We start from the raw sequence: 57,671 nt of genomic DNA on the forward strand, positions 1-57,671 counted from the left end.
TCAGCAACGGCCCACAGGCCGTGATCCGGGCGGTGGCAGACCTGTACCGATTCCACGAGATGAGTCCCGCCTTGCGCGCCGCCGTACTGAACGTGCTGACCGAGACGAACGGGCTGGTGTACCGGGGGAGGGTGGTGGACCGGGCAGGCAGGACGGGTGTCGCGGTCAGCGTGGACAGCGACGCCGGTGCCACCCGCGACCTGGCCGTGCTGGACCCGGACACCGGCACCCTGCTCAGCTACGAGCAGGTGGCCCTGATCAGCCCGCCGCGTTCGGCCGTACGCGCCCCCGCGGTGATCTCCTATGTGCTCTACCTGGCCCACCGGCGCACCGACCAGCTCGGCTGAACCCCGGTTTCGGGGCCGGGCCGCGTACGGCGGCCCGGCCCCGCTCCCGCCCGCCTGGATTGGAACGGGGGATAGACGGGTATCTCCGGCTGTCACGGGAGGTGGGTGCCATGACGGGGACAGAGGCCAACGTCGGACGGTTTCAACTGAGGGAACGCGCCCGGCATCGGCTCGGGCGCAGGATGGGACTGATCATCCTGCTCGTCGGACCGCTGGCCGGCCTGGCGATCATCATCGGCGGCCTGGTCGCCCTGGGGGACACACCGCCCGTCAACCTGATCCTGATCGGGGTCGGCGTGGCCCTGGTCACCTCGGCCCTGACCGGCGTCGCCTGGCTGGTGCAGCGGCGCAGAACCGACCCGCCGCTGATACTGGGCGCCGATCCGGAGACCCGGCGGGCGGTGCACCGGGCGATCCGGGCCGGGCACAGCGACGACGCCCGGATCGACCTGCTGGCCCGCGACCTGATCGCGCGCAGCCCCGCCCAGACCTGGGTGCCCTGGGTGTACGTCGTACTGGCGCTGCTCCAGGTGGTGTTGCTCCTGCTCGGTGACCGGAGCACGGGGGATGTCGTCCGTGCCCTGGTCACCGTGCCGTTCTTCGCCGTGGCCGCCGGCTACTTCTGGCAGCACCGGCGTCGGATGCGCCGGTACCGGGGCCTCTCCGCCTGAACCACCGCCGTCTGCCTGAACCGCCACCGCCACCGACCCCGTACGCGGGTCAGCGGCGGATCGGCATCAGGAGCGAGAACGAACGCTCGTCGTCCGGCTGCCGCAGCAGCAGCGGCCGGATCGGCCCGTCCAGGTCGAGTACGAGCTGCCCCCGGCCACCCGCGTCCAGCGCCTCCAGCAGGAACTCCCGGTTCACCCCGATCGACTCGGACGGGCCGTCCACCCCCGCCGGTGCGCCCGAGCCCGACGGGTCGGCCGGCGACCGGTCCGGATCCAGCACCGCCAGCGACCCGTCGGCGCCCACCGCCAGCATCGCCACCTCGCACGGGACGCCGTCGTACTCGCGTACCACGGTGGTGGTGTTCGCGGCGGCGAGCGCCGCGCGCAGGGCCGGTACGTCCACGGTCACCCTGACCCCCCGGTCCCCGCCGAGCCGGTCGCCGAGCAGTCGCCGGTAGTCCGGGAAGTCGTAGTCGAGCGGTTCGCCCTGCACGGTCAGCCCGCCGGCCCGGATACCGACCTCGGAGCCGCCGAGCACCACCGTCACCGGTTCGTCCGTGCCGGAGCGCGCCCCGGCCAGCAGGCTCCGGGCCTGGTCGACGAAGGCGACCGGGGCGAGGACCCGGCGGCCCGGCCCGTCGACCGCGCTCACCGGCGCCACGGCGACCGCGAGCCGGTACCGGTCGGTGGCCACCAGGTGCAGCACCGACTCCTCGATCTCGAACAGCACCGAACCGAGTACGGGCAGCTCGGGGTCGTCGCCGACGGCGAACCGGACCGCGTCGAGCCCGGCGGCCAGCCCGGCGCGGGTGAGGGTCAGGTGGGTGGATCCGGTCATCAGGTTCTCCTCGTGGTCGAGCAGGGCATGGACCCGGGAGAGTTCACGGCGGGCATCGGTGAGACCGGCTTCCAGCCGGCGCAGGTGCCCGTCCAGCAGCCGGCGTACGACCACCGGCTCGGACCAGTGCCGGAGCACCAGGCCGATCTCGGCCAGCGGCAGGTTGACCCGGCGCAGGCGGGCCACCAGGCGGGCGGGTTCGAGCTGGTGCTGGGCGTACCAGCGGTAGCCGGTCTCCGGGTCGACCATCGCGGGCACCAGGATGCCGGCGCCGTCGTAGAACCGCAGGGCGCTGACGGTCAGGCCGCTGGCCCGGGCCATCTCCCCGATGCTGCGCATGTCGCTCTCCACGTCCGCTGATCCTGGGGGCTCGACCAGGTCGAGGGTCAACCCGCCGAACCTAGCCGGCGGCAGCGACCGCCCGACGCGCGGTCCGGTCGGGCGGGGGAGAGATTGTCGAGGTCAGCGCCTCGGCGGCCAGTAGACGCCGAGCACGTCGTAGCCGTCCGGGCGGTTGCCGGAGCGGCCGAGATAGAACGCCGGGTCCCGGTCCGGACCACAGATCCGGCGTAGGAAGGCGGTGGTCAGGGCGTTGCGGAGCCGGTCGTCGGAAAGTCCGGCCAGCCGGTGTTGCAGGGCCGCGAACTCCCAGTCGACGATCGTGTGCTGGTGGCCGGGGCAGTCGTACCCGTTGCACCGGTAGCGGTACGCCCCGGTGAACCGGGGTGCGCAGAGCGGGCCACGGTCCTGGCGCCCGGTCGGGTCGAGGCGGTCGGCGTACGCGTCGAGCCGTCGGCGCTGTTCGATGGTCCAGTCCGGGTGCGGTGCCAGGACGAGCCCGTCGACCTGCCGGGGCCGGACCAGGGCGAGCGTGGGCCCGTCCGGTTGTGCCCGGCACACGGTCTCCCCGACGTACGGGTCCAGCCACGGCTGGCGCCACTGCCACCGCTTGAGGTGGTGCTCGCGGACCAGGGTGTCCGGCACCGGCTGCCAGCTCTCCCGACCGAAGTCCGGGTCGGCCGGGCGGGCGTCGACGCTGATGATGTCGTACGTGCCGAAGGCGGCGGCGGGGCCGAGTTCGCCGATCGGGATCGGGGCGAGCCGGATCCAACCGGGGCGGTCCGGATCCGCGCTGATGCCGGCCGCGTAGACCGTCCGGTCGGACCGGTCGGTGGGGCGGGGGGCGGTCTTGACGGTGACCAGGAGGCGCAGCCGGGTCACCTGCTCGGTGGTCCGCTGTGGGGCGGGGTGGGCCGGCGCGGGACCGGGGAGGTCGAGTTGGGTCACACGCACCCTCCGCCGGAGCCAATGTAGTCGTATGGGTACAACGATCCGAGCATGACATGGGTAACGGGTTTCGGCCACACGGCAATTCGTCGGTGCGTTAGCCGATTACCGGCAAACCGGGAACGGTCCCACGTATCCGGATTTCCGGCGGTGGATTCCGTTACCGCCCGACCATCATTCGACGATAGGTGGAAAGCGATATCACCAACATTCATTGACATGGATTTAACGAACGATAAGGTGCCCTTGGATCCCTTCTCCGCCCCCGAAAAGACAAGGACCAGGTGACCATGAGAGCCCCCCTCCTGTTGGCCCGCGTACTGTTTGTCGCCGGCCTCGTCGCAGCCGGCCTGACCTCGCCAACCGTCGCCACGGCGGCAGGCGGCCCGCACTACGGCGCGACCCCCGGCGCCACCTCGTCCGCCCCGGACGGCGTCGGCGTCCAGGTCGTCAATGGTCGGCCGGCGACCGAGAACTACTCGTTCATGGTGTACGTCTCCGGCTGCACCGGATCGCTGATCAAGGCCAACTGGGCGGTCACCGCGAAACACTGCCCGACCCCGAGTTCGGTACGCGTCGGAAGCGTCAACCGCAGCAGTGGCGGCACCGTGGTGAGTGTCCTGCGCGGGGTCAACCACCCGACCAGTGACGTGAAACTTCTACAACTCGCGAGTTCGGTCAGCCACGCCCCGGCGCCGATCCCGACCACCTCCGGCGCGGTCGGTACGGCGACCCGGATCATCGGTTGGGGCCAGACCTGCCCGACCCGCGGCTGCGGTTCGGCGCCGCTGGTCGCCAACGAACTCGACACCTCGATCGTGGCCGACAGCCGGTGCAGCGGCATCAACAGCACGCTGGAGATCTGCACCAACAACACGAACGGCAACGCGGGTGCCTGCTACGGCGACTCGGGCGGCCCGCAGGTACGCAGCATCGGCGGCAGGTGGAACCTGATCGGGGCGACCAGCCGGGCCGGCAACAACAACCCGACCTGCGCCACCGGTCCCTCCATCTACGGCGACCTTCCCGCCATCCGCTCCTGGATCAACACCCAGGTCGGCGGCCTCCCCGCCTGACCCGGCACCCCGGACACGACCGCGGGCACGGCACGGCACCGGCTCAGGACCTCGACAGCACCCGGAAGGTGATCCCGGCACGGCGCAGACGCGCGGTCAGCGCGTCACCCATCGCCGCTGCCGGGGTCACCTGTCCGGCGGTGGGCGGCAGGTGGTCCAGGGTCAGGCAGAGAGCCGACTCGGCGAGCATCTTGGCGGTCTCGTCGTACCCGGGGTCACCGCCGACGACCTCGGTGACCACCCGGCGCCCGCCGCCGACACCGACGAACCGGAACGAGAACCACCCCCTGGCCCGCTGTTCGGCCGTCGGGCCCGTACCCGGGGCGGCCCGGCGCAGCAGCCACTCCCGGACCGGGGGGATCCGGACCAGGACGGCCAGTCCGGCGACCCCGACCACCGCGCCGACCAGCAGCGGCAGCCGCAACACGAGATGGTGCCGGAACCGGAAGTCGGGACCGTACCGGTCCAGGGCGGTGGCGGAACGGCCCACCACCACCGGGTCGAGCGAGGGCAGCGGCAGGACCCACCGGCCCAACTCGACCGATCGGCCGGGGCGCCCGGCGCCGGCCCGTACCCGGCGGGACCGCACCACCGGCTGGGCCCGCCGCCGGGCGCGGGCCGCTGCCGCCGCGCTCCGGCGCCGCGCCAACACCAGCAACACCGTCCGGTACGTCCCGGCCGACGGCACCCCCCCACGCCCGCAGGTAACCGTCCACTGTGACCGGTACGTCCGCCGGCAGCTCCCCGACGGTGAGGTGCACGCCGAGGTCGGCGGGTACGCAGTCGAACCCGCAGGCGTGCACCAGCCGCGCCCCGGTCCGAATGGCCCGCTCGTGGTGGCGGACGTACATCAGGTCGACGAACTCCGGCTCACCGGTGATGTCGAGGTAGTCCGTCCCGGCCTCGGCGCAGGCGGCGACCACCGGCTCCCCGTGCTGCACGTACGGGCCGACGGTGCTGACCAACGTACGGGTGCTCGCGGCGAGCCGGTGCAGCGATCCGGGGTCGGCGGCGTCGGCCGGGAGCAGGGGCAGGTCACGCCAGGCCGGGTCGATCGCGGCGAGGGCGTCGCGCACCTCGGCCAGCCGTTGCGGGCTGCGCCCGGCCAACGCCCAGCGGAGCGTGTGCGGCGCGTGGCGGGCCAGGTACCGGGCCGTCAGGCCACCGGTGAACCCGGTCGCGCCGAACAGGACGATGTCGTACGGACGGGGCGTGGACACCCGAGCAGTGTCGCACCGGACACCGGGGGCATCGCCGCCGTCCGCGCGGACCTTCGCGGGGCAGTGGGTGAACCGGTCTCCTCCGTCAGGGGTGAACTCCGGCGGGCCGGGTATCCGGGTCGCGCCCCGGGCGGGAGTCCGGGTCCAGGCTGTGCACGAACCAATGGATGTTGTCGTGTCCGCGGGGGTGGAACAGGATGCCCGAGGACCGGATCGGAGCCGGCGCCGCCGCGCCGCGCGGTCGTACCGGTGTGCTGGGGGAGGACAGGGTTGCCGTGGCGCCGCTGCTGGCCTCCAAGCTGGCGGTCGCGTCGCTGCCCGGCGCGGTGGTCGCCCGCCCCCGGCTGTTCGCGCTGCTGGAGTCCGGTGCCGCCGGCCCGGTCACGCTGGTGTCGGCCCCGGCCGGCTGGGGCAAGACCACCCTGCTCGGCTCCTGGTACCGGGCCCCGGACAACAACGGACACCGGGCCTGGCTCTCCCTCGAACCGGGCGACGGGGGAAGCCGGCTCTGGTCGTACCTGCGGGCCGCCGTCCGTTCCACCGACGACCCGCAGGGCGGTTCCGGCTCGCCGGCACCGGCCGTCGAGGGTACGGACGAGCCGGTGGACCGGGACTTCCTCGACCACCTCGCCGCCGAGCTGAGCCACCGGCCGGAGCCGGTCACGCTGGTCCTCGACGACTTCCACCGGATCGACGACCCGGACGTGGCCGACGGCCTCGAATTCCTGCTCCGGCACACCGGGGACCGGCTCCGGCTGGTCATCGGTGGGCGTACCGACCCGGCGTTGGCGCTGCACCGGTGGCGGCTCAGCGGTGAGCTGACCGAGATCCGCGCGGCCGACCTGGCGTTCACCGCCGCGGAGGCCGCCGAACTGCTGACCGCGCACGGCATCAGCGTCCCCGCCGACCAGACCGAGGAGCTACGCGTACGGACCGAGGGGTGGCCGGCCGGTCTCCGGTTCGCCGCGCTCGCCCTGCCCGGCCACCCCGACCCGGCCCGGTTCGTCGACGCCTTCGGGGGCGACGCCTCCGCCGTGGCCGACTACCTGTCGGTGGAGGTGCTGGCCGGGCTGACCGACGAGGCGCGGGACGTGCTGCGCCGCGGGGCGGTCGCCGACCGGGTCACCGGTGACCTGGTCAACGCCCTGACCGGGCGGACCGACGGGGACCGGGTCCTGGCCGAACTGGAACGGGACACCGGATTCGTGATCGGTCTGGGCACCCGCCCGCCCGCCTACCGCTACCACCGGATGCTCGCCGAACTGCTCCGGGCGCAGCAGCGGCTGCGTCCCGCCGACGAACTGCTCGACCTGCACCGGCGGGCGGCCGGCTGGGCGGTGGCACGGGAGTTGCCGGCCGAGGCACTCCGGCACGCCCTCGCCGCGGGGGAGTGGAACCGGGCCACCGGCATACTCGCCGAGCACTGGCCCGAGCTGGTCCCGTACGCCCCGGCGCGGCCGGGCCCGCCGGCACCGAACCCACCGGCGCCCGAGGCGGTACGCGCCGAGCCGGAACTCGCCCTGGCGTACGCCGTCGACGCGTTGGACCGGGGCAACCGGGCGGCGGCGAGCGGCTACCTGCGGCTGGCCGAGCGGCAGGGGTCCCAGCTCGACGGGGGCCGCCGGGACCGGTTCACGCTGATCGCCGCCGCGCTGCGGCTGGCCGGGGCGCAACTCGGCGGCGAGGTTCCGGAGGTGCTCGCCGCCGCCGCCCGGTTGCGCGCACTGGCGTCCCCGCCCGGTGCCGGTGCCGGTCGCCCGCCGGTGGACCTGCGGGCGCGGGCGATCGCCCGTACCGCCGCCGGTGCGGTCCAACTCGCCACCGGGGACCTGGTCGCCGCCGAGACCGAGCTGAGCGGGGCACTGGCCGACGCGCACCGGGCCGGACTCGCCCGTACCGAACTCGCCTGCACCAGCCGGCTGGCCCTGGTCCGGGCGGTACGCGGACGGCTCGCCGCTGCCGAACGGGACGCCCGGCTGGTGGTCGGCGGCGCATTCGACGGTGACGTGCCGACCGACCACGGGCACGCCTACCTCGCCCTCGCCCTGATCGCCCTGCACCGGGACCACGCGGCTGACGCCGAGGCGAACCTGACCCTCGCCGGTAACCGGATCGAGCAGGGCCGCGAACCCGCCGTCGCCGCCCTCGCCGCCTGGATCCGGGCCCAACTCGGCCGGGACCGGGGCGACCTGACCGGCGCGTACCAGCTCCTGCTCGCCGGCCGGGCCCGGCTCGGTGAGCAGCACCGGGCCGAGCGGTTGTCGCACTGGCTGCTCGCGGGCGAGGCCGACCTGTGCACCGCGCACGGCGACCTGGGCCGCAGCCGGGAACTGCTGCTCGCCCCCCTGGACGAGGCCACCGGGCCGGCGGAGGCGCTCGCCGTCGCGCTGTCCCGGGCGTACCTGCACGCGGGGGACCTGGGCGCGGTGGCCCGTACGCTGCCGGACTGGGCCGGGCCGGACGCCGACGCCTGGCTGCTGCCGGTACGCCTGGAGGCGGGGCTGCTCGACGCGCTGACCGCCCGTGCGGCCGGCGACCATCGTCGGGCCGCCCGTACGTTGGAGGAGGTCCTGGTGCTGGCCGCACCGGACGGGTTCCGCCGGGTGTTCACCCGGTCCGAGCCACCGGCCCGCGACCTGCTCGCCGCGCACCTCGACTCCGGTACGGCGTACTGGCCGATGGTCCGGGAACTGATCGCCACGGGTGCGGAGCAGAGCGGGCGCGACGCGATCACACCCACCGGCACCGACCGGCGGGACCGGGGCGGGCGGCTGGCCGCCGCGGTGCCGGGTCTGGGGGAGCCGCTGACCGACCGGGAACTCACCGTCCTGCGTTACCTGCAGAGCATCCTGTCCAACGTGGAGATCGCCGGTGAGCTGTCGGTCTCGGTCAACACGGTGAAGACGCACGTGCGCAACATCTACCGGAAGCTGGACGCGACCCGGCGGCGGGAGGCCGTCCGCCGGGCCCGTGAGCTGCGCCTGATCTGACCACAAACACGCGGATCGAGGGTCAGGTCGACGCCGCCTGGTCGACCGCCGCGAGCAGCTCCGGCAATTCGTACGAGCCGTCGTAGCGGACCCCGTTGACGAAGAACGTCGGGGTGCCGTTGACCCCGCTGCGGATCCCGCCGACGAAGTCGCGCCGGACCCGGTCGAGGTGGACGTGCCGGGCGACCTCGTCGGCCACCTCGTCCTCCGGCAGCCCGAGCTGCTGGCTGCCCATCGACAGGTGCACCGGGTCGAGCTGGTCCTGGTGCTCGAATATCCAGTCGTGCATGGCCCAGAACTGGTCCCGTACGCCCGCCGCCTCGACCGTCTCGGCCGCCAGTTCCGCGTACGGGTGCACGTTGCTGAGCGGGAAGTGCCGGAAGACCAGCCGTACCGTCTCCGGTCGCTGGCGGAGGAGTTCGTGCAGCCGGTGGTACGCCTGCCCGCAGTACGGGCACTGCAGGTCGGCGTACTCGACCAGGGTCACCGGTGCCTCCGCCGGCCCGCGTACGTGATCGTCGTCGGTGAGCGGCACCCGCAGTTTGCTCGACGTGACCTGCATCGGTGTTGTCATCGGGCCTCCCCGTCGTGCTCGGTGTAACCCTGCCCGGTCACCACGGCCGGATCAGGAAAGCTGCGTGACCACCGCGTCAGGCCCGCGCCTGCTGCCGGGTGGTGAGGGCGTCGAGCGCGTCGAGGATCCCGTCGGCGCCCGGATTCACGTCCATCGGCGAGACGTAACTCCAGCTCACCCGCGCCTGCGGGTCGAGTACGAACAGCGCCCGCTCGGCGTAGCCGTCCGAGCCGTAGACCCCGTACCGGCGGGCGACCGCGCCCTTTGGTTCGAAGTCGGACAGCAGGGGGAACTCGATCCCGGCACTCGCCGCGTAGGCGTTGTGGCACCAGACGCTGTCCACCGAGATGCCCAGCAGGGTCGCGCCGTACTGGTCGAATGCGGGCCGGGTGGCCTGGTAGAGGGCCATCTGGTCACCGCAGACCGGGCTCCAGTCCGCCGGGTAGAAGGCCAGCACCGTCGGCCGTCCCCGGGAATCCGCCAGGCTCACCTGTCGATCGGGCCCGGCCGGCAGGGTGAACTCCGGAGCCGGTTGTCCCGGTTGGAGTGCGCCGCTGGGATCAGTCATGTCTCTCATCCTCGCGCCGGGTCGGGTGACGCCGACTCACCCGATCCGGGTGGTACCCGCGCCCGCGTCCGACGGGGCCTCACACCTGTACGGTGATGTGGTTGTCGACGGCGGCGACGCCCGGCGCGGACCAGGCCACCCGCTCGGCCTCCTGCCGTTCCAGCCACGAGTCGACGGCACCGGTGAGCACGATCAGGTCGCCCTGCACCTCGATGTCGATCCGTTCGACGTCGGTTTCGGCGCTGCGGATCAGCGCGTTGACCACGAGCTGTTCCAACTCGTCGGGCGACGGCAGACCGATCGGACGTACGTTGATCCCGTTGGTCACGCCACGGACGCTGGCCAACCGGCGGACCGTCCGTTCCGCGGCCCGCTTCTGGTACTCCCACCCGACGTCGCCGCGCAGCACCACCCAGCCGTTGGAGACGGTCACGTCCAGGTTCCCGACCGGGACGAAGGCGTCCCACTCCAGGGCGCGGGTGGCAGCCAGGGCGATGTCGGGGTCGGTCCGCTCGGCCGAGGACGGGAGCCGGACCTCGATGTCGTTGGCCACCGCCCGGACCCGGTTGATCCGGTGCGCGGACCGTTCCGCCGCCCACTTCTTGGCGTAGTTGTCCACCCATCCGGTGAGGGTCACCACCCCTTCCTGCACCGTCACGCCGATCTCGTTGGGCTGGACCCGGGGCTCCCACTCCAGTTCGTCGAGGACGTCGCGCTGGATTTCCTCGTCGCTGCGGGTGATCGTCCTCGCCGAGGTCATGGTCGTTCCTCCCGCGGGATAGATTGCGCATCGGCGAACCGCCGGGGTGTGCCCGGTGGTGGCCGCGCTGTCACGGCCGATGTTCCGGCGTACCCGGGTGACGTCCCATCACCCGGGAAAGGTGAGGTCCGCCGGACCGGGCACGTGACAGGTCGCCAGCCGGTAGGGAATCATCGACTGTCGATCCAGCAGGTGCGTTGACGTGGGTGGAGGAGAGCGGATGACGACCGACGAGGTGACTGCGGGGAACCGGACGGCCGTATCGGCCCCGGCGCCCGAGCAGCCGGTCGGGCCGCCGCGCGGCCGTGCCGTGTCACAACGGGTCGTACGCCTGCTGCGGCACGAGTGGACACTCGCCTCGCTCGGCGGGCTGCTGCTGGCCGTACTGCTCACCTGGCCGACGTTGCGCGACATCACCCAGACCATCCCGCAGGACACCGGCGACCCGGTCCTGCAGGCGTGGCAGGTCGCCTGGGGCGGCCACGCCCTGCTCACCGACCCCGTCCAGCTCTGGCACTCGAACACGTTCTTCCCCGAGCGCTACACGTACGCGTACTCCGACACCCTGCTCGGTTACGCCCCGCTGGGCATGATCGGCGAGGGGCCGGTCGCCGCGATCGTCCGTTACAACATCCTGTACGTGCTGGTCCACGCGCTCGCCTTCGTCGGGGCGTACGCCCTGGTCCGGCAGCTCGGTGCGAACCGGATCGGGGCCGCGCTGGCCGGGGTCGCGTTCGGGTACGCGCCGTGGAAGCTGGCCCAGGCGGGGCACCTGCACGTGCTCTCGATCGGCGGCATCGCCCTCGCCCTGGCCATGCTCGCCCGCGGCCACGGCTGGTCCCTGACGTACGGCTACCGGCCGGAGCTGCGCCGTCCGGGCTGGGCGGTGGCGGGTTGGCTGGTCGCCGCCTGGCAGATGACGCTCGGCTTCGGCATCGGCCTGCCGTTCGGGTACGCCCTGGCGGTGCTCTGCCTCGTGGTCGTGATCGGTTACCTCTGGTCCTGGTGGCGGCGCTCGGCCCGACCGGTCTTCGGCCGTCGGCTGCTCATCGCCGACCTGGTCGGTGGGGTGGTCTTCGCGGCGATCACGCTCGCCATGGCGTTGCCGTACCTGAAGGTGGTCGAGCAGAACCCGGACGGCCGTCGGACCCTGGCCCACCTGGAGCAGTTCTCCCCGCCGCTGCGGGGTTTCTTCACCGCGCCGCCGGAGTCGTGGCTCTGGGGGGAACGGCACGCCGCCGCCCGGGAACTGCTCCCGTTCGCCGGTGAGATGACCCTGCTGCCCGGTGTGGTGCTGATCGGGCTCGCGTTCGCCGGGCTCTTCTTCTCCGCCTGGCGCGTACGTCACCGGGTGCTGCTCGCCGCCGGGGTGCTGGTGAGTGTGGCGCTCGCCGCCGGTACCAGCTTCGGCGGGGACGGCAGTCCGGGTTACGCCACCCTGTTCCTGCACCTGCCCGGCTGGGACGCGATCCGTACGCCGGGTCGGCTGATTCTCTGGACCACGCTCCTGCTCGGCATCCTCGCCGCCGGTGTGCTCAGCATGCTCGGCCGGGTCGAGTCGAGCGATCCGTCCCCGGCCGACGGTGTCGAGGGCGATACACCCGCGATGGACCCGGTCGACGGTGACAGCCGTGCATCCGCGACGGACCGGGTCGACGGCGACGACGCGTCCGTGCCCGACCGGGGCGCGCCCGACGGTGACGGTGACCGCGACCGATCCGTGGCGGAGGACGAGCCCGTGTCCGCCGCCGCCGTGCCGGCTCAGCAACCCGTGGCTGTCGGTGCCGGTGTTGCCAACGCGGTCATCCGGCCCGCGGTGCCGGTGGCGCAAACGGTGTCGGCACCGGAGCGGGTCCGGCCGGCGCGTCCGATGGCCGGCTGGGTGGTCCGACTCCTGACCCTGGTGCCGCTGGCCCTGGTGGTGCTCGAGGGGATCAACACCACCCCGCACGCACCGGTGCAGCCGCAACCGGCGGTGCTGCGCGGGATGGAGGGCCCACTGCTGGTGCTGCCGAGCGACGGGACGTTCGAGTTCACCATCATGCTCTGGTCGACCGACGGGTTCCCGAAGATCGCCAACGGGCTGGCGTCGTTCGTACCGCCGACGCAGCAACAGATCCGGGCGGTGACGCCGAGTTTCCCCGATCAGACGAGCGTGGCGTACCTGCGGCAGATCGGCATCCGGACAGTTGTCGTGCTACCCGAGTACGTGAACGGCACACCATGGCAGGATGTGCTCAACCGGGACACACAGGGGCTCGGGATCAGCCGTGAGGATATCGCCGGAGCGGTGGTGTTCCGGCTCGGCTGAGCTGGCCGGGGAGGTTTTGCGATGGACCGCCGAGTGGCCGCGCTGTTCGGCGGGATCGTGGCTGTGGGGCTGGGACCGGCGGTGTGGTTGGGTGGCACCCTGCTCCGCTCCGAGCCGTTGCCGGCGGCCCCGCTTCCGAGCGGTTCCGCCAGCGCCACGGCCTCGCCGACCGATTCCGCGTCGCCGGGTCTGCCGACCCCCGACCCGTCGGCGACGGTAGGCGTCCTCCTCCCGCCGGGCCCGGACCGGAACCTTCCGGGGCGGACGCCGGCCGCCCCCGGCAAGCCGACCTCACCGACACCGACCGGTACGCGCCCCGCCACCACCGGGCCACCGAGTCAGCCGACCTCGCCCCCGCCGGTCGACCCGACAACACCGCCGGAGTCGCCGGACCCGCCGCCCACCCCGGACCCGACCGAGGGCGATCCCACCGAGTAGCGCCAGCCGCCGCAACCCCGTCACGGGTGCGGCCACCACCGTCGTCCATTCTTTAGTTTAAATACGCAACTATTGACAGCGCTGACCGGCGCGTGTGAGTGTCTGCACGAGACCGGTGCGGGAGCCAATCGTGCCCGGTGCGTGAGCCGAGGGCAGCTCCGCACCACCGTCATTCCTCGCTCATGCACGCGCTCGGCGCGGCAGTCGATGCCCCGTGCCCGCTCACCGGCATCGGCGCGCCCACGCGCTCCGTGCATGGCGGTTCTCCGTCCCCAGTAACAGCGTCAGCGCTCAGAGGGAGCCGTACATGCGTAGAAGTCTCGCCAGCGCGCTCGCGGCCGTGGTTGTCGCCGGCGCGGTGGCCGTGGTGGCCCAGGTCGCCGTCAGCCCGTCCGCGTCACCGGCCGCGGCGGCCGCGTCCGAGCCGTACTCCTGGAAGAACGTCCGGATCGACGGCGGCGGCTTCGTGCCGGGCATCGTCTTCAACCCCACCGAACGCAACCTGATCTATGCCCGTACGGACATCGGCGGCGCCTACCGCTGGGAGCAGGGCAGCCAGTCCTGGACCCCGCTGCTCGACTGGGTCGGCTACGACAGGTGGGGCTGGAACGGGGTGCTCAGCATGGCCACCGACCCGGTCCAGACCAACCGGGTGTACGCCGCCGTCGGCATGTACACCAACGACTGGGACCCGAACCCGGGCGCCATCCTGCGCTCCACCGACAAGGGCGCGACCTGGCAGGCGACCGTCCTGCCGTTCAAGGTCGGCGGCAACATGCCCGGCCGGGGGCAGGGGGAGCGGCTGGCCGTCGACCCCAACCGGAACAGCACCGTCTACTACGGCGCCGAGGGCGGCAACGGCCTGTGGCGCAGCACCGACTACGGGGTCACCTGGGCCAAGGTGACCAACTTCCCGAACGTCGGCAACTACGCCCAGGACCCCAACGACCCGAACGGTTACCTGAACGGCAACCAGGGCGTCACCTGGGTCAACTTCGACCGCAGCACCGGTACGGCCGGCAACGCCACCCAGACCATCTACGTCGGGGTGGCCGACAAGCAGAACCCGGTCTACCGCAGCACCAACGGCGGCACCTCCTGGGAGCGGATCGCCGGCCAGCCCACCGGGTACCTGGCCCACAAGGGCGTGGTGGACCACGTCGGCGGCTTTCTCTACATCGCCACCAGCGACACCGGCGGCCCGTACGACGGGAACAAGGGTGACGTGTGGAAGTTCAACCGGGCGACCGGTGCGTGGACCCAGATCAGCCCGATCCCGTCGAGCAGCGCGGACGCGTACTTCGGGTACAGCGGGCTGACCATCGACCGGCAGAACCCGAACATCCTCATGGTCGCCACCCAGATCTCCTGGTGGCCGGACGCCATCTTCTGGCGCAGCACCGACGCCGGTGCGACCTGGACCCGGATCTGGGACTTCGGCAGCTACCCCAACCGAACCAAGCGCTACACGATGGACATCACCTCGGCGCCCTGGCTGAGCTTCGGCGCCAATCCGGCACCCCCGGAGGAGTCACCGAAGCTGGGCTGGATGAACGAGTCGCTGGAGATCGACCCGTTCGACGGCAACCGGATGATGTACGGCACCGGCGCCACCATCTACGGCACCACCAACCTCAGGAACTGGGACACCGGCGGCACCCTCACCATCCGGCCGATGGTCCGGGGGCTGGAGGAGACGGCGGTGCTCGACCTGATCAGCCCGCCGAGCGGGGCCCCGCTGGTCAGCGCGCTCGGCGACATCGGGGGCTTCCGGCACGCCAACCTGGACGCCGTACCGGCGATGATGTTCACCCAGCCGAACATGACCAGCACCACCAGCCTCGACTTCGCCGAGTCGAATCCGTCGATCATGGTCCGGGCCGGCAACTTCACCGACTCGGAACGGCCGAACGACAGCCACGTCGCCTTCTCCACCGACGGCGGGGCGAACTGGTTCCAGGCCCAGGAACCCGGCGGGATCAACAGCGGCGGTACGGTCGCCGCGGCGGCCAACGGGAGCCGGTTCGTCTGGGCGCCGGGTGACTCGGGCCAGCAGGTCGTCTACTCAATCGGCTACGGCAACTCGTGGACCGCGTCGACCGGCGTACCGGCGAACGCGAAGATCGAGTCCGACCGGGTCAACCCGAACAAGTTCTACGCCTTCGGCGGCGGTCGGTTCCACGTCAGCACCAACGGGGGCGCGAGCTTCACCGCCAGCGCCGCCACCGGGCTCCCGAGCAGCGGGAACGTGCACTTCAAGGCGCTGCCCGGGGTCGAGGGGGACATCTGGCTGGCCGGCGGGGACAGCACCGGCGGCACCGGGATCTGGCACTCGACCAACTCCGGCGCGAGCTTCACCAGGCTGAGCAACGTGACCGGTGCGGTGAACATCGGGTTCGGGCGGGCGGCACCGGGGCAGACGTACCCGGCGCTGTTCGCGTACGCGACGATCGACGGCAAGGCCGGGGTGTACCGCTCGGACAACGCCGGCGGGGTCTGGGTACGGATCAACGACGACCAGCACCAGTACGGCAACGCGGCCGAGGCGATCACCGGTGACCCCCGGATCTACGGCCGGGTGTACCTCGGCACCAACGGTCGGGGCATCCTCTACGCCGACCGGCTCGGTGGCCCGACCAACCCGCCGACGACTCCACCGACCAGCACACCGACGACGCGGCCACCGACGACTCCGCCGACCACCCCGCCCACCACCCGACCGCCGACCACCCCGCCCACCACCCGACCGCCGACGACTCCGCCGACCACTCGACCGCCCACGACTCCGCCGACCACGGCACCGGCCGGGGGTTGCTCGGCGACGTACCGGGTGACCGGTTCCTGGCAGGGCGGGTTCCAGGCGGAGGTGACCGTACGCAACACCGGAACCACCCCGACCACCGGCTGGGCGGTGAACTGGACCTTCCCCAACGCCCAGACCATCAGCCAGATCTGGGGCGGTACGCACACCCAGAGCGGGTCGGGGGTGGTGGTCCGCAACGTCGGTTACAACGGCGCCCTGGCCCCCGACGCGACCACGACCCTCGGGTTCCTGGGCAGTTACAGCGGCACCAACGGGGTGCCGAGTCCGGTCGGCTGCACCCGTAGCTGACCCACCGATCCGGGGCTGACACGAACCGTGGGGTCGCCCGCCGATGGTGCTGGCGGACGACCCCACGGTCAGCGCTTCCCGGTCCGGTCATGCCGGCCGGGGATAACCCGTTCAGTTGTGCAGGCGGACGCTGGGGTTCGGCGGGGTGACCTCGACGAACTCCACGCTCTCGGTCGTACTCGGATCCGCGCCCTCGCGGGCGATGACGGCGCGGGCGGCCGAGCCGGCGGCCCAGCCGATCGCGGCTCCGAGACCGGCGGCTCCGATGATCCAGAGCCAGGGCAGCCCCGGTCGCCGGCCGGCCAGTGCGGCGGAGGCCGCCGTGGCCCGCCGCCAGGCCTCGTCGGCGACCGAGCTGACCCGGTCGCCGGCCCCGTCGGCGAGGTGTGAGGTGCCCCGCCGGGCCGAGTGGGCGGTGTCCCGTGCGACGTGGCGCACGCTCTCGCCGGCCGAACCGAACGTGGCCTGCAGGTGCTGCCACGCCTGGTCGGCGATCTGTTCGGGCTTGCTGCGACGCGCCACCAGGTTCGTTCCGAACATCGTGGTACCTCCTCGGATGCCGAAAGCAGCGGGCACTTCGGACAGAGCCATCTGTTCGGCGCGGTTTCTGTTGCTTCGGAGGTGCCCGGACATGTTCGACCGCAAACCCGCGCGGACGGTTGGAAGTGGTGACGGAAATCCGCTCGTCGGGGCGGGTGTCGACAGGAGAAGGGCTAGCGGATCAGGACAATCGACGTACCACGGGCGAAATCGTCATCGTCATCGTCGTCATCGTCGCCACCGGACCCGAAGCCACAGGCCAGTACGAGGGCGAGCAGGACACCTATGCCAGCCAGGCCGAGCAATCGCTTCAGCATGATCAGTCCTCTCTCGGTGCGCGCGGTGGAGCGCGCCGGACGAGGCCCCGAGTCTAGGCACCCACGTCCACCCTCATGAATGTCCGTTTCGCTCGCTGGCAGACGTGTCGCCGCGCACATTCTCCGCCGCTCACCGTACGCGTCAGGGCTGGTGGTGGGCGGTATGAGGGCGGGACGGGAAGGGGTGCAGTGGCGGGTGGGGACCGCGTCGGGGCGGTGGCTGACGGATCGGGGGATACCCTGATGGCCGGACGGCGCTGTAGGTGGCATCCTGAATCGTGAGAACATATGCTGACGAATGACCAGATAAGGACTGTTTTGTCGGACCGGCCGCATAGATTGCCGTGCCGGAGGGGTGGCGACCGGGGCCATCTGAGGAATACTCTCGGTCGCGGCCCGCGTACTGATGAAGCGCCCGGATCTGGGCGAGTGGAGGTGCTCGCGTGAGCCTGTCGATCGCCAAGTCGATCCTGCCTGGTGGAGTCGTGGAGATCGCCCCGCGTGGCGAGATCGACGTCGACACCGCGTACGAGGTGCGCGAAGCTGTTGTCGGCCTGCTCGCGAAGGGGCGTCCGCCCCGGATCGAGCTCAACATGCGACTGGTCAGTTTCATCGACTCGGTCGGGATCAGCGCCATGGTCGCCGGTTTCCAGACCGCCGAGGTCAGCGGTGTGAAACTGGTCGTCACCGAACCGAGCCGGTTCGTTCACCGGCAGCTCTGGGTCACCGGACTGCTCGGCCTCTTCGGCGCCCCCGAACCGTACTTCTCCGGGGCGGCTCCGACACCGGAACCGCAGCTTCCCGGCGCCTGAAACGATCCACCCTCCGTCACCGGCCGGCGTCGAACACCCCGGCCGGTGACGGAAACGGGTCAACCGCGCCGACCCGACCCGTTCGAACCCGGAAGCTCCTCCGAGCCCTGAAGCCGGCCAGAGCCAGGAAGATCGCCCGAGCCGGACGGGTCGTCCAGCCCGGACAGGTCGACATCCGTCGCCTCCGTGATCGCCCGGACCGCGGTGACCGAGGCATAACCGGCCGCCAACCAGGCGACATCGGTGCCCGGACGCACCTGCTCGCCGGACTCCTCCAGAGCGGTCCGGACAAAGCCCCGCCCCGACTCGGCCACGGTCATCTGCACCTGCCCGAATCCGGCCAGGGCGCCGGCCCGTACGCCGAGCAGTTCCTCGTACGGCCGGTCCGGAGCGTTGACGTTGAGTACGCTCTCCAGCGGTCCCGAGGTCAACCGGGGTAGCAGGTCAACCGCCACCCGGGCCGCCGTCGCCCAGTTGCGTACCTCGTCGCGGAACCGCCCGGACGAGGCCACCGCCGCCCCGCCGCTGCCGGTGGTGCCCTCGCCGACGGAGAGCACGTCGAGTGAGACCGCCAGTGCGTGACACCCGTTCGCGGCGGCGGTGAAGGCCGCCCCGACCGTGCCCGAGTGGAGCACCGCCCGGCCCACGTTGGCGCCCCGGTTGACCCCGGACACGACCAGCGTGGGCGGCGGCCCGAACGCGCCGTGGATCGCGATCAGCGTGATGAAGCCCGGCGAGCCGGCCACCCCGTACGCCGGGATCCCGGCCAGTTCCTCGATCTCGTGCTCCTCGACGACCACCCGACCCTCCCGCTCGGTCGCGATCATCGCGGCGCTGGTGCCGCTCGCCTCCTCGCTCGGCGCCGCCACCACCACGTCGTACCCCCGGTCGGCCACGGCGCGGGCCAGCCACCGGATGCCCGGCGCGGCGATACCGTCGTCGTTGGTCACCAGGACCCGGACGGTCACGAGCCGGCCGCCCGTCCGGCGAAGTCGTCCGGTGTCATCCGGTCCTGCCGCCCGGACCCGATCGGGGCCAACTCGACCCGCTCCACCAGCCCGGCGATCGAGTCCTGCCGACCGGTGCCCAGCCCGTGCCGGGTCACGTTCAGCCCACCGGCCGCCGCCCCGGTACGCACCGCCAGTTCGAGATCCCCACCCCCGGCCAGTACGGCGGCCACCCCGGCGGTCATCGAGTCCCCGGCCCCGCGCGGATCGATCGCCTCCAACCGGGGCATGTGGACCTCGTACACCTCGCCGTTGACCAGGGTCAGCGCCGGTTCGTCGGCCCGGCTGACCACCACCGACTCGGCACCGGTCGCGTGCAGCTCGTACAGCACCCGGGTCAGTTCGGCCTCGCTGTCGTCGTCGGCCATGCCGTCCCGGAGCAGCTCCTCGTGGCTGACCTTGAGGAACGAGACCCCGCTCTCGAGCACCGCGCGCAGGTGGTCACCGGACAGGTCGACCACCACCCGGCTGCCGTTGCGGCCCAGGTCGGCGGCGAGCCGCCGGTAGATGTCCGCCGGCACCAGGGACGGGTCACCCGGTCCGCTGAGCACACTGACCGGTGCCAGGAGGCCCTCGCCGAGCGCCAGGTTGTAGAGGTCGTCCAGCTCGTGCCGGTTGAGCGCGTGCCCCGGTACGTCGACGATCTCGTCCCGCCGGCCGTCGCGGCGGTCGTGGACGTACCCGCCGCTGCTCGAATCCCGGCGGACCACCTTCAACTCGACGCCCTCGCTGGCCATCAGCGGTTCCAGCACCTGGCCGATCTCGCCACCGAGGCTGGCGCAGAGCACCACCCGGGTACCGAGACAGGTGATCATGCGGGCCTGCCAGACCCCCTGACCACCGGGATGCAGATGGATCTCCGGTTCGTCGTTGGGCTGGTCGATCGTGACCGTCAGTTGTGGAGCGGGCGCGAAGACCATGACGTGGGCATTCATGCCCGCTACGTTTCCCTACCCGGCGAACGACAGGCGGCTGATTCGCGAACATCGCTGCACCGGAAGGTGGCGCCCGCGTTGTTCCGGTTCGGCCGTACGGGCTTTTCCGAGTGCCGTTCACGTGGTGCACTGTCCGGCAACCATCGACGCTCGCCGCGTCGACGCGCACAGGATCCATGCGCACGGAATCGACGCCCACGGAGGAGAGCCGGTGCCGAAGCAGGACAACTTCCACTACACGGTGCAGGCGCGGTGCAGCCGGGCCGACGCCGTACGGCTGTTCGCCGACCTGAGCGCGCAGGCCGACCTGCACCCGCTGATCATCCGGGTCGAGCCCCGACCGGCCCGCCCTGGAGCGCTGCGCAGCTACACCATCTCCGACCGGCTCGCCTGGGGGCCGTTCACGTTCCGCACCTCTTACCAGGCGGACATCCTGACCGCGAACGAGGACGAGGTGGTGGCGGTCGCCCGGCAGTGGCCGAACACCACCGTGCGCAACCACGCCCGGCTGAGCTCGGAACCGGACGGGATCACCCGGATCGACGTACAGATCACGCTGTCGGCGCCGGGACCGCTGTTCGCGTACGCCTTCCGTCAGGCACGGACCGCGCACCTGGCTCTCGGGTCGCGGATCCAGGCCACGCTCGACGCCACCCCCACCGCCTGACGGCGGTGCCCGTCCCGGCCGGGACGGGCACCGCCGTCAGGCTCACCGCCAGGTGTCGGTCCAGGTGGCGGTGCAGGGCGCGTACGTCGGGGGGTTCCGGGTCCGGTTGGGGTCGCTTTCCCAGACCACCTGGGACCCGTTCTTCTTGATGTACTTGTACTGCACGGGGGCGCTCGGCGGCAGGGTGACCGAGGCCCGCCAGACCGGGTACGCGGCCGACGACAGCGGGAGCGCGTTCGCCGGATCCCAGTTACCGAGGGCCGCCGTGTTGCCGGTGACAAAAACGTTCTGCCCCCAGACGGTGGTGGCGTTGACCTCGAAGGTGACCGTGGTGGCGCCGACGCACTGCCCGGCCGGCGGGGTGGTCGTCCGGGTCGGCGTGGGTGTGGCGGTCGTACGGGCGTTGACGTGCAGCGCCAGGGCACCGTTCGCGGGCACGGTGGCGGTGAACTGGCCGGCGGTGTTGACCGTGTACCGCGCCCCGGTGCAGTTGCCGGCGGAGAGGTCGCCGGCCATCACGTCGCAGTAGGTGCCCGCCGGCAGGCTGCTCTGGAAGGTACGGGTGAGGGCGGCCCCGGCACGGTTGAACGCCGCGTACGCGACGTTGCCCCGGCCGAACCCGATCTGGTTCGACCCGTTGCTCCACCAGTTGGTGACACCCGCCCCGGCGGCGGTGTTGCGCAGCCCGACCATGTTCGCCGTGGTCCGCCAGCGGTGCTCGCAGGCCCAACCGCTGGCACAGTTGACCGCGCTGGTGGTGCCGCCACTCGCCGGTGGACCGGCCTCCGGGTCGGTGAAGGTGAAGCTCGACATCACCTGGGGCACCCCGTACGGCCACGCGATCATGAACGCCTCGGCCAGCGCGTACGACGAACCGTTGTGGTAGGTCAGCTTCGCCCGGCCGTTGCGCTGGGTGTCGTGGTTGTCGACGAACGCGACCGCGTCGGCCGAGCCGAGCCGCATCGAGGAGGCGAGGTTGTTCAGGTTCGCCAGGTTCCCGTCGCGGAAGGCGGTGCCGACCACGTCGCCGTACCGGAACTCGGTGACGTCGCCGATCCCGGCGTACTCCTCGGGCGTGGGTTCACCGGCGCCGCCCTCGATCACCTCGGAGAAGACGTAGGGATCGCCGGTCACCGGGTTGACGATCGCCGCCAGGTCCGCGGCGGGCAGGTGCTTGGCCGCGTCGACCCGGAAGCCGTCCACGCCGAGCGAGACCAGGTCATTGAGGTACGCGACCAGCTTGCCGCGCACGTACGACGACTCGGTGTTCAGGTCGGACAGGTCCACCAGTTCGCAGTTCTGGATCTCCCACCGGTCGCCCCAGTTGGCGATGTCGTCGTTGCCGTTGCGCCCGCAGTGGTGGAAGTCGCCCGTCCCGTACGGCACCGCCGGGTACGCGTAGTGGCTGTACGTCGACCCGCCGCTGCCGGCCCCGGTGGACGCCCCACCGGCCATGTGGTTGACCACCGCGTCGACGTAGATCTTCACCCCGGCGTTGTGGCAGGTCTGCACCATGCTGGCGAAGGCGGCCCGGTTTCCCCGGCGGCTGGTCAACTGGTAGCTGACCGGCTGGTAGTCCTGCCACCACGGGTAGCCCCGACCGGGCAGTACGACGTGCTCCTGCGGTGGGGAGACCTGCACCCCGCCGAAGCCCTTCGGGCCGAGCACGGTGGTGCACTCGTTGGCGACCGACGCCCACGGCCACTGGAAGAGATGGACGATCACATCCTTGCTGCCCGGACTGGCCGGACTCGCGGTGGCCCGCTCGGCGGGTCGGCCGACCGCGCCGACGAGCAGCGCGGCGACCAGCAGGCCGGTGGTGAGCAGGGCGGTGGTGACGACGGCGTGGCTTCTTCGGACACCCATGGTGATCCTTCGCGGGGGAGAGCGACGCGGGACGGGAGGCAACCCTGCCCCAGTCACAGGCAGGACGACGTCGTGTTGCAGTTTGATGAACAATTTACTCCCGACAATGTCTCAAAAGAAACGCGGCCGACCGGGGGGACCGCTCGTGTTGCCGCTGGGGGAGGGGCGTGAGAGTGTGCTGCACGCGCGGCGGGGTGGTTTCGCCGCTGAAGTCCTGACGTTCGCGGGAAAGTGGGTAATCCATGCGTTCGACCCGGTTCCTCGTCGCGGCCTGCCTGGCCTCGGCCACGATCGCGCTCGGTGCCTGCGGAGGCGGGTCGTCCGACGACAACTCGTCGGCCCCGCCCTCGCCCGGCGCGAGCGCATCGACACCGGCCGGTGCCGCGCCCAGCCCGTCGGGCAGCACCACCCCTGATCCCGGCGCCACCCCGGCGGCCGGAAACGCCATGCCGGCACCCGGCGGCGCCGCCCCGGCACCAGGAGGCGCGGCCCCGGCACCCGGCGCTGCGGTCAACTGCACGGCCAAGGGGCTGAAGGCGGAGCTGACGGTCCAGCGGGCCGGCATGGCGATGCTGATCCTGACCAACGCCGGATCTTCCCCGTGCCGGGTCGAGGGCTGGGTCAACCTGCGGCTGGAGGCCGCCGACGGCGGTCTGTTGAAGGTCAGCCAGCAGCGGGTCAGTCAGCCCGGTGCGACCGTCGCCGCCGAACTCGACCCCGGAGAGTCCGCCTTCGCCGGGATCAAGTGGACGACCTGCGCCAAGTCGGCGGGAGACTGCTCGGTCGCCACCACGGTCCGGGTCGGCCCGGCCGGTGACACCGACGTTGTCGTCGCCCACGTCACCGGCATTGACGGCGGCAACCAGGCGGTCACCGAACTGCCGCTGAGCAGCGTGCAGATCGGCACGATCCAGCCCAGCCGGCAGGGCGTCGTCGCCTGGTGACGGGCCCGTTGCCGACGCCCATCGTCACGTCGACCGGTCAGCCGCGCGGCGCGTACATGATGATCGCGACGCCGACCAGGCAGATCGCTGCGCCGGTGAGGTCGTAGCGGTCCGGGCGGAACCTGTCCACGATGACACCCCAGGCGAGCGACCCGGCGACGAACACCCCGCCGTACGCGGCCAGCACCCGACCGAAGTTCGGGTCCGGTTGGAAGGCGGCGACGAAGCCGTACCCGGCCAACGCCAGGATCCCGGCGGCGACGAAAAGCAGTCCGCGGTGCTCCCGTACGCCCTGCCAGACCAGCCACGCGCCACCGATCTCGGCGACGGCGGCGAGCAGGAACAGCAGCAGCGATCGGACGACGGTCACGGCTGCCATTGTCGGCCAGGCGGCCCGCGGACGGCGGTGGGGCTCCCCGAGACGGGGCCGGAAACGGCGGTGGGGCTCCCCGCGACGCGACGTGCGCGACGTGGGGAGCCCCACCTGTCCCGGCGAACATCAGCCAGGGACCGGGGAAGCGATGGTCAGCCGGTGACCGTGAACGGGACGGTGACCGTCGACTGGCGGCCGTCGGCGGCGGTCGCGTTGACCCGTACCGTCGTCGCCGCGTTGCCGATGGCGTTCCAGACCTCCAGCTTGACGCAACCGTTCGCCAGGGCGGCGAACCCACCGGTGGCGGTCTTCACCCCGGCAGCCTGGGTGTACGTCTCCGTACCGACAACCGGGTCGGTGGCGAAGTAGTTGTACGTCTCCACCCGGCTGTAGTTGCCCGACCCGGTGAAGTCGTACGACACCCGGGCCTGTACCCCCGCGCCGACCGCGCCGCCCGCGTCCACGTGCAGGCTGAACGCGGTCGCACCCGAGTTGTACGCACCGGTCAGCCCGCAGACCGTGTGGACGACCGGGTTGTGCGGGGTGCCGTCCCAGTTGCCGTTGGCGGCCGGGATGGTGGTGGTGGCCGCGCCGGTGCCGGCGCTGCCGGACAGCGCCCCGCCGGAGCGGACGTAGAGCAGGTTCGAGCGGACCACCGGGCCGGTCGGCGTCGGCGTGACGGTCGGCGGCGGGGTCGTCGGCGGCGGTGTTGTTGTCGGAGGGGTCGTCGGCGGGACCGTCGGGGTGCCGGTGGGGTTGCCGATCCCGCCATTGGCGTTGCCGCCGCTCCAGGTGAACGCACCCGTGGTGGCCGTCTTGCCGGCCGCCACGGTCAACGTACGGCCGTCGGAGAAGGTCACCGTGATCGGGTTGCGGGTGATGTTCGACGCCACGTACGTCCGGGCGCCGTTCTTGGTGTAGACCGCGTACAGCGGGGTGTTGGCGGTGACCGTGGTGTCCACCTGCCCCAGTGCGGCCAGGTTGCGCAGCCAGTGGAAGGTGTGCGCCCGGCTCTCACCCTCCTCGATCGCGTACGTCGGGTTGGCCCGGAAGCTGGCCAGCGCGGCGTCCGGCTCGGCCATCGCCCGGAACGACCAGAGGACGTCCTGCCACACCGTTGGTGGACCACCGTTGTTGGTGACCAGCTCGTTCCAGTTGGTGGTGACGTACGCGGGCTTGTAACCGAGGTAGTTCGAGCCACCGGTGATCGGGAGCATGTTGATGCCCTGGATCATCTCCGGCTCACCGGAGAACCAGGTGGCGTACGCGCCACCGTCGCCCCAGACCATGCCGACCGTCTTGTGCGCGAACGCGGCCGGGAAGTTGCTGTCGGCCGAGTCGAACCAGTACTCCTGGATCGCCTGCGCCTGGGTGGTGTAGATGAACAGCCCGGCGTCGCGTACGGCGGTGTTGCCGGTGGCCAGGCCCCACTGGATCAGGGCGGAGGCGAAGTTCATCCCCTCCGAGGAGGACTCCTGGTTGTTGCCGGCCATGAACGAGCCGTGTCCGGAGGCCCAGTCGTGCCCGGCGAAGATGTCGAAGTCCCGCAGGAACGGGAACATCGGGTCGTTGCGGTCCGGGCTGTTCGCGTCCCGGATCAGGAGGTTGACCATGCCGCCGTACTGGCCGGTGGTGGCCCAGGTCGGGTCGAACTTGGCCAGCGTCGCCGCGGCGGCGATGTAGTAGCCGTAGTGGAAGTGGTGGTCGTTGAGTTCCAGGTCGGACCCGTACGAGGCGGGGTAGCCGACGAGCGTGCCCCAGGCCTGGTCGTAGTGGAACACCCGGGCGGTCTTGCCCGGCGAGGCGGTGAACCAGTCGTTGAGCCGGCTCCGGATCGCGTTCAGCAGGAGGTCCCGCTGGGCGGTCCGACCGAGCTGGTCGGCGATCTCGGCGAGCCGGGCGGCGCGACCGAGGCCCTTGCCGGTCCAGTAGGTGTCGTTGCCGAACCCGGCCAGCGGGTCCCCGGTGGCGACCTGGTCCAGGTAGCCGCCGAGGGTGGCGAGGTCGGCCCCGCTGGAGGTGGCGACCGCCGGAATCTCCGGCAGCACCCCCTGGTAGCGGATGTTGGTGCTGAACGACGTCGCGCCGACCAGCGTCTTCATCGGACCACGCGGCGAAATGTACGTCTGGGCGAGCGGAGTGCCCCCGGCCAGGTTCTTCCAGTGGTGCGGGTAGAGGGAGACGACCGTACCGCTGCCGGTGCCCTCGCGGGCGGTGGTGGTGAAGCCGTACGTGGCGGTCACGGTGCTGTTCGAGGCGTTGAAGCCCCACGAGACGCGGGTGCCGGTGACGTGGTTGTGGGCGTACTGGCCGTAGCTGGCCAGCAGGGCGGTGCGGTCGGCGGCCGAGCTGCTCGGGGTGGTCGGCAGGACCGCGACCGAGAAGTAGCCCCGTCCGGCGAGGGTCGAGGTGACCGTGTTGCCGCTGACCGTCCAGGTCGCCCCGGTCGGCGCGTACGCGACGTAGTCGTGCCCGCGTACGGTGAAGCCGAGCCGGCCGGCGGTGTTCGACCAGACGGTCGGGGTGCTGGTCAGGCTGAGCTGGGCGTTACCGCCGGTGGCCTGCGCGTACACGAACGGGAGCCCGTGCCCGACGGTGGCCTTCAGGGTCCGGGTCCCGTCCGACCAGTACGGCGTGACGGTCCAGTCGGTCCAGCCGTCCACCTTGACGTCGGGGGAGTTCAGCCCGGTCACGCCGAGGGTGAAGTCGGCGCTGTAGGTGTAGTGGTACTCGCCGGGTCCGGTCGGTGAGCCGGAGATCCCCGCGGTGGTGGTGTACGAGACCCCGAGCCCGCCGGCAACCGGGTCGTACGACGCCGGGTGCGCGTGCAGCGGCTCGGAGTACGCGCAGTCGAGGCGCTTGAACAGCAGCGAGGACCACCAGTCGTTGGTGGGGACCGCGCCGGCCGGTGCGTTGGCGGTGACGTACCGCCGGGGGTTGGTGGAGAGGTCGGCGCAGCCGGACGGCGGTGCCGCCCCGGCCGGTCGGGTGGTGGCGTAGCTGCCGGCGCCGAGCGGGTCGGCGCCCGCACCGCCGGCTATGGCGAAGGTGAGCCCACTGGCCACGAGCGCGACTGTCGCGCTGGCGGCCAGGAGTCGGCGGCGGAGGTTCTGGTGGGCCGGTCGCGGCCGGGTGTCCGGTTGGCCGCCGTCGTCGGGTACGACGTGGCGGAGGGACAGGTTCATGGTGCCTCCGGTCGGGGGACGGTCGTGCGCCCAAGGTTTCGCGCACATTAAGGGGGCGTTGCGTCAGAGCATCAGAGATGGTGGCTGCTGTCAATGTCTTGCCCCGTTCTTTGCGGGAGTACCGGTTCGGTAGGGGATCTCTGTTGACACTGCGCGGTCCGGCGGGCTAACTTTGAGAGAGCGCTCTCACGACCCCGCCGAGCGAGGTGGGAGCCTCGCTCGGCGGGTTACTCAGAGCTAGTGAAAGAGCGCTCTCTGCCATGCGCCCCACTTCACGGGATGTGCCTGGGGCGCTATTCGCCGTGTACGGAGAACGCATTCTTGCCGCTCATTCTCCTTCGGCAACAAGTGATCCGAAAAACCTTTCGAAAAACTGTTATCGGATCACTCGCCGCCGGTCGCCGTGGTCGTCGCCGGTGCCACTCGGGCGTGGTCAGTGCCGGTCGGTCGTGGTCAGCCGTGTGCGGCTGCCGCCGGTGCGTGCCGCTCCACCGGGTCGACGCGAAGCTGCTCGGGCCGGCGCAGTGCGGTGAGCGTGACAAGGAGGGCGGCGACGAGCAGCCCGGCGCCGACCGTGAAGGCCAGCCGGTAGCCGCCGGTCAGCGCCACAGCCTCGCTCGCGCCCCCGCCCAGCAACCCGTCCGTACGGGTGGCCGCGAGGGTGGAGAGCACGGCGACCCCCAACGCCATGCCGAGCTGCTGGGTGGTGTTGAACAGTCCGGAGGCGAGCCCGGCGTTGTCGTCGCCCGCACCCGACATGCCGAGCGCGGTCAACGCCGGCAGGGCGAGCCCAAACCCCGAGGCGAGCGGCATCACCGGAAGCAGGTCGGTGACGTAGTCGGCGTGCACCGGGATCCGGCTCAGCCAGCCGAGCATCCCGATCAGCAGCAGGATGCCGGCCACCAGCACGTTCCGTTCGCCGAACCGGCGGTTGAGCCGGGCGGAGACACCGAGCGAGACCGCACCGATGACGGTCGCCGCCGGGAGCATCGCCAGGCCGGTCGCCGCGGCGCCGTACCCGCGTACCCTCTGGAGGTAGAGGGCGACCAGGATCTGGAACGAGAAGAGTGCCGCCACCATCAGTACCTGGACCAGGTTCGCCCCGGAAACGGCACGCGACCGGAAGATCCGCAACGGCATGAGCGGGTGACGCGCGGTCGCCTGGCGGACCACGAATCCGGCGAGCAGGGCGGCGGCGAGCGCACCGGAGCCGAGCGTACGGATCGAGGTCCACCCGTACGTGTCGACCTTGACGACGGTGAAGATGCCGAGCATCAGCCCGGCGGTGACCAGTACGGCACCGATGGCGTCGGCACCCGCGCCCAGCCCGAGCCCACGGTCGGCCGGCAGCACCCGCAGGGCGACCGCGAGCGCGGCGAGCCCGATCGGGAGGTTGATGAAGAAGATCCAGTGCCAGCTCAGCGAGTCGGTGAGCAGGCCGCCGAGCACCGAGCCGATCGAGGCCCCGGCGGCACCGGTGAAGCTGAAGACCGCGATCGCCCTGCCCCGTTCGGCGGGCTCGACGAAGAGCGTCACCAGGATGCCGAGGCTGACCGAGGCGCTCATCGCACTGCCGACGCCCTGGCCGAACCGGGCCGCGATCAGCACCCCGGGTGAGGTGGCCACGCCGGCCAGCAGCGAGGCCACGGTGAAGACCGCGATCCCGGCGAGGAACAGGCGCCTGCGCCCGACCAGGTCGCCCAGCCGTCCGGCCAGCAGCAGCAGGCTGCCGAAGGGGACCAGGTAGGCGTTGACCACCCAGCTCAGGTCGGTCGGGGAGAAGCCCAGGTCGGCCTGGATCGCCGGCATCGCCACGGTGACGATGCTGCCGTCGAGGATGACCATCAGCATCCCGGTGGCGATGACCCCGAGGGCCAGCCAGCGGGTTCGGGTGGGGGGAGTGGACACGTCGGTCCTCCTGTCGTACGGACGTACTCGTACCGGTGACAGGAGGACCGTAGCAGATAGTTTTGTTAGAGACGATCTGTTAGTGAGCTAGTTCTTGGTCATGCCGCGGGCTAGTTGCCGCGCTGGCGGGCTCGGCGTACCGGTTGGGGGTGCTCGACCGGGCTGGCCAGATGCCCGGTGACCAGGCGGTTCAGGGCGCGCAGGAAGACCTTGCGCTCGTCGGCCGGAAGGGCGCCCAGTGCCTCCTCGTGTAGCCGGTCGACGATCCGCTGACTCTGCTCGGCCACCCGCGCGCCCTCAGGGGTGACCGCGATGATCCGGGCCCGCCGGTCGGTGGCGGAGGCCCGGCGCTCGGCCAGGCCGGCCTTCTCCAGCGCGTCGACCGTCACCACCATCGTGGTCTTGTCCATGTCGCCCAGCTCGGCGAGCTGGATCTGGGTCCGCTCCTCCGCCAAGGCGTGCACCAGCACGCAGTGCATCCGCGCGGTGAGCCCGATCTCGGCGAGTGCCGCCGCCATCCGGGTCCGCAGCACATGGCTGGTGTGGTCCAGCAGGAACGACAGATCCGGTTCGGTCCGGGTCGGTGCCATCGCGGTCATGCCGACCAGCATAGCCAACTCGATCCGTGGCAGATCATCCAATAACAGACTTATTGGGGGTCCGGTCGTCGCGGCGCATGCGGGCGGTCGACCGGACCAGGGCGGTCAGGCGGGCGGGCCGAAGGACAGGGCGAGGCGGACCGCGGCGTCGCGTACCGGGGTGAACCGGCGGGCCTGGGCGACCCGGCCGACCCGGTGCGAGAGCCGGGCCAACCGCTGGGTCGGCCCGCGGCGCAGGTTGTCGTACTCGGCCAGGCCGGCGGCGATCGAGGATCCGCCGATCAGGCACCGCCCGAGCGTCACCGCGTCGACCAGCGCCTCCCCGGCACCCCGCCCCAGGTCGGGGGTCATCGCGTGGGCCGCGTCGCCGATCAGGACCACGTTCCCGTCGAGGTAAGTCGGTAGCGACGGGGCGAGATGGTAGAGGTCGTGGCGGAGGATCTCCGCGGGTCGGAGCCGGCTCAACACCTGCCGTACGCCCGCGTGCCAGTCACCGAACCTGGCCCGCAGTGCCGCCAACTCGCCCTCCGGGGAGCGTCCACCGGGCGGGGTCAGGGCGCTCGCGTACCAGTTGGTCCGGCCGTCCTCGCGCGGGGTGATGCCGAAGCGCTGCCCGCGACCCCAGGTTTCGTTCACCGAGTCGGTCGCCCCGTCCACGGTGCCCCGCCAGGCGGTGGCGCCCACGTACCGGGCCGCGCTGCCCGGACCGAAGATCGCGGTACGGGTACGGCTGAACACCCCGTCGGCCGCCACCACCACGTCGAACCCGGTCCGGTACGCGGCCAGGTCGGTCACCGGGCTGTCGAAGCTGACCGTTCCGGGCGCGAGTGCCCCGGCGAGCAGCCCGAGCAGGGCCGGACGGGAGATCAGGTAGACCGAGTCGCCGCTGCGTCGGGCCATCGCGCCCACGTCCAGGCGGGCGATCCGGGTGCCGTCCGGACGCAGGAAGTTGCCGTGGTGCTGCCGGGCGCCGCGCTGGCGTACCTCCTCGCCGAGCCCGAGTACGTCGAGCGCACGCAGCGATTCCGGCCACATCCCGAGCGCGGTGCCCGTGCCGACGAGGGTGGGTGCCTTCTCGGAGACCCGTACCGTCCAGCCGGCCCGTTGCAACATGATCGCTGTCGCCAGTCCGCCGATTCCGCCGCCGATGATGCCCGCTCGCTGTGTCATGACCGGACCGTACTACGGCTGTAGTGGACTGTCACTACGGTTGTAGTGAAATTGACTACGCGTGTAGTCCGTTAGGGTGAGCGGATGTCGTCCCGGCAGGACCAACTCACCGACGCCGCCATCCGGGTACTCGGCGGACAGGGGCTGCGCCAGCTCACCCACCGGGCCGTCGACGCCGAGGCCGGGCTGCCCGCCGGTTCCGCGTCCAACCACTTCCGTACGCGCGACGCGCTGCTCACCGGCGTGGTCGCCCGCCTGGCCGCCCTGGACCGGGCGGACTGGCAGGGGATGACCGGGGCGGTCCACCCCGCCGACCTCGACGAACTGGCCCGGTTGCTCGGCGATTTCGTCCGGACGGCGGTCGGTGCGGGGCGGCTGCGTACCGTCGCCCGTCTCGCCCTCTGCCTGGACGCCGCGGTCCGCCCGCAGTTGCAGGCCGACCTCGGACAGGGCAACGCGGATCTGGTCCGCTGGGGGGCGCCCTGGCTGCGCGCGGTCGGCTCACCGGACCCGGAACGTCACTGCCGGCTGATGCTGGACCACATGGACGGCGTGATCATGCACCAGCTCGCCTTCCCCGACCCGGACTTCGACCCCACCCCCGGCCTGCGCCTCCTGCTCGGCGCCATCGCGCCCCCCGCCGTCACCCACACCTGATCCACCGTCGATGGTGGGCGCGGGCCTGACCGGCCCGGTCACCGCCACCGTCGGCGGTGGGCGCGGCCCGACCGGACCGTGCCCGCCGGCATCCGGTACGGATCTTCCCGCGCAACTTTCTGTTGCGCCGCCGCCCCCGGCCGGTCTCCTGATCAGGAGGGGCGGTTGGTTCCCTCCCCGGCCGACCCGGTTCCGAGCCGACCCGGTCCGAGGCGAGCGGAGGAACCACCATGCGGGTTGCGGGAACCGCCGGTCCGGATGTCTGACCTCCGTACCCCCGGCCGCCACAGCACCGAAGCCGCAGCGACCGACCGTCAGTCACCCGAGCGGGAACACGAGCCGGTCCCGGCGCGGGAGTACACCGTCCCCCGGCAGCGCACCGGACACCGCCCCACCCTGCCCGGTCGCTCCGACCGCTCCGACCGCTCCGACCGCTCCGACCGCTCCGACCGCTCCGACCGCTCCGACCCGGCGACCCGTCGGAACCGCCCCGGACCGTCGAACCAGGCCGCTGGTGCCTCCGTCCCCGCTGGTGCCTCCGTCCCCGCCGACCGGCGCCGCCCGTCGGCTGCCGGCGACGGTCGCCGATCACCATTGCCCGACGATGACGACTCACTGCCCCTCGCCGTCCACCGCTCACCGTCTCCAGCCGCCCACGGCTCGCCACCTCCAGGCGCCTACGGCTCGACGTCTGCGGTGGCCCATGGTTCACCTTTTCCACTCGCCCACGGCTCGCCGTCTGCGGTGGCCTACGGCTCGCCTTTCCCAGCCGGTGGCCGATCGCGGTCCCGGGTCGGGCGCCCCGAACCGGAGTCCGGTCCGATCACGGGTTGGCGAGGCGGTCACCGTCGGGCGGCCGGTCGCGGGGCGCGGATCGGCTCGATCGGCGCCGTCGTCCTCGGTTGGCTGTTCGTGGTGCTGGTCGCTCCGCAGATCACCCTGGGGCCGGGCTGGCGGTCGTTCGCGCTTTTCTGCCACCTGGCGTGTCTCGTGGTCGGCTTCGGAGCCGTACTCACGGTGGACTGGTTCAGCCTGCGCTGGCTGCTGCGCCGGGAACGGCTCGGCACCGTACTGGGGATGGCGCACGGGGCGCACCTGCTGATCTGGCTGGGGCTGCTGGGGCTGGTCGCCAGCGGTGCGGCACTGCGCCCCGACACCTCGTCCGGGCTGGTGCAGCTCAAGCTGCTCGCCGTACTCGCGGTGGGGATCAACGGGCTGTTCCTCGGCCGCGTACGCGACCGCCTGGTCAGTGCCGGCGATGCCCCCCTGCCCTGGCCCCACCTACTCCCCGGAGCCCTGGCCGCCACAGTCAGCCAACTCGGCTGGTGGACCGCCACCATCATCGGCTTCTGGAACGCCAACCCCTAACCCCACCCCGCCCTCCCCGCCGCCCCGTGGCCCGCCGACGATCTTGCAGTTATGGCGCCCGGATTGTGCAACTGATCCGGTTTTGCGTACAGCCACAACTGCAAGATCGGCGCGCTGGTCGGGGGGACGGGGGAGGGGGTCGGGGGGCGGGGGGTTAGTTCACGGAGAGGTGGACGTGGTTGGTGTGGTTGCTGGAGGGGTCGCCGCCGCCGTTGTAGGCCTTCCAGCCGCTGCCGGGTAGCCAGATCTGCTTGAACCAGATCACGTAGAGCACACCGAGGCGGCTGGCGTTCTTGACGAAGTACGCGGCGAGGTTGTCGCCGTACGTCTTGTCGCCGCCGGTGGCGACCCCGCCGAAGCCGCCCTTTTCCGCCGCGAAGTCGCAGGCCCGGCCCTTCGGGTGTTCACCCGAGCCGCCGGTGCGGTGGCAGGAGACGAAGCGGGTGAAGCCCGCCGCCTTGGCCTGGTTCATCGCGTTCAGGGTGCGCGGGGTGATGCAGCCGGTGGTGGTCGGGTCGTTGACGCTGCACGACTCCTTCGGCCATGAGCCATCCGAGTTGCGCGGTGCGGGCTTGGCCGTGGCGGCGGTGGTGGTGCCGGTGACCCCGGGGCTGGACCCGCCGCTGCCGGCCGCGGCCAGTGCCCGTTCGGCCTGCTGCTTGCGCTTGGCCATGATGTCGAGCTGCTTGCGCTGTTCCCGGATCTCGTTGTCGATCGCCGCCTTGGCCCGAGCCTCCTGGTCGCGTACCTCGATCAGGTTCCGGAGCTGGCGGTCCTCGTTGGCGGCGACCGTGCCCAGGGATGCGGCGCGGTCCAGGAAACCGTCCGGGGAGTTGCTGTTGAGCAGGGCGGTGAGGGGTCCCAGCCGGCCGGTGCGGTACGCCATGCCGGCCAGTTCGCCGACCGTCTGGGTACGGGTGACCAGCTCGGCCTCCAGCGTCCCCAGGTGTGCGGCGAGCTGCTGCTGCCGCTTGGTGGAGTTGTCCAGTGCCGCCTGGGCGTCGAGATAGCCCTTAGCCGCGACGTCGAGTTGCTCCCGGAGGCTGTCGCTGCCGCCCTCGTCGTCGGTGCCGCCGGGTGCGGCGGCGAGTACGGCGGTGCGCGACGGTGCGGGTGCGGCCAGCGCGGCGGCGGGGGTGAAGGCGCTGGCCAGCAGGGTGAGGGTGATCGCGATCGCGGTTCGGACCGCGCGCGGATAGCGGGGTCGTACGGGCGCCAACAATGGCATTCGGTGCACGTCCTTCCGTCAGCCGCCGACCGGGTTAGCTGACGGGTTCGGGACGGAAGATCCCTACCGCTGACGCGGATGCACCCCAATGACGCGATGGTTCCCCGGCTCGCATGTGCGATTAGGCGACGGTCACCGCAGGCGCCGGAGGGCGCCGCCCGGCGGAGACCGGTGCCGAGCCTACCGGCCGGGTCCAGTACGGACAGTGTTGGCGCGTCGGGCTTGCCAAATGAATCGAAGTGATATGCCGGATATAAACTGAAAATTTCACCCGGTCGGGGGACAAAAATTAAGGGCGAGGAAAGCGAAGAGTGGTCGGGTCCCGGTGCCGGTAAGGAGTGGACCCGATAGGGGCCGCCTACCGAAAGCCGGGCCGCCCTGCCGGTGGTGCGTTGCCGGCGACAATCGCGCGGCGTACCCGATCGGGGTTCACCAGTCGGCGGGGCCGCAGTTCTCGGTCGCGCTGCCGGGCTCGACCTGGAGGGTGGCGTGGTTGATGTCGAAGTCGTCGTGCAGTGCCCCTCGGGCGGCGGCCAGCACCGCGCCCACCTCGGCGCCGGCCGACAGGGTCAGGTGTGCCGAGGCGACCTCCATGCCCGAGGTGAGCGTCCAGACGTGCAGGTCGTGCACGTTGGCGACCCCCGGTACGGCACAGAGCCGGGCCGCCACGGTGGGTACGTCGAGGTGCTCCGGCGCGGCCTGCACCAGGATCCGGACCGCGGCTCGGGCCAGTCGCCACGTCCGGGGCAGGATGAACAGGCCGATCGCGACCGCGACCACCGGGTCGGCCCACCACCAACCGGTGTTCGCGATCACCACCGCCGCGACAATGACCCCGGCCGAGCCGAGCGTGTCGCCGAGCGCCTCCAGGTAGGCCCCGCGCAGGTTGATGCTCTCCCGTGCCCCGGCCCGCAGCAGCGCGAAGGCCACCAGGTTGGCCAGCAGACCGAGGATGGCGACCACCAGCATCGGCCCGGCCAGGACGCTCGGGGGGTGGTCCTGGCCGAACCGGCGGGCCGCCTCGACCAGCACGTAGATTGCGACACCGAAGAGGAGCACCGCGTTGGCCAGCGCCGCGAGGACCTCCAGCCGGTAGAGGCCGAAGGTCCGCTGTGGGTCGTCGGTCGCGCGCCGGGTCGCGGTCATCGCCGCCAGCGCCATGCCGATCCCGAGTACGTCGGTGAACATGTGCCCGGCGTCGGAGAGCAGGGCCAGCGAGCCGGTGGCCAGGGCGGCGATCGCCTCGACGATCATGAACACGACGAGCAGCCCGAAGGCGGACCAGAGCCGTCCCCGGTGTCGCTCGGCGGCGCGCATCGACTGCGCGCCGTGGTCATGACCCGCGCCCACGCACACACCCTCCGTCGCCGGTCCCGCTATGGCCCAACATATGCTGATATCGCAATGTGTGCCAGCGGGTTGGCCCGGACCGGCACCGGGGAAACCGGGCCGGCTCAGCCCTCGTTCGCCATGGCCGCCACGATCGGTGCCCGGCTCGCCCGGCGGGCCGGCAGCACCCCGGCCAGCACCGCCGCGCCGCAGGCCAGGCCCGTGCAGAGGGCGAGCTGCCCCACGGGTACGACCGGCAGCCCGTGCCCGTAGCTGCTGATCAGCCCGAGTGCCGCGGTCCAGCCGACCCCCACCCCCAGGGCGATCCCGGCCAGCGCGCCGACCAGCGCGATCAGCGCCGCCTCGGCCAGCAGCAGGCGACCGAGCTGCCGCCGGGACAGCCCCAGCGCCCGGAGGGTCGCCGACTCCCGCGTACGTTCGAACACCGACAGGGAGAGCGTGTTGCTGATGCCGAACAGCGCGATCAGCACCGACATGCCGAGCAGGGCGGCGAAGATGCCGAGCAACTCGTCCAGCGAGGCCGACAACGCGTCCGCCTGGTCGGCCGCGCTGCTCAACCGCACCACCGGGTACGCCCGCAGCAGCCCGTCCAGCGCCTGCCGGCCGGCTGCCGTACCGACGCCCGGGGCCAGGTCGATCAGCAACTGGTTCGCCGCACCGGCCCCGTACGCGGCGGTGAACTGGCCCCACTCGACCAGCGCCGCCCCGCTCGTCGGCGCGTCGTCGTAGAGCGCGACCACGACCAACGAGCCCGACGCGTCCGCGCTGCCGGTGTCGTTCGGGCTGGTGGGAAGGCCGAGCGGGAACCGGTCACCCAGGCCGACGTTGCGGGCCTGCGCCACCCGGCGGTCCACCGCCACCGTGCCGGGCCGCAGGTCGGCCAGGTCACCGTCGGTCACCTCCGGCCGGATCGGCCCGCGCAACTGCTCCGGCGGCACCGACCAGACCCGTACCTGCGGGTCCGCCGGTGCGGGCGCCAACCGCACCTCGGCCACCGTCGCGAACGCCGGGTCGGCCCGGAGTACGCCGGCCAGGTCCGCCGGCAGCGGACCGCGCGTCACCCCCGGTGTGCCGTCGACCCGCGCCCGGTCGAGCACGAAGTCCACCGGGAAGTTCTCGGTCAGCTCCCGACCGGTCTGGTCCCGGGCGGTCTCCAGCAGCACCGCGAACATCGACATCAGCGCCACCCCCACGGTCAGCGCCATGGTGGTCGCGGCGGCCCGGCGCGGGTTGCGCCGCGCGTTCACCACCGCCAGCCGGGCGACCGGTCCGAACAGCCGCCCCGGCAGCCACCCCAGTACGCCCACCGCGCGCGGCACCAGCAGCGGAGCCGCCACCACCGCCCCGAGGAAAACGATCATCCCGCCGCCGAGGACCAGCGGCAGCCCCGGGAAGGCCAGCGGCACCCCGACCACGATCGCCAGCAGGCCCGCCCCGGCCAGCCCGGCGGCGACCAGGACCCGGACCCGCCCGCGCCGACCGGTCGAACCACGCAACTCGGCGGTCGCGCTCTCGTGCAGCGCGGCCAGCGGCGGCACCCGCCCCGCCCCCAGCGCCGGTACGAGCGCCGCCAGCACCGCGACCAGCGTGCCGAAGCCGATCGCCACAGCCACCGTCGGCCACCGCACCACCGGCGCGTGCAGCGGGATGTCGGTGGCAACCAGCTCCCGCCCCCAGATCAGCCCGTACCCGACCAGGAGGCTCATCGCCAGCCCGCCCAGCGACGCCAGCAGACCCAGCGCCAGCGCCTCCAGCAGCACCGCGGTCCCGACCTGCCGGCGGGAGGCGCCGACGCAGCGCAGCAGGCTCAGTTCGCGTACCCGCTGGGCGGCCAGGATGGCGAAGGTGTTGTAGATGACAAACGCCGACACGGTCAGCGAGACCAGCCCGAACCCGATCAGCACCGCCAGGAAACCGTCGACGTACTTGCCGGCCTGCTCGGCGAGCTGGTGCCGGAGCTGGTCGCCGGTGAGCACCGCCAACCGTGGATCGTCGGTCACCCGCGCCACCCGGTCGGCCAGCGTCTCCGGGTCCACATCCGGCTCGGCCCGGATCACCACCTGGGCGTACCGCTGGGTGCCGGTCAACCGGGTCAGGTCGGGTTCGGCCAGGGCCGCCACCGGGGAGCCGCCGAAGAGGCGGTTCACCCCGAGGTCCAGCACCCCGACCAGGGTCAACCGGTGCGGCGTACCGGCCTGGTCGAGCAGGGTCACCGGGGCGCCGAGCGCGAAACCGGTGCCGGCCACCGTGGTCTTGTCCACCGCGACCTCACCGGCCGCCGAGGGCAGCCGCCCCGCCGCCACGTCGTACGGGGCGAGCGACGCCGTACCCGGCAGGGAGAGTCCATAACCGACGTGGCCCTGCTGGGTCAGCAGCCGGCCGTCCCGGTCGAGCAGGCCCAGCCAGGCGATCACCCGACCGTCCACCTCGGCCACCCCGTCGACCGCCCGGATCCGGGCCACCGTCTCGGCCGACACCAGCGTCTCGGCGGGCTCCACCACCACGTCCACGTTCCGGGCCGAACGGGCCAGGTCGTCGTAGAAGGCGGCCCGCGCGGTGTCGCCGTAGACCAGCGTGCCGGCCAGGAAACTGACCCCGACCACCACCGCGAGGGCGGTCAACAGCAGCCGTACGGCATGGGCCCGCAGCCCGGCCACGGCCAGGCGCAGCAGCGGCCAGCTCACCCCGACCAGCGTCCCGTCATCGGCCAATGTTCCGTCACCAGCCCAATGCTCCGTCACCGGCCGCCCGTCCCGCCACGTCCGGACGTCCCGTCCCGCACAGCCGGCCAGCCGGACCGGCCCCTCCGCTGCCCGGTGCCGCTGTGCGGCGCCGCTCTGCTGCCCGGTGCCCCTCCACTGCCCGGTGCCACCTCGCCGTGCGGTGGCGACGGGCGGATCGACCGGGCAACATCGAACGCGGCACACACACCGACATCAGCCGATGCCCGCCACCACGGCGGGGGAGGAGATCGAGGATGCGAGTTCGACCCCGCACCACCGTCCTGTTTGCCGCGATGACGCTGACCGGCGTACTGGTGGCCGCCGCCCCGGCCGCCGCCGCTCCGAGCGCCGAAACCGCGACCCCGGTCGCCGCGAACCGAACCGGCACGATCTTCCCCGGTACGTTCGCGCTGCCGGACGGGTTCCAGCCGGAGGGGATCGCGATCGGGGCGCTGCCGTACGCCTTCTTCGGCTCGCGCGCCACCGGCGCCATCTACCGGGTCAGCCTGCTCACCGGCCGGGGTGAAGTGATCAACCCCGGTTCGGGCACCCCGTCCCTGGGGCTCAAGGTCGACCTGCGTGGGCGCCTGTTCGTCAGCGGCGGCAACACCGCCACCGGTGCCACCGCCCGGGTGGTCAACGCGTTCACCGGGGAACTGCTGGCCAGCTACCAGTTCAGCTCCGTACCGAGCTTTGTCAACGACGTGGTCCTCACCTCGGACGCGGCCTGGTTCACCGACTCGACCAACCCAGTCCTGTACAAGCTGCCGCTGAACCGGTGGGGCGGGCTGCCGGACGCCGACGAGGCGGAAACCCTGCCGCTGACCGGCGACATCGTCTACGGCGCCGGGGTCAACGCCAACGGCATCGTGACCACGCCGGACGGGCGCGGGCTGCTGATCGTGCAGTCCGGCACCGGCCTGCTCTTCCGGGTCGACCCGGCCACCGGGGTGACCCGGACCGTCGACCTCGGCGGGGAGTTGCTGACCAACGGCGACGGCCTGCTCCGCGAGGGACGCACCCTCTACGTGGTGCAGAACCGCCTGAACACCGTCGCCGTGTTCGAACTCGACCGCGCCGGCACCAGCGCCCGCCTGGTGGAGAAGGTGACCTCGCCGGCCTTCGACGTACCGACCACGGTGGCCGCGTACGCCAACCGCCTCTACCTGCCCAACGCCCGGTTCACCACCCCGCCGACCGCCACCACCCCGTACACCACCACGTCCATTCCCCGCCCCTGACGGCGAGCGGCCCCTTCCCGTCCTGATGAATGGGAAGGGGCCGTTCCGGGGCACCGTCGGACTTGTGACTAGCCTTCGGGGATGCCCGAGGTTGGTAGCCGCAGGCGGAACCAGCCCGCACCGCCACACGTGATCTTCGAAGCGCTCACCGAGCCGTACCGCGACCCGGCCCGCCCGTGGCTCCTGCTCCTCGACGACGAGCGGCGACCCCGGACCGTACGCGCCGAACGCCCGCATCTCGTCGTCTGGTCGTCACTGTGGACGAAGCGCCCCGACGCGCTGGTCCGGTTCGACCTGCCCGCCGACCGGGGCGGCTACGGCACGGACCTGCGCTGGACGCTGCTCGTCGACGAGCCACCGCCCGAGGCGGCCCTCCTCGGCCACCTGCGCAAGCGACTGAACCTGCTCATCAACGCGAACCTGCGTTACACCTTCGGCCAGTAACCGAGGGGGTCACGGGCGGGGCGGAGTGTCGATGGTGGTCAGGCGCTGGGTGGCGCGGGAGAGGGCCACGTAGAGGGTGCGTACGCCGGACTCGGAGTCGGTACGGATCTCGGTGGGGTTGATCAGGGCGACCCCGTCGTACTCCATGCCCTTGGCCTGGAGGCTGGTGACCACCTGCAGGCGCGGTTCGGCCAGGTGTTGCAGCCAGCCGGCGACCTCGTCCCGGCGCGGCACCGGCGTGATCACCCCGACCGTCCCCTGGACCTCGGCGAGCAGGTCCGTCACCTCCCGGACGGTCGTTGCGGCCAACTCCTCCGGCGCCACGACCAACTCGATCGGCTCGACCCCGGTGGAACGCACCGCCGTCGGCAGCGGAAGGTCGGGGGCGACCTCCCGGATCACCGCGGCGGCCACCTCGAAGATCTCCGCCGGGTTGCGGTAGTTGGTGGAGAGGGTGAAGTCGTGCCGGGGGCGGCGGCCGAGCGCCTTGTCCCGGGACTGGGACAGCTCACGGGCATCCCCGGTCCAGGCGGTCTGGGCCGGGTCGCCGACCACGGTCCAGGAGGCGAGCCGACCGCGCCGGCCGAGCATCCGCCACTGCATCGGGGACACGTCCTGGGACTCGTCCACCACCACGTGGGCGTACTCCTGGTAGTCCTCCGGGCGTTCGATCCGGGCCCGCTCGGCGCGCTGCCGGTCGGCGTACGTGCTCAGCTCGCGTACCCCACCGCCGAGCAGGTACGGGTCCCGCCGGCGCTTCGCCGCCCGCAGCGGCTTGCCGAGCAACTCGTCCAACTCGTCCAGGATGGCCACGTCGGCGATGGTCGGCCCGTCGGCGTCCAGGGTTCGCCACGAGGCGCTCAGTGCCCGGATCTCCCGGTTGGACAGGATCCCCGACGCGTACGCCTGGAGCCGCTCCGGCCGGGTCATCCAGCCCATGACGTGCCACGGGTGCAGTTGCGGCCACCAGGCCCGGATGAAGTCCCGGAAATCGCCGCGTTCGGCCAGCTCACCCTCGAACTCGCGGCGCTCCGGCAGCCGCCCGGCCCGCATCCGTTGCGCCTGGGTCCAGAGCGCGTTGAACAGCCCGTCGATGCCGGCCCGGCGTACCTCGTTGCGCCGGGCGCCACGGGGCAGTGCCCGGACCCGGATCGCGTCCAGTTCGCCGGCACCGAGCCGGAGCAGTTCACCCCGGTAGAGCAGGCGCAGCTCGTTGGGGCCGCCGGGGACGGTGTCGTGGGCGGCCCGCTCCAGCACCCGGCGCATCCGCAGCGAACCCTTGATCGCCGCGACCGCGGTCGGGTCCGTACGGGTGGCGACCACGCCGGGGAACAGTGACCCGAGCGAGTGCAGGGTGGCGGTCTCCTCACCGAGCGAGGGCAGTACGGAGGCGATGTACTCGACGAAGACCCCGGACGGACCCACCACCAGTACGCCGCCCCCGGCGAACCGGTTCCGGTCGGAGTAGAGCAGGTAGGCGGCCCGGTGCAGGGCGACTGCGGTCTTGCCGGTCCCCGGTCCGCCGGAGACGATCGTGACCCCGCCGGCGGGGGAGCGGATCGCCTCGTCCTGCTCGCGCTGGATGGTGGCGACGATGTCGCGCATGCCCCGGCCGGTCGCCTTGGCCAGCGAGGCGAGCAGTGCCCCGTCACCGACCACCCGCATGTCGGGTGGTGCGGCCCCCGGGTCGAGCAGGTCGTCCTCGATCCGGGTGACCTTCTCGTTGGCGGACTGGATCATGCGTCGCCGGACCACGCCGCGCGGGTCGGCGGGGGTCGCCTGGTAGAAGGCGGCGGCAGCGGGTGCCCGCCAGTCGATCACCAGTGGCTCGGCCCGCTCACCGCGTACGCCGAGCCGACCGACGTGCAGCACCTGCCGGTCGCGCAGGTCCAGCCGGCCGAAGACCAGCCCCTCGTGTTCGGCGTCGAGGGACTGACGGCGCCGGGCGGCGTGGAAGACCATCGCGTCCCGTTCGACGAGCGCGCCGAAGTTGCCCACCCGGGCGAGCTGGTAACCCTCCTGCTCAGCCTGGACGGCGGTCTGGCGCAGCTGGGCCAGCCGGGCGTAGACCAGGTCGAGATGCCGCTGCTCGGCGGCCATCTCCTGTTGCAGGGTGGTGAGGTCGGTCAACGTGCAGACTCCCGGTTGGTCGGTCGCGGACCGCGACGCCGAGCCCGGTCGGATCGGCCGGGCGCAGGCGCGGACGCGCAGGATTGCCAGGATGCGAGGGTACGGGGTATCCGTCCGGTCGTTCCGCGCCGATCGCCCGATCGTGCCCCGACGGCTCGTCCGGACGCCCCGTCCGCGCCCCGGACGAGGCTCCGCACCGGGCCCGGTGCAGGGCCCGCTCCAACGCAACGGAAGGGGTCCCCGGAATCTTCCCGCCGGGTCGATCAGTGTGGGTGGGGCCGTCGTTGGGCGGGGATCGGCGCGAGCGCGCGGCGGACCACCTCGAGCAGGGCGGCGTTCACCTCGTCCGGGCGTTCCAGCATGAGCATGTGCCCGGCGCCCGGACAGACCGTCAGCTCGGTGTCCGGGAGGGTCTCGACGATCGACTCGGTGCACCGGGGCGGGGTGAGCCGGTCCCGGTCGCCGACCAGGGCCGCCACCGGCAGGTCACCGAGGGTGGCGAGGGTGTCCAGGCGGTGCTGCCGGCCGATCGAGGACCGTAGCCCGCCGATCGCGACCAGCGCCGCGCGTGACACTGCCGAGGTGGTCAGCCGGATGTCCTCCGACGCGCAGTCGTCCCCGAACAGCAGCCAGCGCAGGCTGGGCCGCAGTGCCTGCAACAGCGGTTCCGGCGTACGCAGCCCCCCGCAGCGGGCCAGTACGCCGGCACCGGTGGTCTCGGCGAGCCGGATCAGCCAGGCGACCCGTGTGGGCAGGCCGTAACAGGTGTGGGTGTGGCCTTCGGCGGTGGTGGCGACGAAGACCAGTCCGGCGATCCTGGTGGCGAAGTCGTCCGGGTGGCGGTGGGCGTACTCCATGATCGTCATTCCGCCGAGTGAGTGTCCGACCAGCACCACGGGACCGGTCGGTGCCAGCCGGTCGAGCAGTTCGGCGAGATCGTCGCCGAGCCGGGCCAGGGTGGCCGTACCGAGGTTGCTCACGCCGGACCGACCGTGTCCGCGGGCGTCGTAGCTGATGATCCGGACCGCGTCGCCCAGGTTCTCCACCAGGGCGGACACCTGCCGGTGCCAGGTCCGGTGGTCCAGGGTCCAGCCGTGCAGCAGCACCACGGTGATCGGTGCGGTGGCCGGTCCGACCTGCTCGACCTCCAGCCGGATCCCGTCGGACAGCTCGACCCCGGCGGTATCGGGTCCGGCGGTACCGGGTCCGGCGGCGGCGAGCGCGTCGGGAGCGTCGAGCGGGGGCTCGGGAGTGTCGAGCGCGTCGGGGGCGCCGGTCGGCTCGGGCGCGGCCAGGGTGGCCGTCGCGGGGGCGGAACCGACCGGCTCGACCGGGATGCGCTGGGTCGGGGGGTGGTCAGACATGGCTACCTCCGGGTCGTCCGAGGGTTGCCGTACCCGCGGGTAACAAGCGTACCCGCGATCTTGGTCGCGGCGTTCCGGTTGTTACCCGACGGTCATCCTGGGCAATCGCACCCTGACGAGGTGTCGGGAGCGGATGCGTCAGACTGCGCGAAAAGCGACAAACGCCCCGGTCCGACACGAAGCCGGACCGAGGCGTTCGCTCGGTTCAGTGCGATCAGGCGGTGAAGACGCCAGCCTCGACGAGCCGCTTGTCGGCGGTGTCCCAGCCCTCGCCCGGGAAGGCCGCAGCCAGGCCGGCGATCTCAGCGCGGATCTTGACAGCGTGGCCGGCACCGGCGAGCTGACGAAGCTCCTCGATGAAGGCGTCCGAGTCGGTGCGCACGTGCACGGTCTTGCCGTTGGTCAGGTTCCGCACGTAGGCGTGCTTGCCGCCGTTGAGCGGGATCAGGTACTTGAACTCGCCGAGCACGCTCAGGGCGCCACCCTGACCGGCCTGGCCGGCGCGGACTGACGCGCGCGCGGTCTTTGAGGTGTTGTTCGCCACGAAAGTGCTCCTTGCCAGACATAACGGGAGGACGGAATGCGCGGCGGCAACACGCCGGACGCGCCTTGGTGGCCGGGGGGCCGCCGAACTGCTGTTGGCGGCCTGGGCCACCGGATCCACGAACGCACGGCGACACAGGACGCCGAGTGAACTTTACACGACCACGAGAGCCGTACGGCGACCGCGGCCTGTCGTGAGGAATGAACACCCCCTAGCGGTACGGCTATTCCGGCATGCCAAAATTCCGATTCTCTGGCGCACCATCCGTCACACGAGTCATCATGTGTTCCAGCATCGCCTGGTGATCGAGGTCGTAGGGGAAGACGCACCTCGCTCTCCGGGAGGTCACCGTGCCAACGCGTGGCGTCGTATACGTCCACTCGACCCCGCTCGCCGTGTGTGCACACGTCGAGTGGGCGATCGCGCGCGTCCTTACCGTGCCGGTCAATCTGCACTGGACGGTTCAACCCGTCGATCCCGGCGCACGCCGGGCTGAGTGCAGTTGGTCCGGCCGGCCGGGGACGGGCGCGGAACTGGCTGCTGCCCTGCGGCAGTGGCCGATGATCCGTTTCGAGATCACCGAGGAGCCGAGCACCGGGGTCGACGGTGAGCGGTTCATGTACGTCCCCGGACGCGGGCTGTTCCGGGCCACCACCGGCGCCGCCGGTGACATCCAGCTCGGCGAGGACCGGCTGCGCGCCATCATGGCGTCGGCACGGGCTCCCGAGGCACTGGCGCACGCCCTGGACAAGGCACTCGGCACGGCGTGGGACGCCGAGCTGGAGCCGTACCGGTACGCCGGTGACGGGGCCCCGGTGACGCTGCTCACAAGGGTCGGCTGACCGTGCGGGGACGGCCCGGTCAAGTTGCCCTGATAAGGGGGAAACTGATGGGATAGCGGGATGCCGACCCTCCTCCGGCGTACCATCGCCGCGTTTGCCGTACTGGCCGCGCTGACCGCGACCGGCTGTGCCGGTCGATCCGACCAGGGCACCACGGCGGGCGCGAGCCCCAGCGTCCCGGCCAGCCCCACGGCCGGTCCGAGCCCCTCCGGCGGCCCGGATCCGGCAGCGCGGGCGGCCGAGCTGGTCGGCCGGCTGACCGACGAGGACCTGGTCGGCCAGGTGCTGATGCCGTACGCGTACGGCAGCTCGGCCACCAAGGTAACCCCCGGCTCGGCAACCGGGAACAAGGCGCTGGCCGGAGTCGAGACCCCGGCCGAGATGATCGCCAAGTACCGGCTGGGCGGGCTCATCCTGGTCGGGTTCTCCGCCGACGACCCCACCGGCAAGAACCAGGTCACCACGAACGTCGACAACGTCGCGCAGGTGCACGGGCTGACCGGCGGGTTGCAGGAGGCCGGCGCCAAGCTCGCCGCCGGCACCGCCCCGCTCCTGATCGGCACCGACCAGGAGTTCGGTGTGGTCACCCGGATCGGCACCGGCGTGACGGTGCTGCCCAGCGCGATGGCCTTCGGCGCGGCCCGCAACCCAGGCCTGACCGAGGCCGCCTGGTCGGCCGCCGGCACCGAACTCGCCGCACTCGGGATCAACGTCGACTTCGCCCCCGACGCCGACGTACTCGGCGCGCACAGCGCGGTGATCGGGTCCCGGTCCTTCGGCGACGACCCCAAGGTCACCGGGGAACAGGTCGCCGCCGCCGTCCGGGGCCTGCAGGGCGCGGGAGTCGCCGCGACCCTCAAGCACTTCCCCGGCCACGGCCACACCGCCGCTGACTCGCACGACGACCTGCCGCAGCTCACCCAGGACCGGGCCGCGCTCGACAAGGGCGACCTGCCGCCGTTCACCACCGGCATCGCCGCCGGCGCCGGGCTGGTCATGTCCGGGCACCTGGACGTACGGGCGATCGACCCGGGGGTGCCGGCCACCTTCTCGCACAAGGTGCTCACCGACCTGCTCCGGGGGCAGCTCGGCTTCAAGGGCGTGGTGGTCACCGACGGGATGAACATGGCACCGGCGATGCGCTACCCGCCGGGCGAGGCCGCGGTCCGGGCGATCAACGCCGGCAACGACCTGCTGCTGATGCCGCCGAACCTGACCCAGGCCTACGACGGGCTGCTGGCCGGCGTACGCGACGGGACGCTGCCCCGTACCCGGCTGGTCGAGGCGGTGACCCGGGTGCTGACGCTGAAGTTCACGCTCGCCGGGCGACCGGCCCCGGCGATGGCGACCCTGGACACGGCGGCGCACCGGGACGCCGCCCGGAAGGTGGCGAACGCGTCCGTGACCGCGCTGCGCGGCACCTGCGCCGAGGCGGCCGTGCACGGGCCGATCACGGTCACCGCCGCCAACGGGCGGGAGAAGACCGCCGCCACGCTCACCGACGCGCTCCGGGCCGCCGGTGCCACCGTGGTCGCCCAGGGCGGCACGGTCGTGCACCTGGTCGGGTACGGCGACGCCGCCTCCGACCTGAACACCGCCGCCGGGGTCACCGTCGCGATGGACACCCCGTACGTGCTCGACGCGGCCAAGTCGCCGGTCCTGCTGGCGACGTACTCGTCCACGGCGGTGTCGATGGCGGCACTGGCCGACGTGCTCGCCGGAAAGGCCCGACCGACCGGTCAGTCACCGGTGCCGGTGACCGGCCTGCCGCGCAGTTCCTGCACCGCCTGAGGAGTTCCGCCGGCCGTCGCCGGGGACCGCTCGGGCGGCCTCGGCGACGTTGGTCGTCGGCCCGCCGGGATGCCGCTGCTGGTAGCGTTCGGAAGTCCGCCGGGTCGACCGGAACGGGGGGTGCGCGGGCCGTGACGCAACCGGGACCGGCGCTGTCCGTGGTCGTGCCGATGTTCAACGAGGAGACCGTGCTCCCGCTGCTGGTCGAGCGGCTCCGCGCGGTCCTCGACGGGCTCGGCGAACCGTACGAGGTGGTCGCCGTCGACGACGGAAGCACCGACGGCACCGCCGCCGCGCTGGCCGGACTGCGGGCCCACTGGCCACAGCTACGGGTGCTGCGGCTGCGCCGCAACAGCGGGCACCAGGCGGCGCTCGTCGCCGGGGTGCTCCGGGCCGTCGGCGGGCACGTGGTCAGCCTCGACGCCGACCTCCAGGACCCGCCGGAGACCATCGCCGAAATGCTGCGGGTCGCCCGCGCCGGCCAGCTCGACATCGTGTACGGCGTGCGCGCCGACCGGCGTACCGACACGGTTTTCAAGCGGTGGACCGCCGGGCTGTACTACCGGCTGATGCGACGGCTCGTCGGCAAGCAGGTGCCCGCCCAGGCCGGTGACTTCCGGCTGCTCAGCCGGGCCGCGGTGGAGGCACTGCGGGAGTTGCCCGAGCGGACCCCGGTGCTCCGGCTGGTCGTACCCTGGCTCGGGTTTCCCAGCGGTGAGGTCACCTACCTGCGTGACGAGCGGGCGGCCGGGCGGACCAAGTACCCGGTGTCCCGGATGGTCGGCCTCGCCGCAGACAGCGTGACCAGCTTCTCCGCCGCCCCGCTGCGCTTCGCCACCTGGCTCGGCCTGGCCGGCGTCGCGGTCTGCTCGCTGCTGGTGGTGGTCGCCGTGGTCGCGTACTTCTTCGGCGCGACGGTCAGCGGATGGCCGTCCCTGTACGTGGCGGTGCTCTTCCTCGGCGCCGTCCAGTTGCTCTGCCTCGGCCTACTGGGGGAGTACGTGGCCCGGATCTACACGGCGGTGCAGGGGCGGCCGGCGTACTTCGTCGCCAGCGACAGCGCCGACGGCCCGCCGGCCGGCCCGGCCACCGCTCCCACCAGCGGCGAACCCGCCGGTACGGCCGGTGACGGCGGCGTGGCAGCCCTCGCCGACACGCTCCGTTGACCGCCGTCGCCGCCGGGGCGTCGACCCTGGACACCCCGACCCGCCGGTCCACCCGCGCCCTCGACCAGTTCCGCCGGTACGCACCCGCCGTCGCGGTGTTCGTCGTCCTCGCGGCGATCCTGCTCGACGCCGGCACCCCGGCCGTCGACATCGCCCGCTACACCGGATACGCCCTGCTCGGCGTGGTCCTCCCCGGCACCCTGGTCTACCGGGCGCTGCGCGCCCGACCACACACCCTGGTCGAGGACCTGGCCGTCGGCGCCGCCGTCGGGCTGATCCTGGAACTGGCCGCCTGGGCCATCCTCACCGGACTCGGGCTCGAACACTGGCTCCGGTACTGGCCGGTCGCCGTGGTGCTGCCGTTCCTCGCCGTACCCCGACTGCGCCGGCACTGGCGGGTACGCGGGTACACCCCGGTCCCGACCGGGTGGGCCTGGTCGGTGGCGGCCGTGGTGGTCGGCTTCACCGCGTACCTCGCCGAGTCGTTCCTCTACCGCAACCCGATCCTCCCCGTCGGGGAAGGCCAGGCCCAGTACATCGACCTGCCGTTCCAGCTCTCCATCGCGGGCGCCGCCACCCACCAGATGCCGCCGGACGTGCCGCAGGTGGCCGGCGAGCCACTGCACTACCACTGGTTCGGGTTCGCCCACATGGCGGCGGCGAGCCTGGTCAGCGGGGTCGACCTGCCGACGGTGTTCTTCCGGCTGGCCGTACCGGCGCTCTGCCTGCTCGCGGTGGTGCTGGTCGCCGTCGTCGGCTGGCGGATCACCGGGCGCCCGTACGCGGGTGCGGTGGCGGCAGCGCTCATGTTCACCATCGGCGAGTTCGGCTACGAGAACGGGATCCGCCAGCTCTTCGGCACCCAGGCGACGTTCATCGTCTGGGGCAGCCCGTCGATGACGTACAGCTGGGTGTTGCTGTTGCCCCTGATCGCGGTCCTGGCCGACCGGATCGGCCCGGCCCGCGGCGTGGCGGTCCCGCCGCTGGGGCGGGGCGCCTGGGTGCTCGCCGCACTGTTCCTGGTCGCCTCGACCGGGGCGAAGGCCAGCTCGGTGCCGGTGGTCGTCGCCGCCCTCGCCCTGACCGCCCTGGTCACCCTCGTGGTACGCCGACGCCTGGCCTGGCCGGTCCTCGTCGCCGGGGCGCTGGCCCTGGCCGCCCAGGGGTTCGCCACCGCGATCCTGTTCGCGTTCGAGAGCCACGGGGTGACCGTCGACCCGTTCTCCGGCCTGCGCCCCTACGTCGGTACGGTCGACCGCCCGGCCGGCACCACCGCCCTGCTCTGGGTCGTCGTCCTGCTCGCCTTCCTGGTCAACCTCCAGTTGCGGCTGGCCGGCATCGTCGCGCTGATCCGGTACCGCCGGTTCCGGCTCGAACCGGTGCAGGTGTTCCTGCTCGGCGGCGCGCTCGCCGGCCCGGCGATCTACCTGCTCGTCGGGCACCCCGGCAGCAGCAACCAGTACTTCATCCGGGCCGGTTTCGCGTTCGGGGTGATCGCCTCCGCCTGGGGGTACGCCGAACTGCTCGAACGGGCCCGGCTCTCGACCCGCAGCCGGATCCTGCTCGGGGTCGGCGCGGTCGGGTTCGCGCTCGTCCTGACCCTGATCCAGCTCGACCACCCGGCCGAGGTGTACGCCGCGCCGACCTGGGACGTGCTCCGGCCCCTGTTCTGGTGGGCGGCGGCGCTGGGTGGGATCGCCGTACTCGGGGCGCTGCTCTGGCCGGTACTGGCCGGACAGTGGCCCCGACTCCGGGGGCGGGGGGCGGCGATCCTGCTCACCGGCGTACTCGTCGCCGGGGCACCGGGACTGGTGCTGGACGCGGCAGCGGGGCGGCAGTACCCCAACGGCGGCGCGTACGCAGTGGTGCCGATGCCGCAGTCGCGCGTCGACGCCGCCCGCTGGGTGTACGAGCACAGCGACCCGGACGACATCGTCGCCACCAACGTGCACTGCCGGGCCATGGTCAACGGCTACTGCGACGCGCGCTCGTTCTGGCTGAGCGCGTACACCGAGCGCGCGGTCCTGGTCGAGGGGTGGTCGTTCGCGCCCCGGATGGTCGGGCTGCCCGGCGGTCCGTACGCCCCGTTCTGGGACCAGGAACGGTTGCAGGCCAACGACGAGGCGTTCACCGCCCCCACCCCGGAGGGCCTGGCCACCCTCCGCGACCGGTACGGCGTCCGCTGGCTGGTGGCGGACCGCAGCGTCGAGCAGGAGTCTCCCGACCTGTCCACCCTGGCCACCATCCGCTTCGACAACGGCAACCTAGCCGTCTACGAACTCCGCTAACCCGCGCCCGCGCCCCCGCCGCCCCGCCCGCCCCCGCCCGCCCGTCGGGCGTCCCGGGGGCGCCTCTTTCACTGAAAGAGTGGTTATTCCACGCCGGATTACCACTCTTTCTCTGTATTAGTGGTGATCTTGGGGGTGGGGGTGCGTGGGGCGCGCGGGGGGTTATGGGCGGTGGGCGCGGAGCATGAGGGAGACGCCGGGTAGGGACTTGACCGGCAGGTAGCGCTCGGCGGTGATCACCGCCCGGAGGCCGAGGTTGACCACACCGGGCAGCTCGTCGAGATCGCTGCCGGTGGACTTGCGCCGGCGCCAGGCGGCCACCGGGCGGAGCATCACGTTCCAGCTCCACAGCTCGTCGACGACCAGACCGGCCTGCTCCAGCACCGAGACCAGCGAGGTCCGGTCGTAACGGCGTACGTGACCGACCGCGACGTCGTGCGCCGACCAGAGCCGCATGTCGCACGGTACGGCGATCAGCGCCGTCCCGCCCGGCCGGAGCGTACGCCGGATCTCCGCCGCGGCGACCTGGTCCTCGTCGATGTGCTCGAGGATGTCGAACGCGACCACCAGCCCGAGGCTGGCCGACGGCAGTGGCAGTTGCCGGGCGTCGGCGCGCAGCACGTGCAGCCCGCGTTCGGCGGCCACCTGCGCGCCCTCGGGGCTGTACTCCAACGCCACCGGCCGCCACCCGTGCGCCCGCAGCACCCGGGTGTTGCCACCACCGGCCGCACCGATGTCCAACGCCCGGTCAGAGGTGCTCGTAGCGGCGGCTGCGGTCGGGCCCCGGCCGGCGGCGGCGAGCCGGCGCAGCGATCGGGCCAGCAGGGCCCGCCGCTCCCGGTACCACCAGTGGGTGTCCTCCAGGGCGGCCAGCTTGCGGATCTCGGTCGCTTCCACGGGGGTTCACCCTAATCGGACACCATCTCCCGCAGCGTTGCGCCCCCAGCGCTCCTGAACCGGTGTTTCCGTGATCCGGGAGAGTTCGGCCGGCGACAGCGAGCCGAACCCTACGGGATCACCGTCCTGTCAGAGGGGGATGTTGCCGTGGGCGCCGCGGGCGGCCGGGGCGGCGGCGAGCGCCTCGGCGATCCGGCGACGGGTCTCGGTCGGCTGGATCACGTCGTCGACCACGCCGATCTCCAGCGCCCGGTTCACCCCACCGGCGGTCCTGATCTGTTCCTCGATCAGTTGCGCCCGCAGGGCGTCACGCTCGGCGGGAGGGGTGGCGGCCAGCCGCTTGCGGTGCAGGATGTTCACCGCCGCCGCCGCGCCCATCACGGCGACCTCGGCGTTCGGCCAGGCGAAGACCGCCGTGGCACCCAGGGCACGGGAGTTCATCGCGATGTACGCGCCGCCGTACGCCTTGCGGGTCACCAGGGTCACCCGGGGCACCACCGCCTCGGCGAAGGCGTGCAGGAGCTTGGCGCCGCGACGTACCACGCCGTCCCACTCCTGACCGAGGCCGGGCAGGTAACCGGGTACGTCGACCAGCACGATCAGCGGTACGCCGAGCGCGTCGCACATGCGCACGAACCGGGCCGCCTTTTCCGCGCTGGACGCGTCCAGGCAGCCGCCGAGCCGCAGCGGGTTGTTCGCGATCACGCCGACCGTACGACCGGCGAAGCGACCGAGGACGGTCACCACGTTCGGTGCCCACTTGGCGTGCAACTCCACCCCGGCGGCGTCCAGCAGCGCCTTCACCACCGGCTTCACGTCGTACGCCCGGTTCATCTCCGCCGGCATCAGCGCGGCGAGGTCGTGCCCCTCCGGGGCGGTGGCCGGGACGTCGGCCGGGCTCAGCCGCCCCTGGCGACCCAGGAGGGCGGCCAGCTTCCGGGCCTCGGCCAGGGCCGACTCGTCGTCCTTGGTGGTCACGTGCACCACGCCGGAGCGGCGGCCGTGCGGCTCGGGGCCACCGAGGCGTTCCATGTCGACCTGCTCGCCGGTGACGCTGCGGACCACCTCCGGCCCGGTCACGAAGATCCGACCGGCACCGCTCATCACCACGATGTCGGTCAGCGCCGGCCCGTACGCGGCACCGCCGGCCGCCGGGCCGAGTACCACCGAGATCTGCGGCACCCGCCCGGAGGCGCGCACCATGGCGGCGAAGATCTGACCGACCGCGTCGAGTGCGACCACACCCTCGGCCAGCCGGGCGCCACCGGAGTGCCAGAGGCCGAGCACCGGCACCCGCTCGCGGACGGCGGTGTCGATCGCGTCGACGACGTGCTGGCACCCGACGGTGCCCATCGCACCACCCATCCGGGTGGCGTCGGTGGCGTACGCGACGGCGGGGGCGCCGTCGATCTCGCCCCGGGCCCAGAGCACGCCCGAGTCGTCGCGGGGCACCACCAGGCGCAGCGAGCCGGCGTCGAACAGGGCCCGGAGCCGGAACTCGGGGTCGCGGTGGTCGACGACGGAAGAATCAGCGCTGACGGAAGTGGTGCTCACGTACGCCTCCGATCACACCCCGGTCGGGTACGCGGGCGTACCCGACCGGAGCAGGCAGTTGGTCTCAGGCCCGGGTGAAGATGAGAGCCACGTTGTGCCCGCCGAAGCCGAACGAGTTGTTCAACGCCGCGGGGATGTCCAGGGCACGGGGCTTGTGGGCGACCACGTCGAGCAGGCCGTCCTCCGGGTCCTCGAGGTTGATCGTCGGCGGGACGATCGAGTCCCGGATGGACAGGATGGTGGCGATCGACTCGACCGCGCCGGCCGCGCCGAGCAGGTGCCCGATCAGCGACTTCGTGGCGGTCAGCACCGGGTGTTCGCCGAGGGCGGCCCGCAGTCCGGCCACCTCGAGCATGTCCCCGACCGGGGTGGAGGTCGCGTGCGCGTTGACGTGCACGATGTCCGACCGGTCGAGGCCGGCGTCGGCCAGCGCGAACCGGATGGCCCGCTTGAAGCCGGCGCCCTCCGGGTGCGGCTGGACGATGTCGTACCCGTCCGAGGTGATTCCGGCACCGGCGAGCCGGGCGTAGACCCGCGCGCCGCGGGCGGCGGCGTGGTCGGCCCGTTCGAGCACCAGCACACCGGCGCCCTCACCGAGGACGAACCCGTCCCGGCCCTTGTCCCAGGGGCGGGACGCGGTCTCCGGGTCGTCGTTGCGGATCGACATGGCCCGTGCCGAGGCGAAACCGGCGATCGGCAGCGGGTGGATGACCGCCTCGGTGCCACCGGCCATGACCACGTCGGCGCGACCCGACCTGATCATGTCGAGCCCGAGGGCGATCGCCTCCGCACCGGTCGCGCAGGCGCTCGCCACCGAGTGCACACCGGCCTGGGCGCCGAGTTCGAGCCCGACCCAGGCGGCCGGTCCGTTCGGCATGAGCATCGGGACGGTGTGCGGGGAGACCCGCCGCGCGCCCTTCGCTTCCAGGATGTCGTCCTGGGCGAGCAGGGTCTGCGCGCCACCGATGCCGGTGCCGACGCTGACCCCGAGCCGCTCCGGGTCGAGGCCGGAGTCGGCCAGCCCGGAGTCGGCCCAGGCCTGGTGGGCGGCGATCAGGGCGATCGCCTCGGACCGGTCGAGCCGGCGCAGTTTGACCCGGTCCAGGACCTCGGACGGGTCGACGGCCAACTCGGCGGCGATCCGTACCGGCAGTTGCTCGGCCCACTCCTGGGTGAGCGGTCCCACCCCGGAGCGGCCGGCGAGCATGGCGTCCCAGGTCGACGCGACGTCCCCGCCGAGCGGGGTCGTCGCGCCGAGCCCGGTGACGACGACGTCGGGGCGAGTCATGATCAGGACTGCGCCTCAATGTAGGCGACCGCGTCGCCCACGGTCTTCAGGTTCTGTACCTCGTTGTCGGGGATCTTCACGCCGAACTTCTCCTCGGCCGCGACGACGACCTCGACCATGGAGAGCGAGTCGACGTCAAGGTCGTCGGTGAACGACTTCTCCTCGGCGACGTCGTCCGGGTTCACGCCGGCAACCTCTTCGAGGATCTCGGCGAGGCCGGCGGTGATCTCGTCACGGGTCGTCATGGTGCTGGTTTCCTCTCGATAAGTGGATCTGCGCTGGCGGACGATACCGCCTGCACCGGACCGTACGTGCCGGCCGGTGGGGTCTGACAACGGGTCTGCCCGCAGTGGCGTACCGGGCAGGGGCGGCTCAGGGGCAGCGGACGACCTGTCCGGCGTAGGTGAGACCGCCGCCGAAGCCGAAGAGCAGGACCGGGGCGCCCTTCGGGATGGCGCGCTGCTCGACCAGCTTCGACAGGGCCAGCGGTACGCTCGCCGCCGAGGTGTTGCCGGACTCGACGATGTCGCGGGCGATCACCGCGTTGGGCATGCCCAGCCGCTTGGCGATCCCCTCGATGATCCGCAGGTTGGCCTGGTGCGGGACGAACGCGGCGATGTCCTCCGGCGCCACCCCGGCCCGCTCGCAGGCCTGCAGGGCGAGCGGAGCGAGCGCGGTGGTCGCCCAGCGGAAGACCGTCTGGCCCTCCTGCTGGATGTACGGGCGCCAGCCCTCGATCCGTACGGCGTCGCTCTTCTCCGGCACCGAGCCCCAGACGACCGGGCCGATACCGGGGGTGTCGCCGTCGTCGTCCGCGCTGACCACCGCGGCACCGGCACCGTCACCGAAGATGATGCAGGTGGAGCGGTCGGTCCAGTCGGTGAAGTCCGAGAGCTTCTCGGCGCCGATGACCAGGGCGTTACGGGCCGCTCCGGCGCGCAGCGCATGGTCGACGGTGCCGAGGGCGTAGGAGAAGCCCGAGCAGGCGGTGTTCAGGTCGAACGCGCCGGGGGCGTTGATGCCGAGCTTGGCGGCGACCCGGCAGGCGACGTTCGGGCTGCGGTCGACCGAGGAGCAGGTGGCGACGACGACCAGGTCGATGTCGGCGGCGGTGAGCCCGGAGTTGGCCAGTGCGGTGTCGGCCGCCGCGGTGGCCATGTCGCTGACGGTCTCGCTGTCGGCGATCCGGCGGGTGACGATGCCGACCCGGTCCCGGATCCACTCGTCGTTGGTGTCGACGATCTTGGCCAGGTCGTCGTTGGTGAGGACCCTGGATGGCTGGTAGTGCCCCATGGCGACGATACGGCTCATGAGAGGTGTCCTCCGATGCGGGCGAGGGGTTGGCCCGGAGCGACCGGGTCGTCGGGTGAGGCGAGCCATTCGGTGAGCACGCCGGAGCAGTGTGCGGCCACGTCGGCCGGGCCCTGCCGGGTGGTCACGTGGCCGATGGACTGGCCGGACTTGATCGTGTCGCCCTCGTTGAGGTCGACGGCGGGTACGAACGTACCCGCGCTCGGCGCGACCACCACCCGGAACTGCATGGTGGGTTCGTGGCTGGGTGCCATTCCGTGCCGGGCGATCAGGTCGCGGGCGGCGGGCAGGTCGTCGGGGGTGTTGAGGGTCACGATCTCCGGAACCCCGGTGGCCTTGAGTTCGCGCTTGACCAGACCGGCGAGGGTGCCGGCCGGCGGAAGCTCGATCACACCGGTGACACCGAGGTCGGCCAGGGTGGCCATGCACAGGTCCCAACGCACCGGCGCGGTCACCTGCCGGACCAGCCGCTGGAGCATCTCCCGGCCGTGGTTGACCGCGGCACCGTCGAGGTTGGACAGGAGCAGCCGGGCCGGGTCGCTCGGCACGATGCCGGCGGCGACGCTGGCGAGGGCCTGCTCGGCCGGGGCCATGTACGGGGTGTGGAAGGCGCCGGCGACCTGGAGCAGTCGTACCCGGGCGCCGGTGGGCGGCTCGGCGGCGAACTTCTCCAGCCGGTCGACCGCACCGGCGGCGACGATCTGGCCGGCGCCGTTGTAGTTGGCCGGGTAGAGCCCGTGGGCCTCGATCGCGGCGGTGACCGTGTCGGCGTCGCCACCGAGTACGGCGGCCATGCCGGTCGGTTCGAGCGCGCACGCGGCGGCCATCTCCCGGCCGCGTACGCCGGCCAGGGTGATGGCGGCCTCGGGGGACAGTACGCCGGCCAGGGTGGCCGCCCCCAGCTCGCCGACGCTGTGGCCGGCGGTGAGGCCGACGTCGTACATCGGGAGGTGTTCGGCGGCGAGCAGCGCGGCGGCGATCAGCAGCGGCTGGGTGCGCGCGGTGTCCTTGATCTCGTCGGCGTCGGCGGTGGTGCCGAGGTGGACGAGGTCCACTCCGGCGAGCGCGGACCACCAGCGCAGTCGCGCCTCCGTGCCGGTCAGGTCGAGCCAGGGAGTGAGGAAGCCGGGCTTCTGTGAGCCCTGGCCAGGCGAGAGTACGGCGAGCACGGTTATGACTCTGCTGGATACTGGTCGGTCACGTGGTTGCCGCAAGTCACCAAACCACACTACGACCTTTGTGGGGTTCCTACAAAGATCGGCGGGAGTGATGCGGGTTATGAACCCTTTGTGGTGAACGCCCGTTCATGTCCCGGTGACGGGGGACCCGGTGCGGCCGGGTCCAGCCGGCCGATCGTCAACGCCATCCGCAACGCGAACGCGTCCCTCGGAGTCAGCGGCGAGAACCCGGTCACGTCCGCGACCCGGCGCAGACGGTAACGCACCGTGTTCGGATGGACGAACAGCGCACGGGCCGCGCTCTCCAGCACCCCACCGGCGGCGAAGAAGGCGTCCATCGTCTCCAGCAGCTCCCCGCCGGCCCGGACCAGCGGGGCGTACACGTCCTGCCGGAGCCCGCGCCGGGCCTCGGAGTCGCCCGCGAGGGCCCGTTCCGGCAGCAGGTCCACCGCGGCCACCGGGCGCGGGGCGGCCGGCCACGCCGGTGCCGCCCGGTACCCGGACAGGGCTGCTCGGGCCGAGTCGGTCGCCTGGTCCAGGCTCGGCACCGCCGGGCCGACCACCACCGGACCCTCGCCGAACCCGCCGAGCAGCCGCGCGGTCGCGGTCAGCGGGTCCACCGCCCCGCCGAGGACCAGCACCAGCCGGTCCCCGTGCACCCCACCGATCGTCTCCACCCCGATCCGCCGGGCGGCCCGGTAGACCGTGTGCAGCACCGCCGCCACCTCACCACCGGGGGAGCGGCCCACCGCGACCGCCACCGGCGGGGCGTCCGCCCAGCCCAACGCCGCTGCCCGGCTGGCCAGCACGTCGGAGGAGTCGCCGCGCAGCAGCGCGTCCACCAGCAGGGCCTGCAACCGGGCGTCCCAGGAGCCACGCGACTCGGCGGCGCGGGCGTACACCCGGGCGGCGGCGAACGCGATCTCGCGGGAGAACTTCAGCACCACCTCGCGGAGCAGTTGCTCCTCGCCGGGCGCGGCCAACTCCGGGACCTGCTCCTCAACCACGTCGATGGTCACCTTGATCAGGGCGACGGTCTGTTGCAGGCTGATCGACCTCGCCAGCGCCCGGGGCGCCGAGGCGAACACCTCGTCGGAGACCTCCTGCGGGCTCTCGCTGGCCCCACCGCCCTGCCGCAGCCACTCGACCAGGGAACTGACGCCGGCCTGGGCGACCAGCATCACCCAGGCCCGCTGCTCCGCCGGCAACCCCCGGAACCAGGGCAGGCTCTCGTCCATCCGGGCCATGCTGGCGGTGGCCAGGGAGCCCGCCGCCCGCTCGATCCGGCGCAGGGTGGCGGCCAACTCGCCGCCATCCGCCTCCGTCACCACCCCGCCACCCTGCCACGTTCCCACCGGGGCGTGCGGAAGGGCCCATCGCTTTCTCCGAACGAGGGCCCCGCCGAACACTCGGGACGACCCCGGCCGGTCGTGCCATCATGCTGGGATGATCGCCCGCCCACCGGTTGCCCTGCCGTTGCTCGCGCTGGCCGCCTTCCTGGCCCTGTTCGCGATGGTGGTCGGTGGCTGGGCGCCGCTGGAAAGCTTCGACGCCGCGATCAGCGACGCCTTCCGGGGGTACGGCGACCAGCGCCCCGACCTGGTCTCGGTGCTGCGGATCGCCACCGACGTGGCCGCCACGGTGCCGTTCCTGGTCATCGGTGCGGTGGTCAGCGCCGGTCTGCTGGCCCGAGCCGAGCGCCGCCTCGCCGCGTGCTGTGCGGCCGTCACGGTGGTCGTACCGGTGCTGTGGAGCCTGATGCACTGGTGGGTGCACAGCCCCCGGCCGCTGA

Annotated in this window: 47 protein-coding genes, 1 pseudogene and 1 riboswitch (2 of these 49 cut by a window edge); of the genes and pseudogenes, 19 read left to right on the forward strand and 29 right to left on the reverse strand. The window is 72.2% G+C overall.

Annotation, left to right across the window (positions count from 1 at the left end; translation table 11 throughout):
- Window positions 1–347, forward strand: the end of a protein-coding gene (locus ACWEFB_RS05630; RefSeq protein WP_452282536.1) for a CU044_5270 family protein. It extends 724 nt beyond the left edge of the window; the window shows 347 of its 1,071 coding nt (coding positions 725–1,071); its start codon lies off the left edge, out of view; its stop codon occupies window positions 345–347.
- 110 nt (window positions 348–457) lie between these two features.
- Entirely contained in the window at window positions 458–1,018 is a 561-nt protein-coding gene (locus ACWEFB_RS05635) for a hypothetical protein (protein ID WP_452282538.1), read from the forward strand.
- Window positions 1,019–1,067: 49 nt separating this feature from the next.
- On the opposite strand, the gene ACWEFB_RS05640 is transcribed toward ACWEFB_RS05635, so the two are convergent.
- Both ACWEFB_RS05640 and ACWEFB_RS05645 read right to left on the reverse strand, forming a co-directional pair.
- On the reverse strand, window positions 1,068–2,195 hold the full coding sequence (locus ACWEFB_RS05640) for a DNA polymerase III subunit beta family protein (RefSeq protein WP_452282540.1): 1,128 nt from the start codon (window positions 2,193–2,195) through the stop codon (window positions 1,068–1,070).
- Window positions 2,196–2,318: 123 nt separating this feature from the next.
- Window positions 2,319–3,143, reverse strand: a complete 825-nt coding sequence (locus tag ACWEFB_RS05645) for a hypothetical protein (RefSeq protein WP_452282542.1) — start codon at window positions 3,141–3,143, stop codon at window positions 2,319–2,321.
- 290 nt (window positions 3,144–3,433) lie between these two features.
- On the opposite strand from ACWEFB_RS05645, the gene ACWEFB_RS05650 reads away from it, so the two are divergent.
- Window positions 3,434–4,219, forward strand: a complete 786-nt coding sequence (locus ACWEFB_RS05650) for a S1 family peptidase (protein ID WP_452282544.1) — start codon at window positions 3,434–3,436, stop codon at window positions 4,217–4,219.
- 43 nt (window positions 4,220–4,262) lie between these two features.
- Here ACWEFB_RS05650 and ACWEFB_RS05655 read toward each other — a convergent pair.
- Window positions 4,263–5,439, reverse strand: a pseudogene (locus ACWEFB_RS05655) (saccharopine dehydrogenase family protein).
- A gap of 197 nt (window positions 5,440–5,636) precedes the next feature.
- Between ACWEFB_RS05655 and ACWEFB_RS05660 the strand changes: the two are divergent.
- On the forward strand, window positions 5,637–8,429 hold the full coding sequence (locus tag ACWEFB_RS05660; protein WP_452282546.1) for a LuxR C-terminal-related transcriptional regulator: 2,793 nt from the start codon (window positions 5,637–5,639) through the stop codon (window positions 8,427–8,429).
- Between the two features lie 22 nt (window positions 8,430–8,451).
- Here ACWEFB_RS05660 and ACWEFB_RS05665 read toward each other — a convergent pair whose 3' ends face one another.
- The 3 genes from ACWEFB_RS05665 to ACWEFB_RS05675 all read right to left on the reverse strand — a co-directional run bounded on the left by ACWEFB_RS05665 (window position 8,452) and on the right by ACWEFB_RS05675 (window position 10,331).
- A complete protein-coding gene (locus tag ACWEFB_RS05665; RefSeq protein ID WP_452282548.1) occupies window positions 8,452–9,003 on the reverse strand; it encodes a DsbA family protein in 552 nt (183 codons plus the stop codon).
- 76 nt (window positions 9,004–9,079) lie between these two features.
- A complete protein-coding gene (locus tag ACWEFB_RS05670; RefSeq protein WP_452282550.1) occupies window positions 9,080–9,571 on the reverse strand; it encodes a redoxin domain-containing protein in 492 nt (163 codons plus the stop codon).
- A 79-nt stretch (window positions 9,572–9,650) separates the two neighbouring features.
- Window positions 9,651–10,331: a BON domain-containing protein gene (locus ACWEFB_RS05675; RefSeq protein ID WP_452282552.1), complete on the reverse strand. Its 681-nt coding sequence runs from the start codon at window positions 10,329–10,331 to the stop codon at window positions 9,651–9,653.
- Between the two features lie 235 nt (window positions 10,332–10,566).
- On the opposite strand from ACWEFB_RS05675, the gene ACWEFB_RS05680 reads away from it, so the two are divergent.
- From ACWEFB_RS05680 to ACWEFB_RS05690, 3 genes are all read left to right on the forward strand, one after another.
- Window positions 10,567–12,642: a hypothetical protein gene (locus ACWEFB_RS05680; RefSeq protein WP_452282788.1), complete on the forward strand. Its 2,076-nt coding sequence runs from the start codon at window positions 10,567–10,569 to the stop codon at window positions 12,640–12,642.
- A 21-nt stretch (window positions 12,643–12,663) separates the two neighbouring features.
- A complete protein-coding gene (locus ACWEFB_RS05685) occupies window positions 12,664–13,080 on the forward strand; it encodes a hypothetical protein (RefSeq protein WP_452282554.1) in 417 nt (138 codons plus the stop codon).
- 307 nt (window positions 13,081–13,387) lie between these two features.
- Entirely contained in the window at window positions 13,388–16,192 is a 2,805-nt protein-coding gene (locus ACWEFB_RS05690) for a cellulose binding domain-containing protein (protein ID WP_452282556.1), read from the forward strand.
- Between the two features lie 111 nt (window positions 16,193–16,303).
- Here the strand turns inward: ACWEFB_RS05690 and ACWEFB_RS05695 are convergent, their stop codons facing one another.
- Both ACWEFB_RS05695 and ACWEFB_RS05700 read right to left on the reverse strand, forming a co-directional pair.
- Window positions 16,304–16,732, reverse strand: a complete 429-nt coding sequence (locus ACWEFB_RS05695; RefSeq protein ID WP_452282558.1) for a hypothetical protein — start codon at window positions 16,730–16,732, stop codon at window positions 16,304–16,306.
- A gap of 173 nt (window positions 16,733–16,905) precedes the next feature.
- Window positions 16,906–17,049 (reverse strand): hypothetical protein, encoded by a 144-nt coding sequence (locus ACWEFB_RS05700; protein ID WP_452282560.1) that lies wholly within the window; start codon window positions 17,047–17,049, stop codon window positions 16,906–16,908.
- Window positions 17,050–17,492: 443 nt separating this feature from the next.
- Between ACWEFB_RS05700 and ACWEFB_RS05705 the strand changes: the two genes are divergently transcribed.
- Complete coding sequence (locus tag ACWEFB_RS05705; RefSeq protein ID WP_326556473.1) at window positions 17,493–17,861, forward strand: STAS domain-containing protein; 369 nt, start codon at window positions 17,493–17,495, stop codon at window positions 17,859–17,861.
- A gap of 59 nt (window positions 17,862–17,920) precedes the next feature.
- Here ACWEFB_RS05705 and surE read toward each other — a convergent pair whose 3' ends face one another.
- Both surE and ACWEFB_RS05715 read right to left on the reverse strand, forming a co-directional pair.
- The gene (gene surE, locus ACWEFB_RS05710) at window positions 17,921–18,829 is read right to left on the reverse strand and encodes a 5'/3'-nucleotidase SurE (protein WP_452282562.1); all 909 of its coding nucleotides are present in this window, start codon (window positions 18,827–18,829) and stop codon (window positions 17,921–17,923) included.
- On the reverse strand, window positions 18,826–19,803 hold the full coding sequence (locus ACWEFB_RS05715; protein ID WP_452282564.1) for a 1-phosphofructokinase family hexose kinase: 978 nt from the start codon (window positions 19,801–19,803) through the stop codon (window positions 18,826–18,828). Before ACWEFB_RS05715 ends, surE begins: the two co-directional genes overlap by 4 nt.
- Before the next feature lie 211 nt (window positions 19,804–20,014).
- Between ACWEFB_RS05715 and ACWEFB_RS05720 the strand changes: the two genes are divergently transcribed.
- Entirely contained in the window at window positions 20,015–20,470 is a 456-nt protein-coding gene (locus ACWEFB_RS05720) for an SRPBCC family protein (RefSeq protein ID WP_326556476.1), read from the forward strand.
- Window positions 20,471–20,512: 42 nt separating this feature from the next.
- On the opposite strand, the gene ACWEFB_RS05725 is transcribed toward ACWEFB_RS05720, so the two are convergent.
- A complete protein-coding gene (locus ACWEFB_RS05725; protein ID WP_452282566.1) occupies window positions 20,513–22,336 on the reverse strand; it encodes a carbohydrate-binding module family 20 domain-containing protein in 1,824 nt (607 codons plus the stop codon).
- A gap of 242 nt (window positions 22,337–22,578) precedes the next feature.
- Between ACWEFB_RS05725 and ACWEFB_RS05730 the strand changes: the two genes are divergently transcribed.
- Window positions 22,579–23,280 carry a DUF4232 domain-containing protein gene (locus tag ACWEFB_RS05730; RefSeq protein WP_452282568.1) on the forward strand — a complete coding sequence of 234 codons (702 nt, stop codon included), beginning with the start codon at window positions 22,579–22,581 and terminating at the stop codon, window positions 23,278–23,280.
- A gap of 37 nt (window positions 23,281–23,317) precedes the next feature.
- Here the strand turns inward: ACWEFB_RS05730 and ACWEFB_RS05735 are convergent, their stop codons facing one another.
- The 5 genes from ACWEFB_RS05735 to ACWEFB_RS05755 form a co-directional block, all read right to left on the reverse strand.
- Window positions 23,318–23,650 carry a YnfA family protein gene (locus ACWEFB_RS05735; protein ID WP_326556479.1) on the reverse strand — a complete coding sequence of 111 codons (333 nt, stop codon included), beginning with the start codon at window positions 23,648–23,650 and terminating at the stop codon, window positions 23,318–23,320.
- A 155-nt stretch (window positions 23,651–23,805) separates the two neighbouring features.
- Window positions 23,806–26,838 (reverse strand): glycosyl hydrolase, encoded by a 3,033-nt coding sequence (locus ACWEFB_RS05740; RefSeq protein WP_452282570.1) that lies wholly within the window; start codon window positions 26,836–26,838, stop codon window positions 23,806–23,808.
- A gap of 453 nt (window positions 26,839–27,291) precedes the next feature.
- Entirely contained in the window at window positions 27,292–28,746 is a 1,455-nt protein-coding gene (locus tag ACWEFB_RS05745; protein WP_452282572.1) for an MFS transporter, read from the reverse strand.
- A 110-nt stretch (window positions 28,747–28,856) separates the two neighbouring features.
- The gene (locus ACWEFB_RS05750; RefSeq protein ID WP_452282574.1) at window positions 28,857–29,345 is read right to left on the reverse strand and encodes a MarR family winged helix-turn-helix transcriptional regulator; all 489 of its coding nucleotides are present in this window, start codon (window positions 29,343–29,345) and stop codon (window positions 28,857–28,859) included.
- Between the two features lie 105 nt (window positions 29,346–29,450).
- Entirely contained in the window at window positions 29,451–30,515 is a 1,065-nt protein-coding gene (locus ACWEFB_RS05755) for an FAD-dependent monooxygenase (RefSeq protein WP_452282576.1), read from the reverse strand.
- An 84-nt stretch (window positions 30,516–30,599) separates the two neighbouring features.
- On the opposite strand from ACWEFB_RS05755, the gene ACWEFB_RS05760 reads away from it, so the two are divergent.
- Complete coding sequence (locus ACWEFB_RS05760; RefSeq protein ID WP_452282578.1) at window positions 30,600–31,172, forward strand: TetR/AcrR family transcriptional regulator; 573 nt, start codon at window positions 30,600–30,602, stop codon at window positions 31,170–31,172.
- Window positions 31,173–32,087: 915 nt separating this feature from the next.
- Window positions 32,088–32,540 (forward strand): hypothetical protein, encoded by a 453-nt coding sequence (locus tag ACWEFB_RS05765; protein WP_452282580.1) that lies wholly within the window; start codon window positions 32,088–32,090, stop codon window positions 32,538–32,540.
- 154 nt (window positions 32,541–32,694) lie between these two features.
- Here the strand turns inward: ACWEFB_RS05765 and ACWEFB_RS05770 are convergent, their stop codons facing one another.
- From ACWEFB_RS05770 to ACWEFB_RS05780, 3 genes are all read right to left on the reverse strand, one after another.
- Window positions 32,695–33,759: a coiled-coil domain-containing protein gene (locus ACWEFB_RS05770; protein ID WP_326563197.1), complete on the reverse strand. Its 1,065-nt coding sequence runs from the start codon at window positions 33,757–33,759 to the stop codon at window positions 32,695–32,697.
- A gap of 16 nt (window positions 33,760–33,775) precedes the next feature.
- Window positions 33,776–33,906: riboswitch (cyclic di-AMP (ydaO/yuaA leader) on the reverse strand.
- Between the two features lie 291 nt (window positions 33,907–34,197).
- Window positions 34,198–35,118 (reverse strand): cation diffusion facilitator family transporter, encoded by a 921-nt coding sequence (locus tag ACWEFB_RS05775; RefSeq protein WP_452282581.1) that lies wholly within the window; start codon window positions 35,116–35,118, stop codon window positions 34,198–34,200.
- Between the two features lie 104 nt (window positions 35,119–35,222).
- Window positions 35,223–37,829, reverse strand: coding sequence for an ABC transporter permease (locus tag ACWEFB_RS05780; RefSeq protein WP_452282583.1), 2,607 nt, complete (start codon window positions 37,827–37,829; stop codon window positions 35,223–35,225).
- Between the two features lie 266 nt (window positions 37,830–38,095).
- On the opposite strand from ACWEFB_RS05780, the gene ACWEFB_RS05785 reads away from it, so the two are divergent.
- Both ACWEFB_RS05785 and ACWEFB_RS05790 read left to right on the forward strand, forming a co-directional pair.
- Entirely contained in the window at window positions 38,096–39,082 is a 987-nt protein-coding gene (locus ACWEFB_RS05785; protein WP_452282585.1) for a superoxide dismutase, read from the forward strand.
- Window positions 39,083–39,163: 81 nt separating this feature from the next.
- A complete protein-coding gene (locus ACWEFB_RS05790; RefSeq protein ID WP_452282587.1) occupies window positions 39,164–39,526 on the forward strand; it encodes a hypothetical protein in 363 nt (120 codons plus the stop codon).
- 9 nt (window positions 39,527–39,535) lie between these two features.
- Here ACWEFB_RS05790 and ACWEFB_RS05795 read toward each other — a convergent pair whose 3' ends face one another.
- The 3 genes from ACWEFB_RS05795 to ACWEFB_RS05805 form a co-directional block, all read right to left on the reverse strand.
- Window positions 39,536–41,656 (reverse strand): HelD family protein, encoded by a 2,121-nt coding sequence (locus tag ACWEFB_RS05795; RefSeq protein ID WP_452282589.1) that lies wholly within the window; start codon window positions 41,654–41,656, stop codon window positions 39,536–39,538.
- A gap of 263 nt (window positions 41,657–41,919) precedes the next feature.
- On the reverse strand, window positions 41,920–43,020 hold the full coding sequence (locus tag ACWEFB_RS05800; RefSeq protein WP_452282591.1) for an alpha/beta fold hydrolase: 1,101 nt from the start codon (window positions 43,018–43,020) through the stop codon (window positions 41,920–41,922).
- A gap of 214 nt (window positions 43,021–43,234) precedes the next feature.
- Entirely contained in the window at window positions 43,235–43,564 is a 330-nt protein-coding gene (locus ACWEFB_RS05805) for a hypothetical protein (RefSeq protein ID WP_326556492.1), read from the reverse strand.
- A gap of 350 nt (window positions 43,565–43,914) precedes the next feature.
- On the opposite strand from ACWEFB_RS05805, the gene ACWEFB_RS05810 reads away from it, so the two are divergent.
- The 4 genes from ACWEFB_RS05810 to ACWEFB_RS05825 all read left to right on the forward strand — a co-directional run bounded on the left by ACWEFB_RS05810 (window position 43,915) and on the right by ACWEFB_RS05825 (window position 49,651).
- Window positions 43,915–44,406 carry a DUF3145 domain-containing protein gene (locus tag ACWEFB_RS05810; protein WP_326556493.1) on the forward strand — a complete coding sequence of 164 codons (492 nt, stop codon included), beginning with the start codon at window positions 43,915–43,917 and terminating at the stop codon, window positions 44,404–44,406.
- Between the two features lie 60 nt (window positions 44,407–44,466).
- Window positions 44,467–46,197 carry a glycoside hydrolase family 3 protein gene (locus tag ACWEFB_RS05815; protein WP_452282594.1) on the forward strand — a complete coding sequence of 577 codons (1,731 nt, stop codon included), beginning with the start codon at window positions 44,467–44,469 and terminating at the stop codon, window positions 46,195–46,197.
- A gap of 131 nt (window positions 46,198–46,328) precedes the next feature.
- Complete coding sequence (locus ACWEFB_RS05820; protein WP_452282596.1) at window positions 46,329–47,363, forward strand: glycosyltransferase family 2 protein; 1,035 nt, start codon at window positions 46,329–46,331, stop codon at window positions 47,361–47,363.
- Entirely contained in the window at window positions 47,360–49,651 is a 2,292-nt protein-coding gene (locus ACWEFB_RS05825) for a hypothetical protein (protein WP_452282598.1), read from the forward strand. The genes ACWEFB_RS05820 and ACWEFB_RS05825 overlap by 4 nt, the downstream gene beginning before the upstream one ends.
- 162 nt (window positions 49,652–49,813) lie before the next feature.
- Here ACWEFB_RS05825 and ACWEFB_RS05830 read toward each other — a convergent pair whose 3' ends face one another.
- The 7 genes from ACWEFB_RS05830 to ACWEFB_RS05860 form a co-directional block, all read right to left on the reverse strand.
- Window positions 49,814–50,548, reverse strand: coding sequence for a class I SAM-dependent methyltransferase (locus tag ACWEFB_RS05830; RefSeq protein WP_452282600.1), 735 nt, complete (start codon window positions 50,546–50,548; stop codon window positions 49,814–49,816).
- 129 nt (window positions 50,549–50,677) lie between these two features.
- Window positions 50,678–52,102, reverse strand: a complete 1,425-nt coding sequence (locus ACWEFB_RS05835; RefSeq protein WP_452282602.1) for an acyl-CoA carboxylase subunit beta — start codon at window positions 52,100–52,102, stop codon at window positions 50,678–50,680.
- A 64-nt stretch (window positions 52,103–52,166) separates the two neighbouring features.
- Entirely contained in the window at window positions 52,167–53,390 is a 1,224-nt protein-coding gene (gene fabF / locus ACWEFB_RS05840; protein ID WP_326556499.1) for a beta-ketoacyl-ACP synthase II, read from the reverse strand.
- Window positions 53,391–53,392: 2 nt separating this feature from the next.
- Window positions 53,393–53,635 carry an acyl carrier protein gene (locus tag ACWEFB_RS05845; protein ID WP_326556500.1) on the reverse strand — a complete coding sequence of 81 codons (243 nt, stop codon included), beginning with the start codon at window positions 53,633–53,635 and terminating at the stop codon, window positions 53,393–53,395.
- Window positions 53,636–53,762: 127 nt separating this feature from the next.
- Window positions 53,763–54,701, reverse strand: coding sequence for a beta-ketoacyl-ACP synthase III (locus ACWEFB_RS05850; protein ID WP_326556501.1), 939 nt, complete (start codon window positions 54,699–54,701; stop codon window positions 53,763–53,765).
- Window positions 54,698–55,870 carry an acyltransferase domain-containing protein gene (locus ACWEFB_RS05855; protein WP_326556502.1) on the reverse strand — a complete coding sequence of 391 codons (1,173 nt, stop codon included), beginning with the start codon at window positions 55,868–55,870 and terminating at the stop codon, window positions 54,698–54,700. Before ACWEFB_RS05855 ends, ACWEFB_RS05850 begins: the two co-directional genes overlap by 4 nt.
- Window positions 55,871–55,977: 107 nt before the next feature.
- A complete protein-coding gene (locus tag ACWEFB_RS05860; RefSeq protein ID WP_452282606.1) occupies window positions 55,978–57,207 on the reverse strand; it encodes a PucR family transcriptional regulator in 1,230 nt (409 codons plus the stop codon).
- Window positions 57,208–57,325: 118 nt separating this feature from the next.
- Between ACWEFB_RS05860 and ACWEFB_RS05865 the strand changes: the two genes are divergently transcribed.
- A protein-coding gene (locus ACWEFB_RS05865; RefSeq protein ID WP_452282608.1) for a phosphatase PAP2 family protein crosses the window boundary here: on the forward strand, window positions 57,326–57,671 show its 5' portion. It continues 317 nt past the right edge of the window; 346 of the gene's 663 nt are visible here — the first part of the coding sequence; its start codon is at window positions 57,326–57,328; its stop codon lies off the right edge, out of view.

This window comes from Micromonospora sp. NPDC004704, assembly GCF_053601675.1.

Excerpts from the sequence above, each read along its gene's own strand:
- ACWEFB_RS05670 (WP_452282550.1), bottom strand. The coding sequence starts at position 9,571 with ATGACTGATCCCAGCGGCGCACTCCAACCGGGACAACCGGCTCCGGAG.
- ACWEFB_RS05695 (WP_452282558.1), bottom strand. The coding sequence starts at position 16,732 with ATGTTCGGAACGAACCTGGTGGCGCGTCGCAGCAAGCCCGAACAGATC.
- ACWEFB_RS05700 (WP_452282560.1), bottom strand. The coding sequence starts at position 17,049 with ATGCTGAAGCGATTGCTCGGCCTGGCTGGCATAGGTGTCCTGCTCGCC.
- ACWEFB_RS05785 (WP_452282585.1), top strand. The coding sequence starts at position 38,096 with ATGCGAGTTCGACCCCGCACCACCGTCCTGTTTGCCGCGATGACGCTG.
- ACWEFB_RS05845 (WP_326556500.1), bottom strand. The coding sequence starts at position 53,635 with ATGACGACCCGTGACGAGATCACCGCCGGCCTCGCCGAGATCCTCGAA.
- ACWEFB_RS05635 (WP_452282538.1), top strand. The coding sequence starts at position 458 with ATGACGGGGACAGAGGCCAACGTCGGACGGTTTCAACTGAGGGAACGC.
- ACWEFB_RS05725 (WP_452282566.1), bottom strand. The coding sequence starts at position 22,336 with ATGGGTGTCCGAAGAAGCCACGCCGTCGTCACCACCGCCCTGCTCACC.
- ACWEFB_RS05690 (WP_452282556.1), top strand. The coding sequence starts at position 13,388 with ATGCGTAGAAGTCTCGCCAGCGCGCTCGCGGCCGTGGTTGTCGCCGGC.
- ACWEFB_RS05715 (WP_452282564.1), bottom strand. The coding sequence starts at position 19,803 with ATGAATGCCCACGTCATGGTCTTCGCGCCCGCTCCACAACTGACGGTC.
- ACWEFB_RS05790 (WP_452282587.1), top strand. The coding sequence starts at position 39,164 with ATGCCCGAGGTTGGTAGCCGCAGGCGGAACCAGCCCGCACCGCCACAC.
- fabF (WP_326556499.1), bottom strand. The coding sequence starts at position 53,390 with ATGACTCGCCCCGACGTCGTCGTCACCGGGCTCGGCGCGACGACCCCG.
- ACWEFB_RS05760 (WP_452282578.1), top strand. The coding sequence starts at position 30,600 with ATGTCGTCCCGGCAGGACCAACTCACCGACGCCGCCATCCGGGTACTC.
- ACWEFB_RS05665 (WP_452282548.1), bottom strand. The coding sequence starts at position 9,003 with ATGACAACACCGATGCAGGTCACGTCGAGCAAACTGCGGGTGCCGCTC.
- ACWEFB_RS05685 (WP_452282554.1), top strand. The coding sequence starts at position 12,664 with ATGGACCGCCGAGTGGCCGCGCTGTTCGGCGGGATCGTGGCTGTGGGG.
- ACWEFB_RS05815 (WP_452282594.1), top strand. The coding sequence starts at position 44,467 with ATGCCGACCCTCCTCCGGCGTACCATCGCCGCGTTTGCCGTACTGGCC.
- ACWEFB_RS05640 (WP_452282540.1), bottom strand. The coding sequence starts at position 2,195 with ATGCGCAGCATCGGGGAGATGGCCCGGGCCAGCGGCCTGACCGTCAGC.
- ACWEFB_RS05650 (WP_452282544.1), top strand. The coding sequence starts at position 3,434 with ATGAGAGCCCCCCTCCTGTTGGCCCGCGTACTGTTTGTCGCCGGCCTC.
- ACWEFB_RS05750 (WP_452282574.1), bottom strand. The coding sequence starts at position 29,345 with ATGACCGCGATGGCACCGACCCGGACCGAACCGGATCTGTCGTTCCTG.
- ACWEFB_RS05850 (WP_326556501.1), bottom strand. The coding sequence starts at position 54,701 with ATGAGCCGTATCGTCGCCATGGGGCACTACCAGCCATCCAGGGTCCTC.
- ACWEFB_RS05660 (WP_452282546.1), top strand. The coding sequence starts at position 5,637 with ATGCCCGAGGACCGGATCGGAGCCGGCGCCGCCGCGCCGCGCGGTCGT.
- ACWEFB_RS05730 (WP_452282568.1), top strand. The coding sequence starts at position 22,579 with ATGCGTTCGACCCGGTTCCTCGTCGCGGCCTGCCTGGCCTCGGCCACG.
- ACWEFB_RS05800 (WP_452282591.1), bottom strand. The coding sequence starts at position 43,020 with ATGTCTGACCACCCCCCGACCCAGCGCATCCCGGTCGAGCCGGTCGGT.
- ACWEFB_RS05740 (WP_452282570.1), bottom strand. The coding sequence starts at position 26,838 with ATGAACCTGTCCCTCCGCCACGTCGTACCCGACGACGGCGGCCAACCG.
- ACWEFB_RS05675 (WP_452282552.1), bottom strand. The coding sequence starts at position 10,331 with ATGACCTCGGCGAGGACGATCACCCGCAGCGACGAGGAAATCCAGCGC.
- ACWEFB_RS05755 (WP_452282576.1), bottom strand. The coding sequence starts at position 30,515 with ATGACACAGCGAGCGGGCATCATCGGCGGCGGAATCGGCGGACTGGCG.